This window comes from Microcoleus sp. B4-C1 (genome assembly GCF_036705285.1).
Taxonomy (GTDB): Bacteria; Cyanobacteriota; Cyanobacteriia; order Cyanobacteriales; family Microcoleaceae; genus Microcoleus.
The window spans coordinates 56,796-114,466 of the sequence record NZ_JAUBUC010000010.1; the positions used below are offsets into that span (position 1 = coordinate 56,796).

41 protein-coding genes and 1 tRNA gene (1 of these 42 only partly in view) are annotated in these 57,671 nt (G+C 46.4%); 19 read left to right on the forward strand and 23 right to left on the reverse strand.

Going from position 1 to position 57,671, the window contains the following annotated elements:
- Window positions 1-3,762, forward strand: the 3' portion of a protein-coding gene (locus tag QUB26_RS06220) for a response regulator (RefSeq protein WP_333317136.1). The gene continues 2,256 nt to the left of window position 1, outside the view; only the last 3,762 of its 6,018 coding nucleotides appear in the window; the start codon falls outside the window, past its left edge; its stop codon occupies window positions 3,760-3,762.
- Window positions 3,763-4,084: 322 nt separating this feature from the next.
- Here QUB26_RS06220 and QUB26_RS06225 read toward each other — a convergent pair whose 3' ends face one another.
- The 3 genes from QUB26_RS06225 to psbD all read right to left on the reverse strand — a co-directional run bounded on the left by QUB26_RS06225 (window position 4,085) and on the right by psbD (window position 11,105).
- Window positions 4,085-7,942, reverse strand: coding sequence for a GAF domain-containing protein (locus QUB26_RS06225; RefSeq protein WP_333317138.1), 3,858 nt, complete (start codon window positions 7,940-7,942; stop codon window positions 4,085-4,087).
- 569 nt (window positions 7,943-8,511) lie between these two features.
- A complete protein-coding gene (gene psbC, locus QUB26_RS06230; RefSeq protein WP_333102538.1) occupies window positions 8,512-9,891 on the reverse strand; it encodes a photosystem II reaction center protein CP43 in 1,380 nt (459 codons plus the stop codon).
- 155 nt (window positions 9,892-10,046) lie between these two features.
- A complete protein-coding gene (gene psbD, locus QUB26_RS06235; RefSeq protein ID WP_333055206.1) occupies window positions 10,047-11,105 on the reverse strand; it encodes a photosystem II D2 protein (photosystem q(a) protein) in 1,059 nt (352 codons plus the stop codon).
- 217 nt (window positions 11,106-11,322) lie between these two features.
- On the opposite strand from psbD, the gene QUB26_RS06240 reads away from it, so the two are divergent.
- The 8 genes from QUB26_RS06240 (at window position 11,323) to QUB26_RS06275 (ending at window position 21,869) form a co-directional block, all read left to right on the forward strand.
- On the forward strand, window positions 11,323-12,732 hold the full coding sequence (locus tag QUB26_RS06240; RefSeq protein ID WP_333317140.1) for a transposase: 1,410 nt from the start codon (window positions 11,323-11,325) through the stop codon (window positions 12,730-12,732).
- Window positions 12,733-12,850: 118 nt separating this feature from the next.
- A complete protein-coding gene (locus tag QUB26_RS06245; protein ID WP_333057558.1) occupies window positions 12,851-13,417 on the forward strand; it encodes a photosystem I assembly protein Ycf4 in 567 nt (188 codons plus the stop codon).
- Window positions 13,418-13,734: 317 nt separating this feature from the next.
- Window positions 13,735-14,526 carry a peptidylprolyl isomerase gene (locus QUB26_RS06250; protein ID WP_333317142.1) on the forward strand — a complete coding sequence of 264 codons (792 nt, stop codon included), beginning with the start codon at window positions 13,735-13,737 and terminating at the stop codon, window positions 14,524-14,526.
- A gap of 216 nt (window positions 14,527-14,742) precedes the next feature.
- Window positions 14,743-16,014 carry a beta-ketoacyl synthase N-terminal-like domain-containing protein gene (locus QUB26_RS06255; RefSeq protein ID WP_333317144.1) on the forward strand — a complete coding sequence of 424 codons (1,272 nt, stop codon included), beginning with the start codon at window positions 14,743-14,745 and terminating at the stop codon, window positions 16,012-16,014.
- Between the two features lie 564 nt (window positions 16,015-16,578).
- Window positions 16,579-17,688, forward strand: a complete 1,110-nt coding sequence (locus tag QUB26_RS06260) for an ATP-binding protein (protein ID WP_333317147.1) — start codon at window positions 16,579-16,581, stop codon at window positions 17,686-17,688.
- Window positions 17,689-17,870: 182 nt separating this feature from the next.
- Window positions 17,871-19,748 carry a DNA mismatch repair endonuclease MutL gene (gene mutL / locus QUB26_RS06265; protein WP_333317150.1) on the forward strand — a complete coding sequence of 626 codons (1,878 nt, stop codon included), beginning with the start codon at window positions 17,871-17,873 and terminating at the stop codon, window positions 19,746-19,748.
- A gap of 168 nt (window positions 19,749-19,916) precedes the next feature.
- A complete protein-coding gene (locus tag QUB26_RS06270) occupies window positions 19,917-20,741 on the forward strand; it encodes a transglutaminase family protein (protein ID WP_333243815.1) in 825 nt (274 codons plus the stop codon).
- A gap of 441 nt (window positions 20,742-21,182) precedes the next feature.
- Entirely contained in the window at window positions 21,183-21,869 is a 687-nt protein-coding gene (locus QUB26_RS06275) for an alpha/beta hydrolase (RefSeq protein ID WP_333243818.1), read from the forward strand.
- Between the two features lie 160 nt (window positions 21,870-22,029).
- On the opposite strand, the gene QUB26_RS06280 is transcribed toward QUB26_RS06275, so the two are convergent.
- A complete protein-coding gene (locus QUB26_RS06280; RefSeq protein ID WP_333039545.1) occupies window positions 22,030-22,494 on the reverse strand; it encodes an SRPBCC family protein in 465 nt (154 codons plus the stop codon).
- A 147-nt stretch (window positions 22,495-22,641) separates the two neighbouring features.
- Between QUB26_RS06280 and QUB26_RS06285 the strand changes: the two genes are divergently transcribed.
- Entirely contained in the window at window positions 22,642-23,859 is a 1,218-nt protein-coding gene (locus tag QUB26_RS06285) for a transposase (protein ID WP_333243821.1), read from the forward strand.
- An 84-nt stretch (window positions 23,860-23,943) separates the two neighbouring features.
- On the forward strand, window positions 23,944-25,641 hold the full coding sequence (locus tag QUB26_RS06290; RefSeq protein WP_333317152.1) for a mechanosensitive ion channel: 1,698 nt from the start codon (window positions 23,944-23,946) through the stop codon (window positions 25,639-25,641).
- Between the two features lie 323 nt (window positions 25,642-25,964).
- Here QUB26_RS06290 and QUB26_RS06295 read toward each other — a convergent pair.
- From QUB26_RS06295 to QUB26_RS06315, 5 genes are all read right to left on the reverse strand, one after another.
- A tRNA-Pro gene (locus QUB26_RS06295) sits at window positions 25,965-26,038 on the reverse strand.
- Between the two features lie 37 nt (window positions 26,039-26,075).
- Window positions 26,076-26,444: a DUF1818 family protein gene (locus QUB26_RS06300; protein WP_333243826.1), complete on the reverse strand. Its 369-nt coding sequence runs from the start codon at window positions 26,442-26,444 to the stop codon at window positions 26,076-26,078.
- 155 nt (window positions 26,445-26,599) lie between these two features.
- On the reverse strand, window positions 26,600-27,724 hold the full coding sequence (locus QUB26_RS06305; protein ID WP_333243830.1) for an RNA-guided endonuclease TnpB family protein: 1,125 nt from the start codon (window positions 27,722-27,724) through the stop codon (window positions 26,600-26,602).
- Window positions 27,725-27,966: 242 nt separating this feature from the next.
- Window positions 27,967-28,611 carry a hypothetical protein gene (locus tag QUB26_RS06310; protein ID WP_333317154.1) on the reverse strand — a complete coding sequence of 215 codons (645 nt, stop codon included), beginning with the start codon at window positions 28,609-28,611 and terminating at the stop codon, window positions 27,967-27,969.
- 252 nt (window positions 28,612-28,863) lie between these two features.
- Window positions 28,864-29,094, reverse strand: a complete 231-nt coding sequence (locus tag QUB26_RS06315; protein WP_015175138.1) for a DNA-directed RNA polymerase subunit omega — start codon at window positions 29,092-29,094, stop codon at window positions 28,864-28,866.
- Between the two features lie 80 nt (window positions 29,095-29,174).
- Between QUB26_RS06315 and QUB26_RS06320 the strand changes: the two genes are divergently transcribed.
- The gene (locus QUB26_RS06320; RefSeq protein WP_333317155.1) at window positions 29,175-29,867 is read left to right on the forward strand and encodes a GDSL-type esterase/lipase family protein; all 693 of its coding nucleotides are present in this window, start codon (window positions 29,175-29,177) and stop codon (window positions 29,865-29,867) included.
- A gap of 376 nt (window positions 29,868-30,243) precedes the next feature.
- A complete protein-coding gene (locus QUB26_RS06325; RefSeq protein ID WP_333243838.1) occupies window positions 30,244-31,497 on the forward strand; it encodes an S-layer homology domain-containing protein in 1,254 nt (417 codons plus the stop codon).
- Window positions 31,498-31,625: 128 nt separating this feature from the next.
- Here the strand turns inward: QUB26_RS06325 and QUB26_RS06330 are convergent, their stop codons facing one another.
- From QUB26_RS06330 to QUB26_RS06360, 7 genes are all read right to left on the reverse strand, one after another.
- On the reverse strand, window positions 31,626-32,135 hold the full coding sequence (locus QUB26_RS06330; protein WP_333243840.1) for a pentapeptide repeat-containing protein: 510 nt from the start codon (window positions 32,133-32,135) through the stop codon (window positions 31,626-31,628).
- 113 nt (window positions 32,136-32,248) lie between these two features.
- On the reverse strand, window positions 32,249-33,598 hold the full coding sequence (locus QUB26_RS06335) for an LCP family protein (RefSeq protein WP_333243843.1): 1,350 nt from the start codon (window positions 33,596-33,598) through the stop codon (window positions 32,249-32,251).
- Window positions 33,599-33,612: 14 nt separating this feature from the next.
- A complete protein-coding gene (locus tag QUB26_RS06340) occupies window positions 33,613-33,960 on the reverse strand; it encodes a DUF6717 family protein (RefSeq protein ID WP_015175132.1) in 348 nt (115 codons plus the stop codon).
- A 586-nt stretch (window positions 33,961-34,546) separates the two neighbouring features.
- A complete protein-coding gene (locus tag QUB26_RS06345) occupies window positions 34,547-35,722 on the reverse strand; it encodes an aminotransferase class V-fold PLP-dependent enzyme (RefSeq protein ID WP_333243846.1) in 1,176 nt (391 codons plus the stop codon).
- 49 nt (window positions 35,723-35,771) lie between these two features.
- Window positions 35,772-36,377 carry a molybdenum cofactor guanylyltransferase gene (locus QUB26_RS06350; RefSeq protein WP_333243849.1) on the reverse strand — a complete coding sequence of 202 codons (606 nt, stop codon included), beginning with the start codon at window positions 36,375-36,377 and terminating at the stop codon, window positions 35,772-35,774.
- Between the two features lie 172 nt (window positions 36,378-36,549).
- Window positions 36,550-37,614: an anthranilate phosphoribosyltransferase family protein gene (locus tag QUB26_RS06355; RefSeq protein ID WP_333317158.1), complete on the reverse strand. Its 1,065-nt coding sequence runs from the start codon at window positions 37,612-37,614 to the stop codon at window positions 36,550-36,552.
- A 215-nt stretch (window positions 37,615-37,829) separates the two neighbouring features.
- Window positions 37,830-38,804 (reverse strand): LysR family transcriptional regulator, encoded by a 975-nt coding sequence (locus tag QUB26_RS06360; protein ID WP_333317160.1) that lies wholly within the window; start codon window positions 38,802-38,804, stop codon window positions 37,830-37,832.
- Window positions 38,805-39,416: 612 nt separating this feature from the next.
- On the opposite strand from QUB26_RS06360, the gene QUB26_RS06365 reads away from it, so the two are divergent.
- Window positions 39,417-42,818, forward strand: coding sequence for a PAS domain S-box protein (locus QUB26_RS06365; RefSeq protein WP_333317163.1), 3,402 nt, complete (start codon window positions 39,417-39,419; stop codon window positions 42,816-42,818).
- Between the two features lie 112 nt (window positions 42,819-42,930).
- Here the strand turns inward: QUB26_RS06365 and QUB26_RS06370 are convergent, their stop codons facing one another.
- Window positions 42,931-44,247 carry a HEAT repeat domain-containing protein gene (locus tag QUB26_RS06370; RefSeq protein ID WP_333317165.1) on the reverse strand — a complete coding sequence of 439 codons (1,317 nt, stop codon included), beginning with the start codon at window positions 44,245-44,247 and terminating at the stop codon, window positions 42,931-42,933.
- A 228-nt stretch (window positions 44,248-44,475) separates the two neighbouring features.
- On the opposite strand from QUB26_RS06370, the gene QUB26_RS06375 reads away from it, so the two are divergent.
- Window positions 44,476-45,345, forward strand: coding sequence for a lipid kinase (locus QUB26_RS06375; RefSeq protein WP_333317167.1), 870 nt, complete (start codon window positions 44,476-44,478; stop codon window positions 45,343-45,345).
- A gap of 76 nt (window positions 45,346-45,421) precedes the next feature.
- On the forward strand, window positions 45,422-45,562 hold the full coding sequence (locus tag QUB26_RS06380) for a hypothetical protein (RefSeq protein WP_333317169.1): 141 nt from the start codon (window positions 45,422-45,424) through the stop codon (window positions 45,560-45,562).
- Between the two features lie 121 nt (window positions 45,563-45,683).
- On the opposite strand, the gene QUB26_RS06385 is transcribed toward QUB26_RS06380, so the two are convergent.
- The 4 genes from QUB26_RS06385 to hemW all read right to left on the reverse strand — a co-directional run bounded on the left by QUB26_RS06385 (window position 45,684) and on the right by hemW (window position 49,861).
- Window positions 45,684-47,249 carry an FAD-dependent oxidoreductase gene (locus QUB26_RS06385; protein WP_333317171.1) on the reverse strand — a complete coding sequence of 522 codons (1,566 nt, stop codon included), beginning with the start codon at window positions 47,247-47,249 and terminating at the stop codon, window positions 45,684-45,686.
- 394 nt (window positions 47,250-47,643) lie between these two features.
- Window positions 47,644-47,916: a DUF1830 domain-containing protein gene (locus QUB26_RS06390; RefSeq protein ID WP_333057596.1), complete on the reverse strand. Its 273-nt coding sequence runs from the start codon at window positions 47,914-47,916 to the stop codon at window positions 47,644-47,646.
- Window positions 47,917-48,071: 155 nt separating this feature from the next.
- On the reverse strand, window positions 48,072-48,290 hold the full coding sequence (locus QUB26_RS06395; RefSeq protein ID WP_333211550.1) for a hypothetical protein: 219 nt from the start codon (window positions 48,288-48,290) through the stop codon (window positions 48,072-48,074).
- Between the two features lie 227 nt (window positions 48,291-48,517).
- Window positions 48,518-49,861 (reverse strand): radical SAM family heme chaperone HemW, encoded by a 1,344-nt coding sequence (gene hemW, locus QUB26_RS06400; RefSeq protein ID WP_333243871.1) that lies wholly within the window; start codon window positions 49,859-49,861, stop codon window positions 48,518-48,520.
- Between the two features lie 375 nt (window positions 49,862-50,236).
- Here hemW and QUB26_RS06405 point away from each other — a divergent pair, with 375 nt between their 5' ends.
- The gene (locus QUB26_RS06405; protein WP_333243874.1) at window positions 50,237-51,316 is read left to right on the forward strand and encodes a PIN/TRAM domain-containing protein; all 1,080 of its coding nucleotides are present in this window, start codon (window positions 50,237-50,239) and stop codon (window positions 51,314-51,316) included.
- Window positions 51,317-51,609: 293 nt separating this feature from the next.
- On the opposite strand, the gene QUB26_RS06410 is transcribed toward QUB26_RS06405, so the two are convergent.
- Window positions 51,610-52,182, reverse strand: coding sequence for a Uma2 family endonuclease (locus QUB26_RS06410; RefSeq protein ID WP_333243877.1), 573 nt, complete (start codon window positions 52,180-52,182; stop codon window positions 51,610-51,612).
- Between the two features lie 532 nt (window positions 52,183-52,714).
- Between QUB26_RS06410 and QUB26_RS06415 the strand changes: the two genes are divergently transcribed.
- On the forward strand, window positions 52,715-53,962 hold the full coding sequence (locus QUB26_RS06415) for an MFS transporter (RefSeq protein ID WP_333243880.1): 1,248 nt from the start codon (window positions 52,715-52,717) through the stop codon (window positions 53,960-53,962).
- Between the two features lie 184 nt (window positions 53,963-54,146).
- Here QUB26_RS06415 and QUB26_RS06420 read toward each other — a convergent pair whose 3' ends face one another.
- The gene (locus tag QUB26_RS06420; protein WP_333243891.1) at window positions 54,147-56,357 is read right to left on the reverse strand and encodes a Tex family protein; all 2,211 of its coding nucleotides are present in this window, start codon (window positions 56,355-56,357) and stop codon (window positions 54,147-54,149) included.
- Between the two features lie 376 nt (window positions 56,358-56,733).
- Between QUB26_RS06420 and QUB26_RS06425 the strand changes: the two genes are divergently transcribed.
- Window positions 56,734-57,594, forward strand: coding sequence for a Uma2 family endonuclease (locus tag QUB26_RS06425; protein WP_333243883.1), 861 nt, complete (start codon window positions 56,734-56,736; stop codon window positions 57,592-57,594).
- Window positions 57,595-57,671 lie beyond the last annotated feature (77 nt).

Sequence of the window (57,671 nt, forward strand, 5' to 3'; positions counted from 1 at the left end):
CTACGCGGTAGTAATGATGGGGTATGGGATTGGAACGTCAACACCAATGAAGTATTCTTCTCGGCTCGCTGGAAAGAGATGTTGGGCTACGAGGATCATGAAATTCCCAATCAATTAGAGGAATGGAGCAAGCGAGTTCATCCCGACGATATCGGATGGGTGATGCAAGCAATTCAAGATCACTTTCAGCGCCAAACTCCCTTTTATATTACAGAACATCGAGTGCTTTGCAAGGATGGGAGCTACAAATGGATTTTGGCTCGAGGGCAAGCGCTTTCGGATGAAGCGGGCAGAGTTGTCCGCATGACTGGTTCTCAAAGCGATATTACGAACCGCAAACAGTTAGAGCAGGAAATTCAAGCCAGAGAGCAATTATTGAATGCTTTCTTTAAAGGAGCTTCCCTAGCAGGGGTGGGGCTGTGTATATACGATCGGCAGTTTCGATTTTTACAAATCAATGAGGCACTAGCTGAAATTAATGGCCTCTCTGTGGAGGCTCACTTAGGTAAGACAACCGATGAGATATTGGGGCAATTTGCTCCTGGTGTAAATGCACTGTTACAACAGGTTTTAACGACAGGAAAACCTTCCATAAACTTGGAAATTAGCACAGAAGTAACCAGTCGAACAGGTGCCCAGCGCTACTGGCTCGTTTCTCAGTTTCCCATTTTCAAGGATGCAGAGCATCCTATAGCAGTGGGTTGCATTCTAATTGAAATTAGCGATCGCAAACGAGCCGAAGCGGAACTGCAACAAATGAGTGCGGCGCTAGAAAATGCCGTGGCAGGGATTTCTCGGCTGGACCCTCAAGGACGCTATATCTCTGTCAATGTGACTTATGCTGCCATCTGTGGATATCAGCCCGAGGAAATGCTAGGGATGGAGTGGCAAAGAACCGTTCATCCTGAAGATGTTGAGAAGATGGGGGCTGCTTATGAGCAAATGTTGAGAGACGGCAGAGTCGAAGCCGAAGCTAGGGGAATGCGAAAAAATGGCTCTAGCTTCTATAAACAAGTGGTGATGGTCTCTGCTTATGACGAGCAAAATGTGTTTGTTGGACATCATTGCTTCATGAAGGATATTAGCGATCGCAAGCAGGCAGAAGAAGCACTACAACGACAGTTGCAAAAAGCCCTACTGCTGAAGCAAATTACCCAAGAAATTCGTCAAAGCCTTAATGCTGAGCAGATATTTGCAACGGCTGCTATTCAGATTGGGCAAACTTTTGGGGTGAGTCGCTGCTTAATTAGCACATACCAGGACAATCCACTGCCTCAGTTTCCTGTCGTTGCAGAGTATCTAGCAGTGGGATGTGCCCCCAGCGGGGAGCATGACATTCTGGTGGCCAGTCCTGCTTATACAAAACGGTTGATGGCTCAAGATGAAGCGATCGCCTCCCCGGATGTCTACTGCGAATCATTGCTCACCTGTGCTCATTCAATTTGTACCAGTCTCAAATTGAGATCGACATTAGCAGTGCGAACCTCTTACCAAGGAGAACCGAATGGTGCCATTTGTTTGCACCAGTGCGATCGCTACCGTCATTGGACTACCGATCAAATCGAGTTGCTAGAATCAGTCGCGGCTCAAGTAGGAATTGCCCTAGCTCAAGCCCAATTACTAGAGCAAGAAACTCGACAACGAGAAGAATTAACTCTGAAAAACTTTGCCCTGGAGCAAACTAGACGGGAAGCAGAAGCTGCGAACCGAGCCAAAAGTGAGTTTCTGGCGATGATGAGCCATGAAATTCGCACTCCCATGAATGCGGTTATTGGCATGACGGGACTACTGCTGGATACAGAACTCAAGGCTCAACAGCGAGACTTTATCGAGACGATTCGCAATAGTGGGGATACGCTTCTGAGTATCATCAACGACATCCTGGACTTCTCCAAAATTGAGTCGGGCAAACTGGAGCTAGAAAAGCATCCCTTGAGCTTGAGAGATTGCATAGAAGGTGCGATCGACCAACTTGCAGTTAAAGCAGATGAGAAGGATATTGAGTTGGGCTACTTCATCCAGCCCCAGACTCCTAAGTTGATTTTGGGTGATGTCACCCGTCTGCGTCAGATTCTAGTTAACTTGCTCAACAATGCGATTAAGTTTACTGAAACTGGGGAAGTTACCATTTCCGTAGAAGCCTCTCTAGTTGATTCTGACAAAACAATTTCTGAGCCAGGGAACTTGTCAGAAAGCTTGTATGAAATCCAGTTTGCCATTCAAGACACAGGCATTGGTATTCCAGCCAACCGGCTCGATCGACTGTTCAAGTCTTTTAGTCAAGTAGATGCTTCGACGACTCGGCAGTATGGAGGGACTGGTTTAGGTTTGGCGATTAGTAAGCGACTTAGTGAAACGATGAACGGCACGATCTGGGTTGAAAGCCGAGGCAACATCGGAGGAACCCCTTCACAAAAATGGCAAGCCACTAACCTTAATCGAGTCACAATGGGTTCTACGTTCTACTTCACGATTGTGGCATCCTCTGTGGCTACTGAGTTAGCGGAACCGATGGAAATGGTACCAGAACTATCTGGCAAGCGTTTATTAATCGTGGATGACCAGCCCACTAACCGACAAATTCTGACGTTGCAAGCAGAGACTTGGGGGATGCAGAGTCTAGCTGCCCAATCGGCTGTCGAAGCGCTCAACTGGCTTGAGAGTGGAGAAACCTTTGATGTGGCTATTTTAGATATGCAAATGCCACAAATCGACGGTCTCACACTCGCCTCAGCCATCCACCAGCATCCTAAGTGCCACCGTTTACCCCTCGTGTTGCTGACTTCAATGGGCTACCCAGAAGCGAGTTCTTCAGCGCTTTCCACCCACTTTGCCGCTTTTTTAAGCAAACCTATCAAACAATCCCAGCTCTATCAAATACTGATCCATGTGCTACAAGCTCAACCGAAAAAAGTTCAACAACAACTTCCTATATCTGTTCAGGATGATATGAAACTGGCCCAGAGACTCCCACTGCGAATTCTTTTAGCAGAAGATCATCTGGTAAATCAGAAGGTGGCACTGCTGCTGTTAGAGCGTTTGGGATACCGGGCCGATGTTGCGGCCAATGGATTGGAAGTTTTGGAAGCCCTGAATCGCCAGCCTTATGATGTCGTGCTGATGGATGTACAAATGCCAGAGATGGATGGACTAGAAGCCACCCGTCGTATTTGCCAGGAGTGGCCGGCTCATACTCGTCCCAGGATTATTGCCATGACGGCGAATGCCATGCAGGGCGATCGCCAGGTTTGTCTTGATGCTGGCATGAATGACTATATCAGTAAACCAATTCGAGTAGAGGTTCTTCACCAAGCGCTGAGTCAGTGTCCACCCAGCCCGGAACCGCAGCAGGAGGCCCAAAAGGAGGAATCAGATAGCAACAAGCCAGAAATTGAGATGCCAGCGGTTAACCTCACAGAACTGCAAGCCTTCTGTAGCAGCATCGATCAAGATTCAAGCCAGATTTTGAGCTTGCTGGCGAATTGCTACTTTGAGGAATCTCTAAAGTTGCTACAAGCTATGAAATTAGCGATCGCTCAAGCGGATACTCAAACCCTAAAGCGAGTGGCTCATACCCTCAAAGGCAGTAGTGCAAATCTAAGCGCAGCTCCTCTCGCCGAGCTTTGTAGCAGGTTAGAAGTTATGAGTACCTCTGGTGAACTAGATCAAGCCTCAACCCTATTGGCTGAAATCGAGGATGAGTACGATCGTGTCAAGAATACTCTCCAACAAGAACTACAAAAGAGGGAAACTAATCTATGAAAGTCAATTAAATAGGCATCTTTTTGTACCAGGACTTAGGCAACTGTCATCCGCGATGCCGCAACCGGGCTATGCGATCGCATACGCACGATCGAGCCTGATTCCAAATCTATTAGCATCGGAATTATTCATATATCTCTTCTCTGCATCTGCGTGAATCTGCGTTAATCCCTTGTCATCTGCGCTTGCTGAAATTATCTTTTTTTTACCGCAGATGAGGGCAGATAAACACAGATTAACGCAGATGAATTATATCAATTCCGGCTGCACCCTGCGTGATAGTTGACTATGGACTGTTGGCTGGATTTTACAACAATAATGGCTAATGACTAATGACTAATGACTGCTGTCGAAGCGGAATCTCGATCGCAAACTCAGTACCTTTCCCCAATTCCGAATTGCATTGTAAAACACCGCCGTGTTTCTCTACCACAATTTGGTAACTAATTGACAGTCCCAATCCAGTACCTTTTCCCACTGCCTTAGTCGTGAAAAAAGGGTCAAATATGCGTTGTCTCATAGATTCCGAAATTCCCGTACCGTTATCAGAAATCCGAATCAGCGCGCTAGGAATAGTACCATTAAGTTGACCGACAGCAGTCGAGATTTTAATTTGAGGAGCTACAGATTGACCAGCGCGCAACTTGTGCGATTCCAAAGCATCGATCGCATTCCCAATTACATTCATGAATACCTGATTCAACTGTCCAGCATAACACTCAACTCGAGGCAAAATGCCGTATTCTTTCACTAGCACAATGTTTGCACTGTCCGCATTAGATTTCAGCCTGTGCTGTAAAATTAACAGCGTGCTGTCAATGCCCTCGTGAATATCAACCGCCTTCATTTGACTTTCGTCAAGACGAGAGAAATTCCTTAAAGACAGAACTATTTGACGGATGCGATCGGCTCCCACCTTCATTGACAATAGCAATTTTGGCAAATCTTCTAGCAGAAATTCCAAGTCAATATCTTCACTCAATTTGTCTATTTCAGGACTATAATCTGGATATTGCTGCTGGTAAAGTTCCAGCAAGCTCAGTAAGCTAGCAGTATATTCACTAGCGTGATTGAGATTGCCGTAAATAAAATTAACCGGATTGTTAATTTCGTGAGCAATCCCGGCTACCAGTTGCCCCAAACCAGACATTTTTTCAGTTTGAATCAATTGAGCTTGAGTCTGCTGCAAATCCTTTAAACTTTGAGCGATTTGTTCTGCTTGGCGTCGGGTTTGAGCGAGCAAATCGGCTTGTTGGATAGCTACGCCTAACTGATTGGCAATCTGAGCTAAAAAGTTAACTTCTGAACTTTCCCAACAGCGGGGCCCAGAATGTTGATATGCTGTCAATAAACCCCAAAGTTCTTGTCCTACAAAAATCGGCGCGATCGCATAAGCCTTCACCTGAAATTGCTCTAAAATACCGACATTACACTCGGAGTGACAAGCTTGATAGATATCGTCAACGGTTATAGTTTCATTATTCAGATACTTGCCGCCTTGGTTTGACTGCAAATAAGTATCTTGCCAAGCCGTATTGATACCTTCCCCTACCCATTTCATCCAGCCATTTTTTACAAACTCGGCAATATATTGACCGCTAAAATCAGGATTTAAGCGATAAACCGCTATTCTATCGACTTGCATAAACTGACAAATTTCTTGAGTAGCCGTCTTAAAAATCGCGTTGATATCGAGAGATTCTCGAATCTTAGCCACCACTTCAAACAGTATCCGCTGTTGCTCGGATGCCCACTGCAAATCAACTGATTGCTGCCGCGTTTTAGCCAACAAATCTGCTTGTTCTAATCCTACACTCAACTGAATTCCAACTTGCGTAGCAAACTGAATTTCCGAAGTGTTCCAATGGCGCAAACCGCTGCACTGGTGCACGCACAGCAAACCCCAAAGTTCGCTGCCATTCATCAGCGGCATAATCACCTGAGCTCTAATTTGAAATTGAGCTAAAAGAGCAACATGGCAGTCTGAAAGTCCAGCATTTTCGATATCTTGTAGCACTTGTATCTGTCCCTGACTATATTTCTTGGCATATTTTTCGCTAAAAAAATGATCGCGAACTTTTACATTCATTGCCGAACAAAAACCAGGCAAAACATCTTCGGTAATAAATTCGCCCTCATTAAAATTTAAACTAGGATCGAAGCGATAAATGCCAACTCTATCGGCCTTTAATACCCGTCGCAATTCTGTAGTTGTAGTACGAAAAATTGTATTTAAATCGAGAGATTGTCGAATCTTAGCAACTACCTCAAACAGTATTCGCTCCTGCTCTGCTACCCGCTGCAACTCAACTGCTTGCTGCTGAGTTTGAGCGAGCAAATCTGCTTGTTCTATGGCGATACTGAGCTGAGCGGAAATTTGGGTAGCAAACTTAATTTCGGAAGATTCCCAGTTGCGGGGAGCCGAACATTGGTGTACGCACAGCAACCCCCAAAGGTCGTTGCCTTTCATAATCGGTGCAACTAAAGTAGCTTTGATCTGAAATTGCTCCAAGACTTTGTGAAAGCAATCTTGCAGTCCGGCCTGTCTGATGTCAGACATGGCGTGAACTCGCCCCTGAGAATAGAGATTGGCGTAGTTTTCTCCAAAGCAGCGATCGTGCACTTTGACTGCCATTGCTGACACAAAATCTGGCAAAACATCTTCGGCAACGAATTCGCCGTCCTTAAATTCTGATGCGGAATCGAAGCGGTAAACTGCCACTCGATCGGCATTTAAAGCCCGTCGCACTTCCTGGGACATCGTGCTAAAAATTTTGTTCAAGTCGAGGGATTTCCGCATTTTAGCCACCACTTCAAACAGCACTTGCTGCTGTTGGGTCAACTGCTGTAGTTGAGCGGTGCGCTTTTGAACTTGATTTTCTAAGTTTGTGTTAAGTTCCTCTATTTGTTGATCGAGTTGGTAGTGGTTAATAGCATTAGAAAAGTGCGTGCCCAAAATTTGGAGCAATTCAATTTCTTCACCCTTCCATTCGCGAATTTGGGCAGTTTTTGATTCTTTCCACGCTTCAAAAGATATCCGAGATTGGGCGAGCCGCGCGTCGCTATCAAACTGTCTAGCCCAGAGAGTTTCGGTGTCAAATTCTTCTCGAAAAATGGTCAAGTAACCGAATATTTGCTGGCGGGCTCTGAGCGGTACGATTAAAATGCTGCGAATTTTGGTCGATCGAAATGCAGGTTGCAGGCTTCTCAAACTGCTAATTTGGTACAAGTCGGGAATTGCCCAAACCTGTTGCTGGCCGGATTTAAAATATTCGTGCCAGACGCTGTATTGCTCAACCTGCGGGTATTTTGCCGAAATTGGCATCTTCGGCCCTGAGCCGCAAGTGTAGACTGTGAGTTCGCCAGTGGAGTTATCCGAATAGGGAACTAGATTCGTAACCGGGCTGCTGTCGGAAATGAATGGCGTGGCGAAAATGCACAGCCTGCCGCCGGCTGCATCTAGTGCTGCTACCGATTCTGCCAAAGCTGTTTGGAGTTCAATCGCTGGCTGGGAGTTAAGGGCTGCGGCCACGCGGTTGACGGCAGCTTCCCGTTGAGCTTTCGCCATCGCTCGGGCGAGGAGGGTTGATTGGGTTATGGCGACGCCAAGCTGATCTGCCACCATCTGAACGCCTTGGAGTTCGTTTTCTGCCACACTCCGGGACTCGGAGTGGTGAGATACCAACAACCCCCAGAATTCTTCGCCGTGAAAAATTGGTACTACTAAGCAAGCCTTGACGCCCAGCGCAGTCAAGTATTCAGCGTGGCAGGGGTCAACTGCACGAAAGTACATTTCGTCGGGCAGCAGTTGGCCGGAAACCGCCTCGCGGCGCGGACTTTGGCCTAGCTGCCCGGAATCTATATCGACGATCGATCGCACCTGTAGTTGGGCGAACAGTTCGCGGGCGTGAGGGGGAATATCGTCTGCTGGAAAATGCAAACCCAATAGGGAGGGCAAGCGGTTGCCGTTAATTGATTCGGCAATCACTTCACCGCTACCGTCGCTATGAAATTTGTAGATTTTTACTCTGTCTGTTCCCAAGAAGGATTGAACTTCGGCTGCTGTTGCGCTGAGAATTTCGGGTAGTTCTAGAGAGTGGCGAATGCGGTTGGCGATGCGTTCGAGCAAATTTGCTCGATCGAACCTCACCTTGACATTTTCGATCTTTAATGAGTCCATTATTAATCTTTTGCTTTCCTAGCAATAATAGTAAGCGGCCCAAAAGTTTTGTGCCTGTTAAAAAATTCGGCAAGCACAGCCATTTAATAAAATATAAATATCCTGATGGCGATCGTCGATTAGTTTTGCACCTGTAGCGATCTGCCCTAAAATTGCAACTTTTCAGTGCAACTTTCCATTTGTGTGGGATTAAAACTTTGGTACTTTAAATATAAACTTTGTAGAGCCTGCGTTGCAAGCTCTATACCCCAAAAGATTAAAATTGTCAAGTTTCAAGACTTGTAGAGTTATTCACCGCCAGCGATGAAGGTGGCACCGAAATATCTCAGTTCTGGATGCAAAAGCTCGCTGAGGAAGGAGCTGACGGAAAGAAACAGCATTGAATTCCACAGGTTAACTCAGAAACCGGGTTTGTAGGTCTAGGATTGTATCTGCAGCTAGCGGGTTCGGAGAACAGTCGATCGACAATCCGCAGCTTTTTGAGATATTTTTAGATCAAAAAAAAGCTCCTGCCGTTAAGCAGGAGCCTTTTTCAACTAGACAATCAAATCAGAAATAAATTCGATCGATTAGTCTAAGTCTGGCATAGCCAGCACTGGTTCATTTTCGCGATCGATACCCTTCTCAAAGCCAGCGACAGCCGCGCGAGCGCGACCAGCGTGCCACAAGTGACCCACCAAGAAGAAGAAACCCATCACAAAGTGGAAACAGGACAGCCAAGAACGAGGAGAAGTGAAGTTAAACGAGTTAACTTCAGTCGCCACACCGCCCACAGAGTTCAAAGAACCCAAAGGAGCGTGAGTCATGTACTCAGCCGCGCGGCGAGCTTGCCAAGGCTGAATGTCATTCTTGATTTTGTTCAAGTCCAAACCGTTAGTACCGCGCAAGGGTTCCAACCAAGGGCCTTGGAAATCCCAGAAACGCATCGTTTCACCGCCGAAAATGATTTCGCCAGTAGGAGAGCGCATCAGGTATTTACCCAGACCGGTGGGGCCTTGTGCAGAACCGACGTTAGCACCCAAGCGTTGGTCGCGGATCAGGAAGGTCAAAGCTTGCGCTTGAGAAGCTTCCGGGCCCGTCGGGCCGTAGAATTCGCTGGGGTAAGCAGTGTTGTTGAACCAGACAAAGCAGCAAGCGATGAAGCCCATCAGGGACAAAGCACCCAAGCTGTAAGACAGGTAAGCTTCGCCAGACCAGATTAAGGCACGGCGAGCCCAGCCGAAAGGCTTGGTCAAAATGTGCCAAACACCGCCAGCGATACAAATCAGGCCCAGCCAGATGTGACCGCCGATGATGTCTTCCATGTTGTTGACGCTGACAATCCAGCCTTCGCCACCAAAAGGAGAGCGAACCAAGTAGCCAAAAATCACAGCCGGGTTCAGAGTGGGGTTCGTGATAATACGCACGTCCCCGCCGCCTGGAGCCCAAGTGTCATAGACACCGCCGAAGAACATAGCCTTAGCAACCAGCAGCAAGCAACCGCCACCCAACAAAATTAGGTGATAGCCGATGATGTTGGTCATCTGGTTCTTATCTTTCCAGTCGTACCCGAAGAAAGAAGAGTATTCTTCGAGAACTTCCGGGCCGCGAACGGCGTGATAAATGCCGCCCAAACCGAGAACAGCAGATGAAATCAAGTGAAGAACGCCGACTACGAAGAACGGGAAGATATCAGTGACTTCACCGCCGGGGCCTACGCCCCAACCCAAAGTAGCGACGTGGGGCATCAAAATTAAGCCCTGTTCGTACATGGGCTTTTCTGGGATAAAGTGAGCGACTTCAAACAAAGTCATTGCACCGGCCCAGAACACGATCAAGCCAGCGTGAGCGACGTGGGCGCCCAGCAGTTTGCCGGAGAGATTGATCAAACGAGCGTTGCCAGACCACCAAGCGAACCCGGAGGATTCTTGGTCGCGACCGCTTGCGTAGGAATTAGAGAGCGTTACCACCCGGTAGAACCTCCAACGATTTTAGATTTTGGATTTTGGGTTTTTTGTTCCCTAGTAGGGCACGGGAGTACCGCGCCTGCGCCAGGGAGTAGGGATTTGGATTTCAGATTAATTTAAAAAAACTAAATTAATCTGAAATCCAAATCCTGATTTTTTTAAAGTGCGTTACCGCGAGGCAGAACTTCTTCAGGGAAGATGAAGTTTTCGTGGGGTTGGTCTGTCGGAGCCATCCAAGCACGAATGCCTTCGTTAAGCAGAATGTTCTTAGTGTAGAACGTTTCAAACTCAGGATCTTCAGCAGCGCGTAATTCTTGTGATACGAAGTCATAGGCCCGCAGGTTTAATGCTAAACCGACAATGCCAATGGAACTCATCCACAAGCCTGTGACAGGTACGAACAGCATGAAGAAGTGCAACCAGCGTTTGTTGGAGAAGGCAATTCCGAAGATTTGCGACCAAAAACGGTTGGCTGTAACCATCGAGTAGGTTTCTTCTGACTGAGTTGGGTTGAAGGCGCGGAAGGTGTTTGAGCCTTCGCCGTCTTCAAACAAGGTGTTTTCTACGGTTGCACCGTGGATGGCGCACAACAGCGCACCGCCCAAGATGCCTGCAACGCCCATCATGTGGAAGGGGTTGAGCGTCCAGTTGTGGAAGCCTTGCAGGAATAACAAAAAGCGGAAAATTGCTGCGACGCCAAAACTGGGGGCGAAGAACCAGCCTGATTGACCCAAGGGGTAAAGCAGGAACACCGAAACAAACACGGCGATGGGGCCGGTGAATGCTAGGGCGTTGTAGGGACGGATGCCTACCAAGCGGGCGATTTCAATCTGACGCAGGCAGAAGCCGATCAGTGCGAAGGCGCCGTGGAGGGCGACAAATGTCCACAGTCCACCGAGTTGGAACCAGCGGGTGAAGTCCCACTGTGCTTCGGGGCCCCAGAGGAACAGCAGGGAGTGTCCGAGGCTGTTGGCTGGGGTGGAGACTGCTACGGTGAGGAAGTTGGCTCCTTCGAGGTAGGAGCTTGCCAAACCGTGGGTGTACCAAGATGTGACGAAGGTGGTGCCTGTTAACCAGCCACCGATGGCTAGGTAGGCGCAGGGGAATAGCAGGATGCCAGACCAGCCTACGAAGACGAAGCGATCGCGTTTGAGCCAGTCGTCGAGGACATCAAAGATGCCTCTTTCGGTCTGGGCGCGTCCGACTGCGATTGTCATAGTTATAAAATCCTCTTGCTTGTTAAAAGACCAAGGTTTCTAATTAAAGTTAACATAACTATATATTAGAAGTTCATAAATTTCAACTAGAACAGCAGGGTTCCCCCACTAGAGGCGTACTCGATGAAAGGGTGGTTGAGAGGAATGCCATCTTGGTTGACGATGCTCAGCAACAATCCAACTGACCCTTCGTCGCCAAGCGGCGAGGTGGCGGTGGTTGAGCAGACGAACAAACACTCTGCGCTTGCACTCAAATCCTTCACAGGGTAAGATTATCCTCTTATCTGTTGAAGAAGTTGTGAGCCAAGTAATTACCGCAAAACTCAAATTAAACCTGACTGCCGAGCAAAAAATCTCGGTAGCTCAGGTTTCTTTGGCCTATCGGGATGCGCTGAACTACGCATCCCAAGTGGCATTTGATAACGGTAAATCTGGCAACGGAGCTAAACTACAAAAGTTGGTCTACTCGGAGCTACGGGCATTATTTGGGCTTGGTTCCCAGATGGCGTGTAACGTGCCAAGACAAGTTGCTGCGACTTTTAAGACGCTGTGGACTAAAGCCAAGCAGAATAGCGAGGCGCTTAAAGCTGGGTATACCAAGCGGCGGTACAAGGGACTCGATCGAGCTCCCAAATACACCTCGCGGACTTGTACGCTTAATTACCAGCGCGACTACTCCTTTAAAAAGGATCGACGGGTCAGTATTAACACCCTGGGTGGTCGAATTGTTGTTCCGTTTGATGGCTACAACAAGCACATCGATCTGATGCGAGCGTCCAAGAAGATCGGTGCTGCTAAAATTGTCTACCAGAAATCCTCGAAGACTTACTATCTAATGGTGAGCTTGGAGGTGGAAACGCCTACTCTCGACCCACTGAACATCACTAGAATTTCTGGTATAGATGTGGGAATGAGATACCTCGCAGTCGAAACAGACTTAGCTAATAAGTCGAGTTTCTATTCGGGCAAGGCGGCTAGACATCGAGCCAACCGTTATCAAAAAGCCAGACAATCTCTACAGCGAAAAGACACCCGTTCGGCGAAGCGAAGATTAATCGCTTTGTCGGGACGGGAGAGACGGTTTATCGCTGATGTGAACCACCAGATTGCGAGTAAAATCGCCAAGCCTAACAGCCTGATTGGACTAGAATATCTGACCGGAATACGCGATCGAACTAAATCTAAATCGGGCAGACGGGCAAGCAAGAAACAACGGAAAGCTAACAGGAACGTGGCTCAATGGTCGTTTGCCGAATTGCATGGCTATATCGATTACAAGGCTGTGCTGGTTGGCTCGTTAGCTACTAAAGTTCCAGCACATTACACCTCGCAAAGTTGCCCTAAATGTGGGCATACCTCAAAGGCTAATCGACCGAACAAGGGGCTGATTTTCCGCTGTGAATGCTGTGGGCATCAACTTCATGCAGATCTGGTTGGGGCGCGAAATATCGCACTTAGAACGTTGCTCGTCCGGCAAGCCTGGATGAGTACCGGGGTCTTGTCAGCACTCCCTCATGTATCGAGCGGTGAAGCCAAAGCTGAAATCCTTTCGAGGTTTTCGGAATTGAGGTGGAGTTCAGATACAAGCCCCCATCATAGCGGTACTCCGCTTGATGGCGGTAGTTGACCATAATTAGCAGGAGTTGATACACAATCCCCACCCGCCCGATCGCGATCTCGTCCGCGAAGGGTGACGCTCGGTGGGCTAATTGAATTAAGATTTGGCTTTAAGGCTGTTTAATTTTATGACTGCAAAAACAATGACCTCGATCGATCCTGTCCTGCGCTACCCGGTTTTGGGCTCCCGCCGCTTCAGCAATTACTGGTGGGCGACGGTGGTCAGCATTGGAGGGACTGGTTTCCTGCTGTCGGGCATTTCCAGCTACTTGCACGTTAACCTGCTGCCTTTTGCTGACCCGACTCAGCTCATTTTCATCCCCCAAGGCATTGCGATGGGTTTCTACGGTGTCTGTGGCGTGCTGTTGGCGCTCTACCTGTGGCTGACTATTCTCTGGGATGTCGGTGGCGGCTACAACGAGTTCGATCGACAAACTGGTAACATTCGGATCTTTCGCTGGGGTTTTCCGGGCAAAAACCGCAAGGTTGATTTTAATTGCAAGACATCGGAGGTGCAATCTGTGCGCGTGGACATTAAAGAAGGTCTCAATCCCCGCCGCAGTATTTATCTTAAGCTCAAAGACCGCCGTCAGTTTCCCCTGACTCGAGTCGGACAGCCGATTGCTTTGTCTGAAGTGGAAAATCAAGCGGCCGAATTGGCTCGGTTTTTGCAAGTTCCCCTAGAAGGACTTTAGGGATTTGCGATTGGCGATTTGAGATTTGAGATTGGTAATGTCTGGTAGGGTGTGCCGGGCCGCGCACCTTACCTACCTGGTAAGTGAAAAACGTCAATCTGCGAGTCAGCCCCGTTACCAATTTTTGAATCTATCAATTAACCATACTTGCGAAAGTTTTTGATTGCAAACCGTAGAATAAGGTTTTCAAGGCTCCAAAGCAAGTTCGCTATCCAAGGAAAATCGCTGGTTTTAGACTACGAACTAAAAACAGTCCGGACTATTGAATTAAAATCTTTAGTTGCAAAGTCCGTAATTGACTCAACGTGAAAATACAAATGCAAATGCAAATCAAAATTCAGCGGTGGTTGTTCTCACTTTTAATAATTGGCGCGTTGTTTGTCGGAGGATGCGGTAGTTCCCCTGTCGCAAACTCGACTCCGACATCGAATCCGGTGTCGGGTGAAAGTATTTCTTTGTCTCCGTCTCCGTCTCCTTCTCCTGCTGCTGTAGCGGCGAGTTCGCAATTTAGCAATTTGCCACGCTTGGACGGAAAAGCAACGGTGGTGATGACGGTTAAAGGTGCTCCAATTACGATCGAACTCGACGGCACAAATGCGCCAATTACTGCGGGCAATTTTGTCGATTTGGTTCAGAAAGGTGTCTACGACGGGCTGGTTTTTCACCGAGTCGTGCGGGAACCTCAGCCTTTTGTAGTTCAGGGTGGCGACCCCCAGGGTAAAGACCCTAAATTCCCTACGGCGCGACTGGGAACTGGCGGTTTTATTGACCCGAAAACTACTGTAGAACGCAGGATTCCTCTGGAAATTAAAGCTCAAGGTGCTGCCAATCCGACTTACAGCGCGACGCTACAAGAAGCTGGGGTTAAGGAGAAACCCGTGTTGATGCACAGTCGCGGGGCTGTGGCTATGGCTCGATCGCAGAGTCCTGATTCGGCTTCTTCTCAGTTTTACTTTACTTTGACGGATGTACCGTTTTTGGACGGTAGCTATGCAGTTTTTGGGTACGTGAAGCAAGGGATGGATGTTGTTGATAAGATTGAAGCGGGCGATCGCATTGATAAGGCTACTGTTACTCAAGGTTTGGAAAATTTTAAGCCTGTTAGCTGAAGGTAGTCAACCAATTTTGGATTTTGGATTTTAGATTTTGGATTTTAGATTTTTGATTATCCCCACGGGATCGATCCGATGGCTTGTAAATTCGGGATTTGAGATAAGGGAATTGGATTTTAGATTTTAGATTATCCCTTTTTAATCCAAAATCTAAAATCGTCTGGCCTGATTCTTCTTTTAATCCAAAATCTAAAATCTAAAATCGGCTTAGCTATGGATGTTGTTGTTACTGGAATTGGTCTTGTTTCGGCTTTAGGCACTCTGGAAACAAGCTGGAAAAGACTGCTGTATGGAGAATCGGGAATCGCTCGGCATCAACCTTTTTTAGAACTTGAACGGCGACCTTTGGCTTTAATTGGCACAAAACCGACCGATTTAATAACTTTAATTCGGCAGGTTTTAGCAGATGCTTTGCAAGATGCTAATTTGACTTTGCCTTTGCCTGATTGCGGAATTGTTATTGGCTCTAGCCGCGGGTTTCAGGCAAATTTGGAACAGTTGGCGAGGGAAGGAAGTTCGGCAACGGATTCTGTAACGGATGTAACGGATGTCAGGAAGAAGGAAGAGGGAAGAAGGAAGAAGGAAGAAGGAAGAGGGGAGAAGGAAGAGGAAAGAGAATTCTCAATGCCCAATTCCCAATTCCCCATGCCCAATTCCCAATTCCCAATTCCCAATTCTCAATTTGTGAATTTTTTGCCTCACATGGGGGCGATCGCAGGGGCGAGGGCAATTGGCTCAACGGGGCCGGTGCTGGCGCCGATGGCTGCTTGTGCGACGGGCATACAGTCGATCGCCCGTGCTGTTGATTTAATCCGCACTGGTGAGTGTCAGCGGGCGATCGCAGGTGCTGTGGAAGCGCCTATCACACCGCTGACTCTGGCTGGATTTAGCCGGATGGGTGCTTTGGCAAACAATGGGTGCTATCCCTTTGATGAAAATCGGGAAGGCTTTGTGATCGGTGAAGGCGGGGCTTTATTTGTATTAGAATCGGCCGAGTTGGCAAGGCGTCGTGGTGCTAAAATTTACGGTCGAGTTTCCGGTTTTGGCTTGACAAATGATGCTTGCCATGCTAATGCGCCGGAGCTGGGGGGGAAAAGTGCGATCGCGGCGGTAAATCAATGTTTGAAACGCAGCAATTTAGCGGCGATTGATATAGATTTTATTCATGCTCACGGTACTGCAACTGAGTTAAATGACCGACACGAAGCACTGTTAATTGAGAAGTTATTTCACCCAGGAGTTGCTGTTAGTTCGACTAAGGGGGCGACGGGTCATACTTTGGGAGCTTCGGGAGCTTTGGGCGTGGCTTTTTGTTTGATGAGTATTAAATATCAGATGTTGCCGCCTTGCGTGGGAATGAAAAAACCGGGGTTTGAATTAGATTTTGTTCGCTGTGCGCGATCGGCTATTGTCAGAAATGCGGTTTGTTTAAGTTTTGGCTTTGGCGGGCAGAATGCTGCGATCGTTTTATCGGGCGATCGTTAATTTTTGTAAACTCGGTCGATCGGCATTTAAATTACACGATCTCTCTACAGTTAAAATCTTCTGAGGTGGCCGGAGAACCCCCCCACATCGAATTTAAATCTCAAAAATAGTACAATTTATGTATTTTAGTCAATTAACTGAGAATTTTGGTGAGATTGCTGGTGCTGCTATGCTAGTCTGGCTCTCCATCCCGACGCTAATCCTTGCGTCAAAGCCTCGGAGGCTAGAAAAGAGAGCCAGATTAAAGCAGTATTGTATTTTAGTGAACAAACCTGACGGTCAACTGAGTACAGTTAGACCGCAGGCTTCTTTTTCCTTTTTTTCAAAGGCTTTTTATAGTGAGGTAGTTCCACCCCCACTTGCTAATATAGTATCAGAGTATTTCCCGATCATCAATGGGTATAAAAGAAATAATTGTCGGTTTCCGTACCTACACCCGACGCTTCTTTCCATCACGCTCGGTAATTTATTCGGGGTACTTCGCGCAGCGCTCAAATTAATCCCCTCTAAATATACCGAGGGACTTCCCGGCTGGTAGTTAAATTAAGTCTCAGGTATTTTCACATGGATCTGGCCTCTCATCGATTTATGTCTTATTTTGAACCAGAGCAAGCTGCTCACCTTTGCCAAATAGCTGTTTTGGAGAGTTTTGCTGAGGAAACGCTGGTTTTTGAAGAAGGAGAAACAGCGGATTTTTTATATCTAGTTTTAGAAGGTAAAGTCGAGTTTAGCAAGCGGATTGAAAATCATAAATATCAAACTGTTGCTGTCGCTAACCCAGACGATTATTTTGGCGAACTCGGAGTTTTAGACGGAGAGCCTCGCAGTGCTAGAGCTGTGGCAGTTACCGGCTCGACTTTGGCCAAAATAGACCGTGAAAAACTAATAACAACTCTCCAGTTTGCTAAAGGCAGTTCGGTATTGCAAATGTTTAGTTTCATTACTAAAAATTTACGGGATACCACGGATCAATATGTTAGCCAGTTGGTACACAAACAAAAAATGGTATTGGTAGGAGAAATGGTGAGTACAATTATTCACGATTTCAAAAGTCCTTTTACCGGAATTAAACTCTCTAGTGAAGTGCTCAAAGAAATGCACCCGGATGACGAAACTCAGGAGTGGTGCGAACTTATTCAATTGCAGGTTCAGCGAATGTTGGGGATGGCTGAAGAAGTGTTAGAATTTTCGCGCGGCAATTCTGTATTAAATAAAAAACCAGTTAATCTAATTCAGACGTTGCAGCAGTTTCAAAAGTTGAACAGAGTTTATTTTGAAGCAGCAAAAGTAGATTTGGTAGTACGGGTGACAGAAGTGATAGTGGAAGCGGACGAGAATAAGATTTTGCGCGTTTTACAAAATTTAGTTGGGAATGCTGTTGAGGCTTTTGGCGGAAGAGGGGGGCGGGTGGAGATTGCGGTGACACAAACTGAGGAGTGGGCAGAAATTAGCATTTACGATAACGGCCCGGGCATTCCGCAGGCAATTAAGGAAAAGTTATTTGAACCGTTTGTGACTTATGGTAAACGGACTGGTACTGGGTTGGGAACGGCAATTGTTAAGTCGATGGTTGAGGCTCACAAAGGGCAAATTACTTATGAGTCGGAGGACGGAAAAGGCACAACTTTTTACATCCGCTTGCCGAAAACTATGGATTTAGCAGATCAAATTTAAGTAGGTAGAAAGATATATACTTAGGACTTTCTCACTAAGCTTCAGAGACTTGGTTGATGAGTAGATATCTTGTTATCAAACAATATTTTTCTAATAAACCGGGTTTAAGAGCCTAAGTCCTAATACGGTGTAGCGACTTGCAGGATCTAGTAGAATTGAATTAACGAAATGCTAAAAATCTGATGCCAGTTACTATTCAAACCTTACCCACAGAAGTTATCAATTTAATTGCCGCCGGCGAAGTGATTGACTCGATCGCCTCCGCGGTACGAGAATTAGTTGAAAATTCTCTGGATGCTGGCGCAACTCGCATCGTTGTTTCTGTCTGGCCCGAACAGTGGCGGGTGCAAGTTGCAGACAATGGTACAGGAATGGATCTGGAAAATTTGCAGCAGGCGGCTTCGCCTCACAGTACGAGCAAAATTACCACTGAAGCTGACCTTTACAAAATTGATACTTTGGGATTTCGTGGGGAAGCTTTGCACAGTTTAGCTCAATTGGGCTGTTTGGAGGTTTTGAGCCGATCGAATGATTTGGGATTGGGGGATTTTTCGGAAAATCGAGAGTCGGCGCAAACCCCCGCCAAATCTTCCTTTAACAAGGGGGGAGTTGAAAATGCTCGATCGGGCTGGCGGGTGGTTTACAATAACGCGGGCGTTGCTGTAGAGGTGGAAACAGCCGCGATCGCTCCTGGTACGGTGGTGACTGTTGATAATTTGTTTGGCAATTGGCCTGTGCGCCGCAGTTTTTTGTCGCCGGCACAGCAAATGCGATCGATCCAATTAACTCTTCAGCAAATTGCTATTTGTCACCCGCACGTTAATTGGCAGTTGCGTCAAGGAAATACGCCTTGTTTGCACGTAACTCCTGGTAGCACAGCGGAACAACTTTTACCTCAATTTGTGCGCGGTGTGCGATCGAGCGATTTGCAGTATTTAAAGTTAGATTTGCCGGCGAGTCCTCAAAATCAGAAAGCAGCAAATTTCTTGCTAGAAACTCAACTTGTGGGCGCTACAGTTAAACCTAATTACCAATTCCCAGTTGCTACTTCTCAATTCCAAATGCCTAATTCCCAGTTTTTAGAATTAGTAATTGGTTTGCCCGATCGCTGTCACCGCAGGCGGCCGGATTGGGTGAAAGTTGGGGTAAATCGGCGAGTTGTGCGATCGCCCGAATTAGAGCAAACTATTCTCAGCGCCTTTGCCCGCACTTGTCCGCGCGATCGCTATCCCGTGTGTTTTGTCCACCTGCAAATCTCCTCTTCGGAAATCGACTGGAACCGCCACCCGGCTAAGGTTGAAATTTATCTGCATGATCCAAGCTTTTGGCAAGCGCAAGTTAGCGCGGCAATTTCTCGTGCTTTACATTTGAACGATGAAGTTTTGCAGCCTGCCCCAATTCCCGATAGAGTGGGAAAATTGCTGAAGGCATCGGAAGAAAAAAGTGCTTACAGTGTCGGAATTCCGGCGAGGCAGAATGATGAAGGTGGCGAACAGGAAAAAGCTCATAAAATAGGATTGATGGAATTGAGGGCGATCGCTCAAGTTCACAATACTTACATTGTTGCCGAACATTCCAGCGGAATGTGGTTGGTGGAACAACACATCGCTCACGAGCGCGTTTTGTACGAGCAATTGTGCGCGGCTTGGCAGCTAAAATGTCTAGAAAAACCAGTAATTCTCAGTCAGTTATCGGCGCTGCAAATAGAGAATTTATCCCGATTGGGTTTGGAAGTAGAAAGTTTTGGCGAACAGCTATGGGCTGCCCGCGAAGTTCCTGAATTGTTAGCCGATCGAGATGACTGTGCGGATGCGCTTTTTGAACTCAGTAAAGTCGCAGATTTACAAGCGGCTCAAGTTGCGACTGCTTGCCGTAGTGCTATGCGAAACGGTACTCCTTTGAGTCTTTCCCAAATGCAAAATTTGTTGGATGAATGGCAGCAAACTCGCAATCCGCGCACTTGTCCTCACGGCCGCCCTATCTATTTTGCTTTGGAAGAATCGACTCTGGCTCGGATTTTTCGCCGCAGTTGGGTGATTGGTAAAAGTCACGGGATTTGAAGGTTAAAAGTTAAGCTGTAAGGTGCGCGTTACATACAGGACTGTTTTTTTTGAACCGCAGAGGGCGCAGAGAACGCAGAGAGGAAGAGAAGAGAGATGTTTTTAATATTTTTTTGGGCAATTGGATATTCGTATAAAATGTCAATTAAAATCAAATAAATCATAAATATGGATTTTCCGATCGCCCGACAACTATTTTATCGAGAAATAAATCAGCCTGATGGCTCGATCGACCTGGCGAAAGCTGCTCTTTATATGGCTTTGGAAGAATACCCAAATTTAGAGCCAGAGGAGTATCTCAACGCTCTTGACACGATCGCAGATGAAGTGCGCGATCGCCTGCCGGCACAGAATTATCCACTGCGGATTATTCAAACTATTAACGCCTATTTATACGGGGAGTTGCTGTTTGCGGGCAATGATGTTGATTATTACGACCCGCGCAATAGCTTTTTGAATGAAGTGCTCGATCGGCGTACTGGTATTCCGATCTCTTTATCTTTGGTTTATTTGGAGGTTGCTAAGCGGATTGATTTTCCGATGGTGGGAATTGGGATGCCGGGACATTTTTTAATTAGACCGGATTTTGAAGATGCTGGCATTTTTGTTGATGCGTTTAACGGCGGCGAAATCTTATTTCCTGAAGATTGTCAAGCCCGACTTTCTCAAATTTATGGGCAACCTATGGAGTTGCAGACGACTTTTCTCGCCCCGGTAAGTCGCCGACATTTGTTGGGACGAATGCTGGGAAATCTGAAGGCGATTTACTTGCAACAGGGAGATGCTGTGAGGGTACTATTGGCGATTGAACGGATTTTGCTGCTGTTTCCCGATGCGCTGGGGGAACGGCGCGATCGCGGAATTCTCTATTATCAACTGGGACGCTTGGTAGAAGCGCGCCACGATTTGGAATTATACCTGAGAAATGCTCCGAATGCTCCTGATGCTGCTAGAATTCGCCAATTGGTCGATCGGCTCGATCGGGATCTTTGAAGTTAGGAATGAGAATTAAATAACTTCCACTCTTGAAAGTGGGATGGGCCTAAGAGCCCGTCGTTTTTGGACGGGCTCTTAGGCCCATCCCACAATAACAATTAAAATTGTAAGTTATTTAATTCGCGATCCTTAAATTCGCTATATGTCGCACAGCACACTATAAGACATAAAAGTGACACTCAATAAACTGCTGCCTGACGACCAAATTTCGCTTTTATCATTTTTGCCATGGGATCTAAAATTTGGCAAAGAATTAACTATAACATATTAATTGTAAATTAAAACCTATCTTTTGATAGGTTGAATTTGCTTGACTTGACTGTAATATCATAGGTCATTTACGCAAATCCCGATTCGACTTTCCCGACTGATATCCGCACAGATATCCGCACAGAAGAGCGATCTAAAAAGTATTTTGACCTAAAGAGGCACAAACTCATGAACTTTCAGTTTCAACAAGGTTATCTCAACGGAATGCAATCGCTGTCAGTCCATTTAACCAAAAGAATGTCAAAGTCTTTATCATTAGGTTTGGCACTTTTGCTGGGAACAAGTGCAGTATTCCTAAGCAGCGGCAAAGCCTTTGCATTAGATAATGTTACCGTAAAATACGGTGCTGTTGACGTAACACTACCGATGAGCGACTTGCAAAGCTTTGTACAAACTGGCAAGGCTTCCTCTCAACTGCAAAGCGTTCTGAGTCTGGCGAAACAAACTCCCGAGTCGGTGCGCGAAATATTAACGCGAGAAGTGCCTTTAGATTCCCAATTAGTAGCGCGGCTAGCAAGCACTTATTTTGGGGAAATAGTTTTCAAACAATTGGGGGAGGTTGCTTATGCGCCGACTGCTCGGCTTCAAAGCGTGCCCGCACTGCGCGATGCTTTAGTCGCAGCTTCCAAAGATGGCAAAATATCGCTGATTGAAGTAATGCAAAATTACAGCCCTGCGGCTTTAGAAGTTGACGGCAATCAAGCGATGGCTATCTACGAACGAGTGATTAAAGATGTGCAAGATTTGCAAGCTTTGTATCAAAATTCCCCGGCTTTGCAAAATACGGCTAACCAAGCCGTGAATTCGGCGAGAGAAATGATGTGTCAGCCCAATCCAGCGGGAAGTGCGAAGTAAATAACTGAAGTTGGAGGGAAGGGGGAGTCGGGAATTGGAAATTGGGAATGGGTGCTTTTTTTCGTATTAGCTGTAGCTTTCAGCTATTAGCAATTACTCATCATCCATTCCCAATTCTTCGGCTACGCGAGGGTAAAAGTTCCCAATTACCCATTATTCATTACCCCTTACCCATTCTTTGAGATAGTTGCTCGGCTACCCGCTTTAGTCGGCGGAGTTGGTCTTTCATATCTTTTTCTGTCCAAGGGGCTGCAAAACGATTGAAACCAAATCTAATTAAACGATTGGGAATTTGAAATTCAAAGCGGTTAATCAAGAGAGTACCTTGGATTTGCGGCTGGCATTCCCAACGATCGCATCCTTTGAAAAATCCGTCAAACCCCCAAACAATTAAACCTGGTTGTCGCTCCAACACAACACTCTCTAAAGAGGGTTGCAAAACAGGAATTTTTATGATAAATAAGCTACGACTTCCTACGGTAGTATCCCATTCGCCCTGGGGATCGCAGCGTAGCAGGGGATTGAGCCACTTGTGCATTAAAGTGCGATCGACTATACATTGCTCCACCAGAGTAGCAGCAGCGCGAATTTCAATGGATTGCTCGAAAACTTGACGAATTGACATGAGAACCTGCAACAAGGAGGGTATTACAAAACTTTGCTTACTTGATAGTCCTTTATTTACTTGTAACGTCAATTTTTCCAGAAATTAAAAGATTGACACACTCATAAATACAGTGTATCATCTTGAATTAAAGTATATATACCGATTATGCAGTTAGTCGAAAGGCACATCATTAAACCAAATCATAGGTTTTATCGAGAAGCCGATAGACTGTCTTGGCTGTGCAAAAATCTTTACAATAAGGCTAATTACATCTACCGTCAAAAGTTTTTCGCTAGCCAAGAAAGAAACGCTCTGGCTGTTGATTGCGCCCTCAAAACAAGTCATGATTGCAAAGCACTGCCCGCAAAATTAGCACAAAGCACGATCGGCTTAGTCCTCAAAGCATGGACTAGCTATTATCTGGCGCTGCGAAACTATCAGGAAGACCCAACTAAATTTCAAGCAGCACCGCAAATCCCTCATTATAAAGGTTCAAGAGAGCGAAAAAGAGAGGATGGGGGCTATGTAGTTGTATTTAATTGTCAAGCTGTCAGCAAAAAAGCCTTAAAAAAAGGATATGCTCGTCCCTGTGGGACTAATATTTGGTTGCCCTCAAGAGTCACCTCCAGTCTGGAAATCCGGATTGTTCCCAAAGTATGTTGTTATGGGGGCCAGGTGCTCTATGAAAAGTTAGAACAGCCTTTACAAGTAAATCAGAAAGTAGGTGCCATAGATTTAGGATTAAACAATCTGGCAACATTAACCTACAATGTTCCTGGGTTAGTACCGACAATCTACGACGGAGGGGCTGTTAAGTCAACAAACCAATACTGCAATCAAGTTTCATCGGCATTGAAATCATTGCTGCCCGCAGCGCAAAAAAACAGTGAAAAACTTGCCAAATTGTGGCACAAGCGTAACTGTAAAGTGGATTACTGCCTCCATACGCCGAGTTCCGCAATTATTAAAGAACTCGTTAATTATCAAATGGGCTTGCTGGCTATAGGCTGGAACGATGATTTTAAAGATGGGATTAATACGGGTTTGGTTAATAATCAAAATTTTCCCTGTATTCCCCATCGCCGATTCGTGCAAATGTTGCAGTACAAAGGACAACTTGCGGGAATTCAAGTTGGGTTAGTTGAGGAGAGTTACACCTCCAAATGTTCAGCTTTGGATTTGGAACCAATTCAACAACATTCCGACTACATTGGCAGTAGGGTAAAAAGAGGATTGTTCAGAACCCAAACTGGACGATTCATAAATGCCGATGTAAACGGTTCTTTGAATATTGCCCCAAAAGCAGTCGGAGATGGGTTGATCCCAAATTCGATAGAGGGTTTTGTAGTTAACCCAGTACGATTAAAAGTGTACAAACATTAAATTTAGGCGATGTCTAGATTTTTTGGAACTATTATTAAAGTTTCGTCTTCTCCTTGTCAAATCTGACGTTAACCTGAGAAAAAAATGAATGAAACTTGGCAAGAAATAACTAGACCCATATCGGGCCCAATAGCGGCGTTGTCCGATGGCTTACGCCCCGCTACGCTACGCCTTTTGGCCCAGGCCCAGCCCGCAAATCCCCTGACAGATGCGGAACGCGGAATTAACAATTTCCTTCAGGGCTCAAACATTGAAAATCTCCTCTGGGCAGTCGGTATCCTGCTCATTGGCTTGATAGTATCAGCCCTCGTCTCATCTGTAGTGGGGGGATTGCTCAAGAAAACTACGATCGACAACCGACTGGCTACTTGGATTACCGGCCGCCCGGAAGGATCTGGAGCCCCGCAAGTGGAAAAATGGATTTCTGCAGCGGTTTTCTGGATCATTTTTGTCTTTTTCCTAATTGCCTTTTTCAACCGGCTGAATCTAACGGCTGTCTCCCAACCCCTCAACACTTTTCTCAATCAAATTACCGGTTTCTTGCCGAAGTTAGCCGGGGCGCTAATTTGGTTGGGGATTGCTTGGGTGTTGGCGACTGTAGCCAAAATGGCCGTATCGCGGGCAATGCGGGCTTTTAACGTGGACGAGCGCTTGAATCAGGAGGTAGGCGCTACGCCCAGCGAGCGCCCTTTGCTGCTGAGCGATACTCTGGCGAATGCGCTGTACTGGTTCATTTTTCTGCTGTTTTTGCCGCTGATTCTCGACTCACTGGAAATGCAGCAGGCTCTGCTGCCGGTTAATAATTTACTCAACCAAATTCTGGCGGCAATTCCGAAAATTCTGGAAGCTGTGGTGATTGGGTTTGTGGGCTGGCTGCTGGCTATGGTGGTGCGGCGGATTGTCACGAATCTGTTGGCTGCTGCTGGGGCGGACGGTTTGGGCACTCGGTTTGGAATTTCGCGGACTTCGGGCGGACAATCGCTGTCGTGGATTGTCGGTACGATCGTCTATGTTTTGATTTTGATTCCAACGGCGATCGCAGCTCTGAACGCTTTGGACATTCAGGCGATTTCGCAGCCGGCAATCGCGATGCTCAACACGATTCTGGGCGCGCTTCCCAACATTTTTACAGCAGCGCTAATTCTGGGGGTTGCTTACTTTTTGGGGCGCTGGATCAGCGATTTGGTGACTAATATCCTGACGGGAATTGGCTTCAACAATATCTTTTCTTGGTTGGGAGTGCAGCAGCCGAAACAGCGACTGCGGCTACCGCCAAGTTCGATCGATCCGGAGGCAACGTTTCTTCAAGAACCGGAACTTCCGGCCCGCACCCCTTCTGAGTTTGTCGGCATCGTGGTGCAGGTGGGCATCATGCTGTTTGCTGTGGTGGCGGCTACCGATGTGCTGCGGATTCCAGCACTGACTGCGATTGTTAGCGGTATTGTCCTGGTTGCAGGTAGGGTGCTAGCCGGTTTGGTGGTATTTGCGATCGGCTTGTATTTGGCGAATCTGGCGTTTAGTTTGATTGCCAGTTCTGGAACTCGCCAAGCGCGGCTTTTGGGCCAAGCGGCTCGGGTTGCGATTATTGCCTTTGTTTCGGCCTTGGCCCTGCAACAGATGGGCATTGGCAGCGATATTGTGAATTTGGCTTTCGGGCTGCTGCTTGGGGCGATCGCCGTTGGCATTGCTCTAGCTTTTGGTTTGGGCGGGCGCGAGATTGCGGCCGACCAAATTCGCGAATTATTAGCGTCGTTTAAACAAGATAAGACGCCACGTTTGTAATGCTATAAAATGGCGTTTGTCAAGTACAAACGCCATTTTTTTATGCTTAATTTCATTAGACCCATCCCACAAGAGTTATTTTTTCTTGTGGGATGGGCATCTTGCCCGTCCGATCAATTTATCAAAAGGACTTTTGCAAAAGGTCTATTGTGAGGGTCGCGAAGCAATCGAAAAGCCTTTGAATTTGAGGATATAGCTATAGACTTTTCGGAAGCAGAGATTGATTTTTGTTTCTGGGCCCATGCCCCTAATTGAGAATGTTAAGAGCTGCGTCGTCGGCCCTAAAACAACAAAACCTCCTCAGAGAGAAGGTTTTATCACAATCGGAGCGGCGGGATTTGAACCCACGACCCCTACTACCCCAAAGTAGTGCGCTACCAAGCTGCGCTACGCCCCGACAGCTTTAATAGCTTAGCATAGAATTCCCGAAAAAGTCAAAAAACTTTTAAAACTTTTGCAGCCTGCACCAAAGTCGGAACCGCAGCCGCCGGCCAAAAACCCTCGCACCTTCGGCCAGCATTCAAGATCAACTGCACGCTGTAAGCTTCGGGATAGCCTTCCACCTGCACCCACAGCAAGTCGCTTTCGGCTTCTATGGCGATTTTTTCCTCGTCCATTAACTCAGACGCCATGTGACTCATTGTGCCGGCTAATTGTCCCAACAATCGGCAAAAATCGTTCAACTCAGCCTCCGTGAGTTCGATCGCCCAACCGTCGCCAGCCACCAAACCCTTAAACTCCTGGGCCTCTGGGTTCCATCCCAAACGCCACCCAACACCCGTTTTAATTACACGTTCCACCATTGAGGGATTTTAGATTTTAGATTTTGGATTTTAGATTAGTAGGGCTTACCCATAAATACGAAACGGAAGAAACCGGGTTTTTTAGCTGTGTTAAAGGGTCAACAGCAATATTTCCTTGACATACTCCCCTGCCTAAAGGCGAGGGGATTCTAAGCTCAAACAGCAATTGCAGGCATAGCCTGTCTAACATCACCTAACTTAACGGTTGATGCCCCAACCGCACAAATAATTTTAGCTGCATTCTCGTCTCTATCATTCACCTTTTGACAGGACGGACAGCGCCATTCACGAACTGACAGATCCAACTCTTTCAGAACGTGTCCACAATGGGAACAAGTCTTACTAGATGGATACCAACGATCAATGAAAACTACTTGTTTTCCTTTCTTCTTGGCAACCCATTCGAGAATTTGGAGAAATTCGCTGAATGCAAGGTCTGAGATTTTACGCCCCCAAAGTCGTTGCATTCCTTTTAGATTCAACGTCTCAAAGCACAGCACGTCGAACTTATCAGTTAGTTCGTGAGCCAATTTCCAGAACCAATCAGAGCGACGATTCACTACGGCTTCATGTTTGCGAACTAGATTAAGTCTTGCTCTTTCTCGGTTCGCTGAGCCTTTCCGTTTTTGGGAATGCTGACGATTTGCTTTCTTAATAGCGCTGAGGGACTGTTTCAGAAATTGCGGTGATTCGATTTTTGTTCCATCTGAGCAGGTGAGAAACGTTTTTAAGCCGAAATCAAAGCCAGCGATTTTACTCGTCTCGACTTTGGTTTCAGGCTCTCCAACGCTGTCAACGACCACAACCATGAACAACTCTCCTAATGTCGTGCGTTTAATGGTTAACGTCTTAACCTTCCCTTCTATCTCTCTGGAATTCCAATACTGATAAACGCGATTCCCAATCTTAATTCGATTGCCGCCTAAGAATTTGTAGCCAGCTTGCTTGAGAGTGAACGATTTGTATCTGCGAACTTTCTTGAATCCGGGAGGTCTAACTCCTTTCTTGTGATGCTTAAAAAACAGTTGGTAGGCAATCGAGATGCGTTGGCAGATATCCTGCACCGCTTGAGAGCCGACCCTTTGCCAGAACGCTTTACGCTTTCTGTGTTTGGCAATATGCGATTGAAGTTTTGCACAATTCAAATGCTTTCCCCACATCCGGTAGTACCGTTTATGGAGTGAAATGCAATGGTTATAAATCACCCCCGCAGCATTGATACTTCGCTTGAGGTGTTTATTCCGCTTGCTTTGATATAGCTTGAACTTCAATGTTTTCATGCTAACTATGATAACATAATAGGTAGCAATTGGGTAGCCAAATGGTCAGAGAAAGATTAAGTATTCGCATTGCCGTGAGTCGGCTAGAGAAGTTGCGGAGAATTGCCAAACAGAAAGAAAAAACAATGACCCAACTTGTAGAGGACTGGATTGATAAGCTTAAAGAGGAAAAGCCGTCCTAAAAGGACGGGGCTTTAGACCCAATTTTTCGGTAAAAAACCCGATTTCTGTATTCCTGAGTATTAGGGTGCCAGCAACTTCGCATCTCCCGGCTGCGGCTGCGGTATCTCCGGCGAATTCGATCGCCCTTGTGGTTTTTCCCCCGCAGGTGTGCGCCCACGCCCGGAATTCTCCGTAAAAACATCAACCAAAGCTTGAACCAAAGCATCCCGCTGTGCTCTATTTAACTTTTGAATAGCAGCACGATCCTGTTCCATTGGATTTGAGCGCAAAAGGTCTTTTCCCGGATAAACACTTTCCACCAAATAATCTGGAGTCGCCCCCAAATAGTCAGCTAAACTCAACTTCCAATCAAAGCGGTAATTGGGCGGCCGTCCTTTGACAAATACGTGATATCGAATGAACCGCCCGACTAAAGTATTGGTAGGATCGACTTTTCCAGTTTCCTTAGAAATGTAGTTATTTTCGATCGGCAAATCCGGCAATTTTTCATACACCAATTTCCACGCATCTTGCACCCTCACTTGCGGCGGCGCAGATTGTTGAGCCACCCGCTGCACTGATACAGACTCAGAACTCCGCAGCAGCGAAGGTTCCAAAGCCGACATACTCAGTTCCCCGGATTCCAATACCCAACTCAAAAGCGTGAAAATCGCTACACTCAAAGTAACCAAGAGAAAACTTAAGCCCTGCTTTAATCTATTCACGGTTTTGACAATAATTTCAAAAATAGAATAATTTCATAAACTTACCCCCAAGCAGATGTCCTAGTTTCTAATTTTAGGATTTACGATCCTCAACCCGGTTTATTAGAAACATCAGAGTTTTTTTAACAAGGGAACTAGGAATCAACCGGGTTTCTCCTCCCGCGCACCCAAGTCTAGTTTAAGAAAGTTTTGAGTGTGGAGTTTAAAAAAATTACTCGCAATTCACCACTCAAAACTCAAAACTCCCCAACTCTAGATGTCTCCGATAATTTCCGGCTGAGTCAGTTCATCCGACATCTCAAATATCGCCCGCATTACAGGTTTCATTTGATGGTCGTCCATATTGTCAAAATCTTCATAGCGACGGCGTTTTGCGCGGTTCGCCACCTGCACCGTAATCCGATAGCGGTTGGATGCACCGTTAATCAACTCTTCCGCCCGACGGGTTAGCTGAGTTGAATCGAAAGTTGGACGCTTAACCATGAGACTCCCTACTTTATGTAATGTTACATTCTAGTCTAGTATGTCAAGATTCATAATTTATTAACTGAGTATCATTACTTATGCAGGTAGCAACAGCCTATTCCTTTGGTCACTTGCATCGGGGAAATTCTCATCCCCTCAAATTGGTTGCTTTCGGTGACAGCTTAATCTACGGTTTCGGCGACGGTGTAGGTGGGGGTTGGGTGGAAAGATTGCGGCGCCAGTGGATGTTACCGGAGAGTGCAGGACACGTTTTATACAATTTGGGCGTTCGGGGCGATCGCACCTATCAAGTCTCCCAGCGGCTCGAAAACGAGTTTCGCCACCGTGGCGAACTGAGAAACCGTTTCCCGGATGCGATTATTCTTTCGGTAGGCCTCAACGATTCGGCGAGAGTGCAGTCGCCTACCGGGCGCAGCTACACTGAGTTTGAACATTTTAAAACTGTTTTGGATCATTTGTTAAACCTGTCCCAACAACTTTGTCCGGTGATATTTGTCGGGATGGTGCCGGTGGATGAAAGTAAAATGCCTTTTCAAGATTGTTTGTATTACAGTCATGCTGACCAATATCGGTATAAAGAAGCAACGAAATTAGCTTGTGAGTTGCGGGGAATTCCCTATTTAGATATTTTTGATAAATGGATAAATCGGGGCAGTGATTGGTGGCGATCGCGCCTGATTGCAGATGGGCTGCATCCCAATGTAGGTGGATATCAATCTTTATTTGAAGATGTGACAAGTTGGGAACCGATCGCAAGTATTAGTCATTAGTTAGTTGTCAGTAGTCGGTAGTCATTAGATAGTAGTCATTAGTTATTAGTTATTAGTCATTAATCTAGTCGAGTGAGGGCGGGCACTCTTGGCACCGCCCCTACATATAAAGGCTCTGCATCCAGAACTCTATAATTTCAAGGTAGATAAGGGAGATAAGCAACATAAGGATTTTAAGGAATTTAAGCATTTTAAAATTACCCAATCACCATAAAAATATTTATTTTAAAAGACCGTATCTTCCCCGCACCATAAGTAAAATTCTTCAATAATGATTACATAACCGAGGGAAAGAGCAAGTTGGGCAGAATCAATCAGCCTATCAAAAGCTTAGTTCTCCTCAATAAAAAGCTTGTGTAAATTGGAGAATTTAAAAATGTCTGTATTACATCGCATTAAATCTGGTACATCTGTTTTATTAACACTGGGAACAGTTGCCGGAACCGCAGCGCCGATGCTAACTGCCGCGCCTGCTTTTGCTCAGACAGCTTTTTCGGATGTTAATAATAACTACTGGGCAAAAGACTTTATTCAAGATTTGTCAGAAAGAGGAATTATCAAAGGATTTCCCGATGGCAGTTTTCGCCCGGATGCACCGGTAACGCGGGCTGAATTTGCGGCAATGATCCGTTCGGTGAAAAAGGCAAAAACCCGCGGTGCTGTGCGGTTTGCCGATGTTCCCTCCAATTTTTGGGCAAGCGGGGCGATCGCCGAAGCTTACGAAATGGGATGGATGTCTGGCTATCCCGGCAATGTTTTCAGGCCAACACAGCAGATTCCTCGCGTTCAAGTTGTAGTCGCTTTAAATAACGGCATGGGCTATGAGCCTACGTGCGATTTTCAAGATGTTCTCAGCTACTATAATGATGCGGGTGAGATTCAAAGTTATGCTGTCAAAAGCGTTGCTGCGGCTACTGAAAAACAGTTAGTTGTCAGCTATCCCAATCCTAAATCTCTCAAACCTAACAAGTCAGCAACGCGAGCTGAAGTAGCTGCTTTTATCTATCAAACATTAGTGAGTACCAATCAAGCAAGACCAATTAATTCTCCTTACATTGCTAAGATTGATGTTAGCGAGTCGGTTGCTGTGCAAATTCCCAGGGGGGTAACTATCCCCATCGAGTACACAAAAGGCAAGATTTTGCTCGCCCCTAATGACAAGTCTCCGATTACGCTGACTGTAGCTGCGGATATCACGGGCAATAACGGCCAAGTGTTGATACCCGAAGGCTCGAAAATTAGCGGCGAATTGCGATCGACTGCATCGGGCGTTCAGTTTGTGGCTCAAGAATTAAGTATACTCAACGGGAGCAGAGTGCCTCTCAATGCCACTTCGCAAGTGATTACTAGGAAAGAAACTGTTACCAAGGGCGTTAATGTTGGCAATCTGGTTAAGAATACGGCGTTGGGTGCAGCAGCAGCGGCGGCGATCGCAGGTGTTACGGGCGATCGGGCGATCGCGACTGAAGAGGTGCTCGGCGGTGCGGGAATCGGGACTTTGATCGGGGTATTTTTGGGTAGAGATAAAGTCGATTTGTATGCTGTTAATCCTGACACCGATTTAGATTTGCTGTTGAATTCCGATTTGGTAGTTGGTACTGCCAGCACAGGCATTTGTAGCGCTCGATAGAGCCGATACTTGGAAATTTCCTCAAACCCCTCGCCTTGCAGGAGAGGGGTTTTAATGTGTGTATTTTACATTGCTACACGTGCATCTAATCAAATAATTAGCCAGGGATTTTCTTTAAGTGTGAATTCCTACGGACATCCCAAACTTTCGCGAGTAGAAACTCCCGTCACGGGATTGACACCATCTGCTTTCTCGCACAAGAGAGTCACTTGATAAGCGTCGATAATCGCGTCACTAAAATCAGCGCCGGAAATGGCAGCATCAAAAAACCGAGTTCGAGTCATAATTGCCTCGGTAAAATTAGCATTCATCAAATTCGCGCCGTCGAATGTAACTCTATCTGCCAAAGCGCCGGAGAGGTTGGCACCTGACAAGTTGGCATTCAGCAAAACTCCCTTAGTCAAAATCGCATTAGTTAAATCAGCACCTTGAAAATTGGTTCCCCGCATTTCCGCAGCGACAAATGTTCCCCCCGCTAAATCAGAGTTGGAAAAATCGCGATCGGACAAATTAATATTTGTGTAATTAATATTTGTTTTCGGCAGGGCAAATGCCGGAGTAGCACTCAGCAGCACCCACCCAACAGCCAACACTAAACTTACAAACAGGCTCAGGAATATTCGGAAAACACTTTTCATGATGATGGGAATGGGGAATTGGGCATAGTTGACTGTTGACTGTTGACTGTTAACTGTTGACTGTTAACTGTTAACTGTTGACTGTTGACTGTTGACTAATGACTAATGACTAATTAAAATCGTTTTACCCAATCTTCGCCAACGCGAAGGGTCAAGTCAGAATTAATTTCACCCGTAGAAGATGCTTCAAGTTTACCGCCGCCTAACTCTTTTTGCAGTAGATTCGCTGCCTCTAAATCGCCTTGCTGAACAATAATTTGACTTTGACGCTGCTTCTGGGGCGCATCCTGCACTACAGATACATTAAAAAAGCCCTTTTTTGTGAGAAATTCAGCAATGTTTTTTGCAGTTGTCGGTTTGCTAGAAGCGTTTTGGACAGATATTTTGAGGTTTTTGGGCAACAGGGAGTCGCTGGAATTGCGAATTCGTCCTTGTTCAAAATCCGGCACGCCCAGGTTCAAGTATTGTGTCATAATGCGATCGCGCCCGATCGCATCTACAATCCAATAACTCCTCAAATCCCCTGTTTCTGAACTAGAACTTCCCGGCAACATGACCATTTTAAAATTATCTCGCTCCAATTGCAAACCGAAATTTGCCAGCGTCAATATTTCCTCATAATTTAGGTTTGTATCCACATATTTTTGCATCAATCGAACAATTTGTGGCAAGCGCACCAATGCTGATGGACTTGCGAGGCGGTCCCGAATAGCTTGAATTAAAGATTGCTGCCGCTGAATGCGGCCAATATCTCCTAAACCGTCGTTGCGAAATCGAGCAAATTGTTCTGCTTGTTCTCCGTTGAGAGTTTGCCATCCCTGGCCTAAGTTTATTTTTAACTTTTGGGCAGTATCTGTATAGGACATCGCGCGAGGTACAAATACCTCAACTCCGCCCAACAAATCGACTAATTCCCGAAACGCATTGCTGCTGACTCGCACGTATCTTTCAATTTTCGTATTGTTCAGCATACTGCTAACTAATTGCGTCGCCAAAGCTGCTCCTCCCGTAGCATTAGCTTCGCTAATTTTGCTGAATCTAATTCCGGGAACTTCGACTTTAGTATCTCGTGGAACTGAAAGTAAACTAATAGATTTATCTCTAGGTTCGAGGTGAAATAAGAGTATCGTATCGCTGCGGCCGTTAAATATCTTAGGGGAATTGGCAGCAGATTCTGGCATGGCGTCAATTCCCAATATCAAGATATTAACTGACCGCGACAGGCGGTATCCAGAGCGGTTGGAGGATAGATAGTCAAAGCCCGTCGCCTCTAATACTCTATTGATAATTGGCGGTTCCACGGGAGCTAAAAGGGCGGTAATTGCACCCAATGTAGCCGAGATGGCGGCTGTGAAAACTAGGAAAAATAGCCCCACTATATACAGGAAGAATTTAGGCTTTTTTCGAGATATTTCAGCGACTGGTGTAACAAAGTCTCTTTTAAAAATTGACAAGTTTTTCATAGACTTGCTGTTGGTTATTGCAGTTTTTCAGCTTTGCAGTAAAACTTGGGCGGGGCTTCTGGAAAGTATTTGAACATAGCCGGACACAGCCAGCCTTCGAGATTTTTCGATTCCCACCGATACCAGTTACCGCCGTATTCTGCTTTCAACCACAGCATTTCTGCTTGATATCCGGGAAATGGATTGGCTGAAAATAAAAGTCGGAAACCTTGGGCGGCATTGGGAATGTCTGCGACAAGCGCGTTAATCATTTCGGGGACACCCTGAACAAATGGTTCTCGGACAAGTCCGACTCGCTCGTCGTCAAAAACCCAGGTGTACTGTTCGCGATAGGGGTAAATTACCATCATGGCATTGGACATGGTATTCGCCTCTTTTCATTTCCTTTTTTTGTCTGCAAAAATGCAACTGTTGATACATTATATTCTGTGGCGCGGAAGTTGTGCACTATCCGCTTTGACAACCCTATTTTAACGTAGGATTTTTCGTGGGTTATTTACAAATTTTATTCGCTTTGGGCGGATTGGTGAAGTTGAGAGCGATGGGGTTTTAAATCTATTTTTGTGGCTTTTTTTATTTTATGTAATACCAATTCTCCCAACTCTTGCAACAATTATGAGTTTTTGGTTTGTTTACGCTCACGCTTCAGGTAAGGTGCGTCGCTTGGAGATTGTCGCTCTTTTTTAGGATTGGCAGGTGGCGACGCACCCTACAGCTACTGTTGCATGAGTTTTGAGAATTAGTATAAATAGTATCCCAATTCAAGAGGAATAAAGGTGATTCCTTACATAATTTTTACTATTATGGGCCCTATTTGTATAACCTTTACTACGTTTATAGTAAGGACAAATAGTCTGTATTCTCCCAAACTATGAGGACGGACACCCTAACTACAAACCTATAACTATTTGTAGCTGGGTGTTATGTTTCTTTTCGGGAAGCTCCAACTCAAATTCTAGTCAGCTCAACCAGGGCATTAGCTAAATATTGATACTGCGGTAAAGTATTATATAACTGAGCCGAAATCCTCACCAACTGCTTACTAGCGTTCGGCCAAGGAATCACCGGAACTTCAATTTTAAAAATCTCCCACAGCGCCTCTTGCAAAGGTGGAATTCCTCCCTTTGCAACCACATCAGACTGGGAGTCTAGCAGCGGCACAACAGCCATCGAACCCACCATTTCATCTGGACAAGGTAGTGGCAAATCTAATTTGTCCGCCAATATTTTTCTTCCAGCCAATGCTAAAGCATGATTCTTTGCAATCAATTCCGGCCATCCGCCGCTCAACAAAGAACCCATAAAATCAATAGCTACAGGCACGCACAAATAGGGGCTAGGATCGACTGTTCCCATCCAGTCAAATTCTAGCTGAAAGCGCGATTTATCAGCGCGGGGCGAATTAGCACCGTGACTGATTGTAGTTGGCCGAATGGCATTTTGTTTGTCGCGCCGCACGTATAAAAAGCCCGCACCTTTCGGCGCGCACAGCCACTTGTGGCAATTTCCCGTATAGTAAGCCGCGCCAATTTCATCTAAATTGAGTGCTACCATTCCCGGCGCGTGAGCTCCGTCTACCAATACATCCACGCCACGGTTAGCTAACTCGCCCACTAACTGTTTGATGGGAAAAATTAAACCTGTTTGGCTGACAACGTGGTCTAATAAGGATAACTTTGTTTGCGGTGAAACGCACTTAATTATTGCTTCAATAATTTGGTCGGGTGACTCAATGGGAAAGGGGACTTCTGCTACTATTACTTTAGCACCTGTCCGCTCGGCTACAAAGTTAAGTGTGTTGCGGCAAGCGTTGTATTCCTGATTTGTAGTTAGCAATTCGTCGCCCGGAGAAAAACAGAGCGATCGCAAAACAGCATTTACTCCCGTCGTGGCATTCGGGACAAACGCCAAGTCATCCTCACTCGCACCGAGAAATGCTGCTAACTGATTTCTCGCATTATCCAACAAGGGTTCAAATTCCCGCAGTAAAAAGCGCAAAGGTTCTCTTTCCAGTTGTTCTCGAAAAATGGTTTGCGCTTCGAGTACGGGAATCGGACAGGCCCCAAAAGAGCCGTGATTGAGGAAAGTTATATCGCGATCTAGCAACCAATATTGGTTAATCATTAGTAATTAGTAATTAGTAGTTAGTCAGTTAACTGTCAACTGTCAAAAGTCAACAGTTACTCATTTTACCTTTTAATTGCTCAAACTCTTCTAATGTATTGCAATTCGATAACATTACTGCTTCTCGTTCCCCTACAGGTAAAGGGATTGCGGGAATTTGATTTAACCACACTTGAAAGGAACGTCCACCTTTGTCAATAAAACTTTGCAAGCTGGGCAGAGATTGGTGGCGGTAGAAGCCGCACAAAGGCTCCCAGCGCGAATTTTGATAAGGCACAACTGCTAAAGTTGATGGGGGAAATTCGGTTAACTGACTTGCCCAATTCTGAATAATCTGGGCATCCAACAAAGGCAAATCGCAAGCTAACAGTAAAATCCAGTCGGCGGCTATTTCTGTCAATCCCTGAGTCAATGCAACCAAGGGCCCGGAGCCCGGATTGTACTCTACCAGAAATTGGGATGTTTCGGTTAATGTCGATCGATAGCGATCGGGCCAAGCAGTCAGAACATAAACTTCGGGGGTTACAACTGCGGCAACTTCCAACGCCCGCTGCAATAGGGATTTGCCCTCAATTTCCAGCAAAGCTTTATCCTTACCCATCCGCGAACTTTGACCGCCTGCAAGCACAATTACAGCAATTTTATGATTAGTCATTAGTCAGTAGTCAGTAGTCAGTAGTCAGTAGTCAGTAGTCATTAGTCAGTAGTTATCGCAAGAATTGCCTGTTTTGAACAGGCAAGATGCCTGTTCCACAATAATTATTGGAGATGTCTAGTAGTCAGTAGTTAACGGTCAACTGTCAACTGTCAACTGTCAACTGTCATTCTCAACTAAAAACACTAACGGCTTGGCTAATTTCCTCAAGTTTTTGGACGACTTGACCGCTGCTGAGTAAAGTTTCTGCCTCAATTAAACCAGAGTTTATATCCAAACAAACTCCGCTGCGCCACAGATAAAATCCGCCGTTCCAGATAGCGGACTGCATCACTTCTGAGGGTTTTCCAAGCAACACTTCCTGCATTTGTTTTAATAACTCAGAGGTTGATTCAAATGCCGGATTTGTGTTGCTAAAACCGTAATCTCCGTGGGCCAAAAGCAGTCGTTCAAACTCGGCATCCGGCTTAGCAATGCCGATAATCGCAGTACGATCGCGCGGCAAATCGCAGCTTCCCTCCAATCCCTTGACTGTGGTATAATTTTTGATTCCCCGCAGCTCAAAGGCTTTTTGAAACATACCTTCTGTCGGCGGGTGGACGTAGCCCGATATGACGTTAACATCGCCGGCACAGGGACACCACATCAACTCCATTGTCGAAAAAGGTGGCCGTTTTCCAATTTCGCGGCGGTAGGGCACTAAAGCGGCGGCTTGAGGAAAATGCTTGGGAAGGTACACAAAACCCAAACCCGTATTGTCAAAAACTTGCTGGACTTTTTCTAAACTCAGTTTTCTCCAGTCAACTCCCAAACCGCGCCAAATTTCCATCAGGGGAATGCCTTCCTTCGTGGGCATTGTATCCCCCCCGTGCATGAGGGTTGGGACGCCAGAGGCGGCTAAAATTAGGGCTGTTAAAGGGCTAATTGGAGCCGTGCGTGATCGCCCGTCGTAAGCAACGCCAAACACGGCGACGGTAGAGACGGCAAACCCTTTTTCTCGGTTTGGGGGGGCAAGCATAGGCCCCAATTGTTCATAAGCATCAAGCATTCCGGCTAATTCTTCACCGGTGGGCCGTTTAATGCGGTGGGAAATCATAAAAGCTCCGATTTGAGCCGGTGTTGCTTCCCCCAGCAGCATCATCCGCGTGCCTGCTGCTGCTTCGGAGCGAGTTAAGTTTTCTCCTGTGTGTACTCCGCTGCCAATTTTTCGCAGCAATTCTCTAAATGCGTCACTCATAACTTGTGAAGTTGGTTATTGATTATTGGTTATTGGTTATTGGTTATTGGTTATTGGTTATTGGTTCTGTTCTGGACGCATAACCTCAATATGTAGGGTGCGCCGCGCGAACCTTACCGCTATAAGTAGCGCGTCAAAACACTTTTTAAGTAAGTCATGTTGTTATTAGAAAAACAACAGACAACAGTCAACAGACAAACATGATAACTGGCGAATTAACTCCCGGATTTTTCTAGGTTGATTACATCAAATGGCGGCACAAATTCGCGTACCAGATTCCAGAAATGGGCGATCGGCGGAATTTGCATTCGATCGTGAGTTGTCACCAACACCACTTCGCGAGTCCAAGTCGGATCTGCTGCCAATTGACCGATCGTCGAAACCTTGGAATTTGAGCGCTCTGGGGCGATCGACCGAATTGCTAAAGTACGATCGCCCTTCGCCTCCACCAAAGCTGAATGCGGCAGCAAAGCAATCAACTCTCCCTGTCGCACCACACCCCGAAAAGCATCAAGAGTGTTGAGTTCCAAAACAGCATGAAGTTTAGCACCGATGCGTCCAAATTGTTCTTGCACCATCCGCTGCATTCCGTACCCATCCTTAAACACCACTTGCGGGTAACAAATCAATTCCGGCCAAGGTACTCGTTCGTACTGGGCCAGGGGATGACCCGCCGCCATCAACACCTCGATCGGCTCATTGTAGAGCACCTCAACCAACATTTCCGGGGCTTGAGTAAAATGGCGGTTGTTCATCACCACAGCGATGTCCACCAAACCGTCTTTGAGGACTTTCAGAGCTCGATCGCTACCGAGGGCAGTCACCCGCAATTGTACGTCTGGATAGTCGCGGCAAAACTTTTGCAGCACAGGTGGCAAATAAGCAGCGCAAACCGAATGAATCGCCGCCACGCAGAGTTCCGGCTGCTTTCCCGCCCGTAAGTCTCCCAATTCTTCAGCAGCATTTCGCCAAGTCTGACAGATTTTGCGAGCGTGAGGCAGTAGGCATTCCCCTCCCACAGTCAGTTTCGCGTGGGCCGTGCGGTGAAACAGCGACAAACCCACTTCCGCTTCTAATCCCTGCACTTGGCGGCTAATAGTCGATTGGGTAACGCCACACTTCCGGGCCGCTTGCTGAAAGCTACCAGTTTCAGCAACTGAAAGAAATGCTTGAAGCTGCTCTAAGCGCATGGATGTTTAATTCGAGATGGTTTCAGAAATTTTAGTGGAAGATAATCTGTGACATTAACCGATGTAGTAGCAGAATTTAGTAGACTTTGATACAGGTACAGATTTGTTTTGATTCCAGCGCCAGAGGCGGGGATGCTGCGCTCTAAGCATCAATCTGCTCCGGCAGGATTTCTGAGCCTCCAAGTAGAGGTCGATTCTCCTATGTTGAAGGGATTTCTGAATCTGCAAACTTATCAAAAAATAGATTCAATAAAGATGAATTTATCGAATATTGCCAGTTGCTAGCTAAACCGTTTCAATGAACGGCACTCTAGTAATCCCTTCATCAAGTGCGCTCAATTGCTCTGTTTTTCCGTAAGTTGTGAATTCAAAAGATAGCATTTAATTTCGTACCTCCTTGGGAATTATAGTATCTCACTCTCCCTAAACCTCTCAATAAATGGACAAATATTTCAGGCAGGTTAAAGCCTGCTGTGAACTTTCCTCCCCGGACTAAAGTCACTTTTGTTTTATGTTTTTTTGTGTATAAACTAGAAATTAGCGGGTCAGCAACACAAGTGCAACTAAGCTCGATCGCACAGGAAAGCCGAAATGCTGCTCTTTATTAAGATTATGTCATTTAACCACAATTTTATTCCGCAAGATGGCTGTTGCCAGTGGCAACCCCAGTTGATGGGACTGCAGGTGGTCAGCGATGTGTTAATTGCCTTGGCTTATTATTCAATTCCAGCACTTCTGACATACTATGCCCGGAAGCAGCGGGACGTGCCTTTGAGCAAGGGGTTTATCCTATTGGGAGCCTGGTTTTTCTGGGGCGGGACAACTTACTTGATGCAAGTTTGGATGCTGGTGCACCCCAGCTACTGGCTGTCAAGTTCGATCGCCCCCGTTACCGCTATCATCTCTTTGTGGGCTGTAGCGTCCCTGAGACCTTGGGTTCCTCAAGTGTTGGCTTTGGCTGGGGCGGCCTCTTTTCCAGGAAATACGGCGTTGGAATCTGAAAAGGTCGATCGACTGCAAGCCGACTCTGATATTACAAATTCCGTCCCCTCCCTCACAACCGAACTCCAGCAAATTAACCAGCAATTGCTTGCAGAAATAACGCAGCGCGAGCGAGTCGAGGATCTCCTGCTTGACACCGTAGGCAAGCTGCAAGAAAGCGAAGAACGCTTCCGCGTTTTTCAGGAATTATCTCTAGACGGTTTTAACGTGTTCCGCAGCATCCGCGACGAATCCACAATTGTGGATTTTGAATGGGAATACGTCAATCCCGCAGCGGCAAAAATGCAACACCGTACCCCGGGCGAATTAACCGGCAAGCGATTGCTGCAAGTGCTGCCGGGGCATAAAGATAACAATTTGTTCGACCGTTACGTGCAAGTTGTAGAAACAGGAATTCCCCTCGAAACCGAGATTTATTACAACAACGAAGGCATTGTCGCCTGGTTTCGGATTATGACCGTTAAATTGGGAGACGGCATTGCTATTTCTTTTAGCGATATTACGGGGCGAAAGCAAGTAGAAGCATCCCTGCGCGAGGCGCTGCAAAAACTCACTTCTCATTTTGAAAATACGCCCCTAGCGGTGATTGAGTGGGATGAAAACTTTCGTCTCAGCGGGTGGTCGCCGGCGGCCGAGAATATTTTTGGGTGGGAAAAAAGAGAAGTTTTAGGCAAGCATTTTAGCGACTGGAACTTTATTTCCAAGGGCGATTTGTCAGAGGTAGAATCTGCAATTTATAGTTTAAAAAAACCCGAAAATCGCTGCAATGTAGTTCGCAACAGCAATTATAATAAGAGGGGTTCGTTGGTACACTGCGAGTGGTACAATTCGGCTTTTTACAGCGATTCGGGACAGTTGGTATCGGTGCTGTCTCTGGTTTTGGACGTGACTGAACGCTTTAAGTTTCTGGAAGTGCTGCGACAGTCTGAAGAGCGGTTTCGGATTGCAGCAGAAAGTGCCAGTGATTTGATTTACGAATGGGATATCGAGACCGACATCGTGCTGTGGTTCGGTCACGTAGACGAACATTTGGAGTACGCAAAAGGCGGATTTCCGAGGACAAGAGCAGCTTGGAACAGTATCTTGCACCCGATCGACCGCGATCGAGTTTTGGTCGCAGTCGATCGGTATTTGAGTGCGCCAGACAGTTCTGCTGCCCCATTTTTTCAGGAATACCGCGTTCAGTGCCAACGGGGTGGCTTGCTCCATTGGATCGATCGGGGCAAAGCAGTGCTTGACAAACAAGGCAATCCCTGCAAATGGATCGGCGTAATTAGCGACATCACCGCTCGCAAAGAAGCCGAAGAACAGCGGAATTGGGCATTGGCGCGGGAACAGGCCGCTCGTCGCGAAGCCGAAGCCAGCGAACAGTTGTACCGCGTCCTCGCTGAAGCCATCCCGCAAATAGTTTGGACTGCCAGACCCGACGGCTGGCTCGACTACTACAACCAGCGCTGGTTTGAATATACTGGCTTGACACTGGAGGAAACTCAAGGCTGGGGGTGGGAGCTAGCCCTGCATCCCGATGATGTGGAAGATTCCGTAGAAAGCTGGAAGACCTCGGTGCAGACGGGGAGGACTTACGAGGTGGAATACCGCTTTAAACGAGCCTCTGACGGGGCTTACCGCTGGCATCTGGGCAGGGCATTGCCCGTGCGGGACGCTGAGGGGAAAATTCTTAAATGGTTCGGGACTTGTACTGATATTGACGATCGCCAGCGATCGGCCCAAACAGCCTATTTTAACGCTCAAGCTTTGGCTTTGCTGTCGTCGGCTTCCCTGGATTACGAGGAGGCGCTGCAAGGTTTGGCAGATTTAACAGTACCGGGGCTGGGGGATTGGTGCTGTGTGCATTTGCTCGATGCCGACGGCTCGATCCGCTTGCAAGCAGTTGCTCACTCAGATCCGAGCAAAGTCGCTCTGCTGTGGCAAATCGATCAGCGTATGCCACTAGACCCCCAGGGACGGCACGGAGTAGCAAAGGTGCTACGGACTGGTGAGTCGAAGCTCTACCCAGAAATACCGGAATGGGTGATCGAGGCGGTTGTGCCGGACAGGGAACTGCAGTTGGTGCTGCGAGCCCAATCCCAGGTACTGTCGGCAATCTGCGTGCCGCTGATCGCTCGTGGGCGGACGCTGGGAGCGATTTCGTTGCTGTGCGGGGAGTCTGGCCGCCGCTGCGGGGAGAGCGATTTGGTTTTGCTGGAGGATTTGGCGCGGGATGCGGCGGTGGCGATCGACAATGCGCGGCTTTACCGGGAAGCAGCGGAGGCCAACCGGATTAAAGACGAGTTTTTGGGAACACTTTCTCACGAGTTGCGGACGCCTCTGAACGCGATTTTGGGCTGGGCCCAGATGTTGCGGCAGCGCCAGATGAGTGCCGAAAAAACGGCTGTGGGTTTGGAGACTATTGAGCGAAACGCGCGGTTGCAAACTCAGATGATTGAGGATTTGCTGGATGTTTCCCGGATTGTGAGCAACAAAGTGTGTTTGAAGCTGTTCCCGGTGGATTTGGTGCGGATTGTAGAAACGGCGCTGAAGACGCTGAGCCCTGATGCTGAAGCTAGGGGAATTGAATTGGTGAGTTTTTGTGGCGAAGGGGTGAGCTTGGTGAGGGGCGATGCTACTCGTTTGCAGCAGGTGGTGTGGAATTTGCTCTCGAATGCTATTAAGTTTACGCCGCCGTCGGGTCGCGTGGAAATTACGCTCTCGGAGGATGGGGAACCGGGAGCAGCGGGTGGCGCCATGTTGTCTGGGCTGTCTCCGGTTCACTCTGTTTCGATCGTTGTCAGCGATACGGGAATTGGCATCAGCAAGGAGTTTTTGCCCTTTGTGTTCGATCGCTTCCGCCAAGCTGACAGCACTTCTACGCGCAATTACGGCGGGCTGGGACTGGGATTGGCGATCGTCCGCCATCTCGTGGAACTCCACGGCGGCAGTGTCTGGGCCGAAAGTCCTGGGGAAGGACTCGGCTCGACTTTCCGAGTCCGACTGCCAATTGAGCAGAGCTAAAGTTGTGATTTTTCAGTTATCGAGTTCAAAATTCAATATTTAATTTCTACTTAAGGTGCTTATGGCGCACCCTAAATTTAAATGTTCTCCGTAAATCCGCCCGCTCTTAATTTTATTGCCATTCTTGCAGGGCGATCGCAATTCCTTTTTTCAATCTCGGTTCGAGATTGTCTTGCTTAACTAAGCTTTCTAATTTCTGCCTCGCCTCGGCAGCACCTAGCTGTTTGAGCGCTGCCATGCAGTGCAGCCTGACGCTGCTGTCTGCGTCGCCCAACATTGAAATCAGAGTATCTAGCCCTCTCATATCTCCTAATTTTCCTAAACCTAAAGCTAAAGATTTTTTGCTGACTGCCTCCTGCACAACCGGATGACCTGTTTTCAACAAATCAATCAGAATTTCAGCAGCAGCAGCTTTTAATTCCGGCTTTTCTACTCGCCCTAAAACAGTGACTATCTCTTGACAAACAGTAGAATTTATGTTATTAAATTGCGCCATTAATGTCTGATGCAAATATGCTAAAGCGGTTGCAGTTTCCATCCAGCTTAGGGCGCGCACAGTTTCGATTTGCAATTCAACCGGAGTTGTGGGCGATCGCAGCAATTCAAATAAAGCAGCCGCGGCAGCATCAGTTTTCACTCGCCCGATCGCGATCGCCGCTTGCTGACAAACTTCTAATCGGATATCCGAAAGTAAAGGTTTGAGCAAGTTAACTAAATCTAATTCTGCATCTAAATAGGCGCGCACACCGAGAGCTCGCACGGCTTCTTTTCTGACTGCTGTCGCCGGATCTTTGAGTGCTGCTACCAGTACCGGGGGGATCCGGGAATCGTGAAAGCTGCTCAGGGCCTCGATTGCGGCTGCCCGCACCGCAACTTGAGAGTCTCCGACTACGCTCAACAGCGGTGGGATGGTTTCGGTGCGCCGAATTTGGGCGAGTGCTGCTGTTGCAAACTGTCGCGAGTCTTCTTGGAGTAGGAGAGTTGCTAGGGATTCTATGGCTGTCGGGCCGAAATTCCCTAGGGTTTCGGCGGCGATTTGGCTCAATTCTTCGTCGGAATTTTTGACTAATTCTACTAAAGCTTGAATCACTTCCGGGCGATTCCCTACGGGATAGCTTAGCTTCACGAACTTTCCGAGAATGCGGGCGGCGAACCACCGGGGTTCGGTGTCTGCGTCTTCGTCTTCGAGCACGGCAATTAAAGGTGCGATCGCGCCATCTCCCAGATTTGGCAATACTTTAGCAATTTCCCAACGGTCTTGAAAATCGCCCGATTTTAAGGCTTCTATTGCTAAACTGACAGCTTGCTCTAAAATGTGTTCTTCCTGCGGCTTGCTACCGTCGGCTGTCACTTGCTGCAAGCATTCAACTAACAAGGGCCAGTTTTGGCGATCGGCAGCGACTTGCGCTTGTTCTAAAAAGTTAGACATGATTTTAATTTAGTTGCGATCGAGAAGCGAGGTTTTTTGCTGCTAGGTCAGAGCCGGAGGGAGCTACTTTTTACCAATCTTTTGCTACAATTATCCATTTTTTAACATTTTTGTCAATCCATCATAACTGGTAAAATGGAAGTAAAGCATTAATTTCATGCACTTAAGGCATCAAGCTATACTTTTTGTAATTTAAAATACGCAATATTCCTAATTAAAAATTAACAAATGAAGAAAGCTCTACTTTTAGTAAACCAGCACTCCCGAAAAGGGCAAAAGCTATTATCTCAAGCCACTGTACAATTGGAAGCACTGGGTTTTGAGTTAATTATAGAATCTACCGACCACGCCCGCGAAATCCCCGAAACAATTCGGCGCTACCAAAATCAAGTCGAATTAGTAATAATCGGCGGCGGCGACGGCACTCTCAACGCCGCCATAGAAGGTTTGATAGACACCAAGTTACCCTTGGGTATTTTGCCTATGGGAACTGCTAACGACCTAGCCCGCACTCTGAAAATTCCTACAGATTTATCAGCAGCTTGTCAAGTAATTGCCAGCGGTAAAGTTCGGCTAATAGACTTAGGTTGGGTTAACGGCAAACATTTTTTTAATGTTGCGAGTTTGGGACTAAGCGTGGAAATTACCCAGCGACTGACTAAAAACGTGAAGCAGCGCTGGGGAGTGTTAGCTTATGCTTTTACTGCTTTGCAGACAATTTTGTCAGCGCGACCGTTTCGAGCAGAAATTAAGGTAAAAAACCAATCTTTTAAGGTTAAAACTATTCAAATTGCCATTGGCAACGGCCGCTATTACGGAGGTGGCATGACAGTTGCCGAGGATGCCACCATCGACGACAGGCGACTGGATTTGTACAGTTTGGAAACAATACACTGGTGGGAAATCATTGGTTTGCTGCCGGCTATGAGGCAAGGAAATTATACCAGTTCGCCTAACGTTCGCGCCTTGTACGCTCAAGAATTTGAGGTTAATACTAGCAAACGCCGTCCGATTAATACTGACGGTGAAATCACAACTTACACGCCTGCAAAATTCCGAGTGATTCCCCAAGCTTTAGCAGTTATAGCTCCTTCATGACTCACAACTAATATAATTATGTTGTGGAACAGGCATCTTGCCTGTTCATATATAATTATGTTGTGGAACAGGCATCTTGCCTGTTCATATATTAGCCACGGGCAAGATGCCCGTGCCACAATTAATCAATAAATTATATTGTGTTGTGGAACAGGCATTTTGCCTGTTCATATATAATTATGTTGTGGAACAGGCATCTTGCCTGTTCAGATATTAGCCACGGGCAAGATGCCCGTGCCACAATTAATTAATCAATAAATTATCTTGTGTTGTGGAACAGGCATCTTGCCTGTTCAGATATTAGCCACGGGCAAGATGCCCGTGCCACAATTTATCACTTAATAATCGCCTCCAGCGCCATATTGCCACGCTTCAACTAATCGGTGAAAATAGTATTGCTGTTCCGGTGCTAAATTTTTCACCTGCGGTTCTACGGCTTTCCCCAAAGGCTGCAATCCCGTATAAATTCCTAAATTTACATAATGAACCATCCAATCGAGCAAATTAGTTATTCCTACCTGCGGGATAATTTTCATAACTAATCCGGGATGGCTAATTGCTGTTTTAAACAGAATTTGGGACAAAGCCGGAAACAGCACGATATCTTGAAGAAACGGTTTGAGTACCGGTTCTCCCAACTCTTCCATAACCTGAAATACGGCAGCCAAAAGTTGATTGATTTGATTTGGGTCTATTTTCTGATTCATCGCAGCACTCATCGAACGCTGAAACAACCAGGTGACAGATAGATTCGGCTGGTAGGGTTGCAAAAGTGCGAGGGAATTTTTGTCGAGACTGTCGCTTGTCAAAGCTTCGTCAATTCCTAAAGTCAAGCGTTTGAGGTGACGCACCATTGCGCCGAAACCGCCGAAGCTGAGGGGAGATTGGCTACCGCTGCTGTCTCCGACTGGGAGTAGGCGATTGCAAGACGTTTTGAGAGGACTTTGACGATAGCAGGGGAAGAATCCGTAGAGTGCTCTTTGGAATTTTAATTGTTCGAGTTCGACGTTTTGATATTGGGGAAGCAAGCGCAAATACTCTTCAAATAATGTTTCTAAACTGAATCTTTCTGTGTCGGCGTCTATGTAGGTAAATAAGTAGGTGGTGCGGCCGTCTCTGGCTGGAAATGCTTCCCAAAAATATTGGCACTGATTTTGCATTGGGGTGAAGGATGCAAATATATCGCCGGTGTCGTTTTTGGGGTATCCTTGAGCGCAACTACCGACTACTAAACATACGGCGTCGGGTTTTTTCCCTTGTCTAGCTTGGCGGACAATGGGCGAAAAATGTCCCATTGCGTCTAATAATAATCTGGTTTTAAATAAATTTGTAGCAGGTTGTGTATCGGTGTTAGCCGATTCTACAAGGACTCCATTTGGGTGAATGGTTGCTGTTTTAAATGGTGTATTTTCAAATAGCTTTCCTCCAGCTTGGAGGAATCGCTGTTTCAGGGTTTCTAGGAGGTAAACTGGGTCTATTCCGATGTTGAGTACGTCGCGCACCCAAATGTCTGGGGTGTTGGCAAAGCTGATGCGGGCTGGGTTGTATTCGGTGGCTATGGCTTTTTCTATCTCTTCAACTGATAGCAGATTTAGTTCTAAGAATGCGTCTAATTCTTTGCGAGAAATGTTCCATTCTTGATCGCGGCCTCGCAGGGTGCCGCGTTCTATCAAGGCTACTCGCCAACCCCGCACGGCTAGGGCTGTACCGATTAATATTCCTAGGGTTCCGCCGCCGATAACTATGTCGAAGTCGAGGGTTTCGAGGGGTTGTTGGCTGTGTTTGACTGCTTGGGGTGTTGGTGCGGTGTTTTGTTTGAGGTTTTCCCAGAGTCGATCGACTTTTCTCAGGCCTCCGAGGGCGTCTCGTGGCAGTTGGGAGAGGATTTGTTCGGTGAGGGACATCGGGTTTTAGGATTGAAGAGTGGTGGATTTTTTATAATTTAGCTTAGATTCACATTTCCGACAGTTTCAGGGCTGACGCATGGGGTGGCGAGAATGCCGGTTTATACTAAGATGTTGCACCACTGTCAATAAGCTTTTTAGGAACAGGCAAGATGCATGTTCCACAAAGAGTAGATTTTCTTGTGGAACAGGCATCTTGCCTGTTAAGCGAGAATGGTGCAAGATGTGAGTTTCTACGAATTTTGGGCTTAGTAACGAGAAATCTAGGAATCAACCGGGTTTATGAGGTTGGGAGTGCGATCGCGAACCGAGTTTTTATAATCATACAAAGAAACCCGGTTTCTGAAAAAAAACCGGGTTTCTACCTCTCGTTGGTAAGTCTGGGGAATTATCTTCAATCAGCGGTGCTTAATTCTTCAACTCGCAGCCGATCGCACAAAATTCGCTCGCACACTATACCACCCGTATCCGCACTCCTGCAAACTTCTAACTGAGCTTCCGGCAACGCTTCAAACAAAAAACGTTCCCCCGGAAACACTGTCCGCTCAAAATACCAATTAGGAATATTTGTAATGCGAGCGATTTGCACTTTGCTAGTATTATTTAGATACCAACACAAAATGCGCGTATGACCTTCGGAAATTACCTGATTTAGTGTCAAATTCATCTTTTTAACTTGTTTGTGCAATGGTGCGAGCGAGTGGCAAAAGGCCTAAGCTTATTATAGCATATTCCCAGTTAAAACATAATTTTTTATACATTTTTTTTACATTCTTTGGGTTAATTAATAAATTTCTCCGGGAAAACATCAGCGCCTTCCCCCTATTCCCAAGAAGGTGCAAAAGCCGGCATTGCTAAAGTGCAAGATTTCCATCCTCCCTTAACAGGTGCATTCAACAATTGACAGTGACCAACTGAACCTCTTGCCTGTTGGTAGTGACCGCAAAAATTACACTTGGAAGCCGGATTGCACCCGCGCTCGCTAATTACAAGGCTGGGCTGCTTTTGGGTTTGGTTGCGCTCGATAGTTAAAGTGTTCATTAAATTACTTTTTAAATGTTCAGTCTTAAGTATGACGGCTGGAGTGCAGTCGTGGCGTCTATCTCAAGGCTTAGTTCACCTTTAAGATTTGTTTAGGGATCGATAGAAAATATATTATTTTTGAGATGATCGAGCTAGGGAGCAATTGAATTTCCTTTCGATCGCATTGGCGGCCACGGCTTTAGGGTCGATCGCGCTTGCCGGGGGATATACTTCCTGAGACAGAGCTAATTATCCTCGCCTAAGTTGCTGAACAAATCGGCTAAAATTGTATTAGAAAATAAAAAACCTTCGGGATCGCTCAACCTCAAATTGCCCGAAAGCGGCAGTTTCGCGGCCTCGCCTAAATTTGAGATCGCCCCATCCGCAGTGATAATTTCTACCCATCCTTGCCGCCAGTAGGGCTGCAAACAACGCCAAATTTTATCAACCGTTTGCTGACTAAACTTTTCAGTCAGCGCCGACAGGCTAACTCCTTCTGCTAAACGCAAACCTAGCATCAGCGTTTCTAGCAAAATGTCATTTTCTGAGACTTGAAAATTTTGCTCAATTGCTGGGTACATATCATGCTGGGTTTCCCCCCCAATTTGTGGAGTAGCAGGGGAATTGAGGCCAGAGATCGATCGCACCCACTGATAATATTCTTGAGTTTTGCGAGGTCTAGTCAACCTCCGGCCTTCCACGTAACTCGCCGCCCCCATTCCCAAACCGTAATAAGGACGATTTTCCCAATAAACGCGGTTGTGGCGGCACTGATAGCCAGATCGAGCGTAATTAGAAATTTCGTAATGTTCGTAGCCAGCACCGGTCAGAATTTCCCGCGCCAAACGGTACATACCAGCAGCGGTTTCATCTGCTGGTAGCGGCTGCGCGCCTGCTTCAAAGTAGCGCCCGAAAGCAGTTAAGGGCTCAACAATTAAGTCGTAACTCGACAGGTGAGTCGGGCTAATTTCCACCGCCGATTTCAGGGAAGCTTCCCACTGTTCTAAAGTTTGGTGTGGCAGTCCCGAAATTAGGTCTAAACTGAAATTGACAATACCAGCCGATCGCACTATTTCTACTGCTTCAAAAATATCAGCGACAGAGTGCGATCGCCCGCAAGCTTGCAGCAATTCATCTTGAAAAGCTTGCACTCCCAAACTAACTCGATTTACTCCCGCCGCTGCATATCCCCGCAACTGTTCTAAAGTAAACGTACCCGGATCTATTTCTATAGAAATTTCCGCCTCAGCAGCAATGCCAAATTTGCCGTCGAGAGTCTCTAAAATATTGCTCAACTGACTGACAGAAAGCAGCGAAGGCGTGCCACCACCAAAAAAAACTGTTTTCAGAGATGCGCCTAAATTTTTAGTTGCTTGAATTTCTTGACACAGTACAGCAACATATTGCACAATTGTGCCGGAATTCTCGCCATTTTTGCGATCGCCCACCACAAAAACCGGAAAATCGCAGTAGTAACAGCGGCGGCGACAAAAAGGTATATGCAGGTAAGCCGAACTGGGAATGCCGGAATTTGTCGCTTGCACACTTTTTTTTAATTCAAATGTTAAATAATCTGTGGGAGGGTTCATTACATCTCAAGCCGAAAGCGCCACTTCAAATCTAAAGTTTTAATTAAACAATCATGAATAATTATGTATATTATGACATTTTCTTACCAAAAAAGCGCTGCGAACGATCGGCTCTTTTAATTTAACCTCGTACCCGTTTTGATCTGCCAAAATTCCCCAACAGCCCGCAGCGCGGTCTATTCGCACCTCGTGCCTGCTGGCGGCGGGGCGCGCTAAATGCCGATCGGCTCCCTGGCACATCCCCCAAAGGGTACAACGGGTAAATATAAGTTTATAAAAATCCCTCAGCAAATATAGCGATATCCGACCAAAGCATGAAAACAAGTATCAGCACTAGAAAGATATAATAGGAATAAATTCATTAACCTAGAACTAATGCTAGACGCAATCATAATAATCTCATTCATAATCGCAGGCGGAGGCATCGGCTATTACGGAGTCGAACTCCTGCCGAGCAATCTCCTGCTGCAAGTTACAAATATACAAGGCTTAAGTTCTGTACTAGGTTCCTTTGGAGCATTAATCGGCTTCGTGATGGGATTGGTGGCTCAAACAACCTATCGACGCCTGGAAAAACAAGTCCGCGATATGCCAGTGGAGATGCTGCTGACGCGGGCGATCGGCTTAATCATCGGACTGCTAGTAGCAAACTTAATGCTGGCTCCGCTATTCCTGCTGCCAATTCCCCGCGAGTTCGGCTTCATCAAACCTTTAGTCGCAGTCTTGGGTAGCGTCATGTTCGGCTTCACAGGCGTCAGCTTAACAGACACCCACGGCCGCGCTTTCTTGCGACTGATCAACCCCAAAAGCTTTGACACGGTGTTGGTAGCCGAAGGTACTTTCAAACCAGCAACTGCCAAAGTTGTCGATACTAGCTGCATTATTGACGGCCGAATTGAAAACTTGCTAGAAACAGGTTTCCTCGAAGGTCAAATTATCGTGCCGCAATTCGTGCTCCAAGAACTGCAACTGGTAGCTGATTCCGCCAACGATCAAAAGCGAGTGCGCGGGCGCCGCGGCTTAGATGTACTCAACCGCATCAAAGAAACATATCCAGAACGGATTCAAATTCACTCGGCTGACTACGAAGATATTGCCACAGTCGATGCGAAATTAGTCCGATTTGCTTTGGATATCGACGGCATTTTGCTCACCAACGATTACAACTTATCGAAAGTAGCTACAGTCCAAAAACTGCCGGTTTTGAATATCAACGATTTGACTCATGCGGTGCGCCCGACTTATTTGCCGGGAGATACGATCGAACTAAAAATTCGCAAAGAAGGCAAAGAACCCTCTCAGGGAATCGGTTACTTGGATGACGGCACAATGGTTGTCGTAGAAGCAGGAAGCAGCTATGTCGGAGGCGAAGCCAGAGTCGTAGTCACCAGCGCCCTGCAAACCAGCGCCGGCCGCATGATATTCGCCCGTCCTCAAGAATCCGTTATTGTTTAAAACTGAGTAACAATGGCCAGGGCAATCAGAATCAAATATTGCGATCGTTGTTCCCAATCTGCCCCGACTCTCTACCGCGCCCGGTATGACGAGTCGGGGCAGTGGTTTTTTTTGTGTCTTAAATGTTGGGAATCGGTAAGTAAAAACAATCCTTTTTACTTCTACGGTGGCACTTGGAAAGCCAGCAAGAAAAAATAGCAATTACCAGCTTCTTCTTCTTTTCTCTTCCTTCGCGTCCTTAGCGTCTTCGCGGTTCAATCATATCAATATCAGTGATTCTAGAGTAATTAAAATCAACCAATCCCGATCGCATCTTCATACAATGTCTCGATCGCACAGCTAAAATTCACGCTAGCAAACTGAACTTCTTGTCCTTGAGTGTAAGGATAAAGCACCCACAAACCCTCTGCATTCCGGCGAAAAGACTCTACACTAACTCTTTCTTGATTGATTAATACATACTCTTGCAAACTTTCGGAAGTACGGTAATCGGCAAACTTTTCACCTCTGTCAAAAGCCGCTGTTGTTGGCGATAAAACTTCCACAATTAAGCGCGGGTAGATAATGAAATCTTCAGCAGTATTTCTGTCCCGTTCATCGCAACTCACCGCTACATCGGGATAGTAATAGAAATTTGATGTCTCATTCCGAACTTTCATGTCTGCCATGTAAGTTATGCAGCCACTTCCCCGAAGATGGTTTCTCAACAAAGTTGCTGCATTTACACTAATGATGACATGAGCTTTGCTTGCCCCTGCCATTGCATAGATTTCACCTTGTCTGTACTCGTGTTTGATCGGACTGACTTTCTCGCCTGCTAAATAATCTTCAGGAGAGACGTAGGTGTCGCTTTTACTTGCAACCATATAATTTTAAGGTTGGTGAGGATTACACAATTATAGCCCAATACGCTTGGGTTAGCGCTTTCAGACGAATTTCATTTCACGCATTTATGAGAGTTGCAAACTTGTGAAAGGAAATCAGATTATTCTTATCCCCAGCGTATTGTTTAATGTGTAGGTTTTCTCGCCACAGATTCGATTCATGGGGAAATTGAATGCGATCGCAGAACCATCAAACAAACAACTTTGTGGGATTAAAAGATTTCTGTCAATGCGTAAATCCTAGCTTTGTTGATAACCTGAACTAATAAGTCTTATAAGAAATTCTGTATCTAAATATACACTTTTTGTATAAATCATGACATTTGTCAAGTTATCCTGACATTAAGGGCTATATTCCACAGCTTAGCTACAAAATTTGTAACCTCCAGAGTTGAGAAGGTACTCCAAGCTTTTACCAGGCTAGGGGCTTTGGTTGTTGGCGTTGGCACTCCAGCTAAGTTCTCAGATTTTAGTCGTCCGTGAAATGTGATATGAGTTGAAATCTCCCAAATTCATGCCGAAACTAAAAGAATCTTTTAATCACCCCCATACCGAACCAGCCGATACCGCGATTCGCCTAAAGCAGCATAAAGACCTGTTTTCCTGGCTTTCGATCGCGGCGGGGCTAATTTTTCTACAGGGGTATATGATTGCTCCCCTGATTCCACGTTTGGCTGAAGTTTTTAATGTTCCCGTTCAGGAAATCGGCTTTATCGTTCCAGCCTATATGCTGTCCTATGCACTGATGGCATTGTTCTTCGGCCTCCTGTCCGATCGCTTTGGTCGATGGTCTATTATTCGCATCTCGCTTGCTCTTTTTGTCATTTTCACGGCTTTAACTGCCACTGCTCAAAATGCTTCGCAGATGGCAACCTGGCGGCTATTAACCGGGATTGGAGCAAGTGGTGTGATTCCCCTTACCTTCGCCTTAATTGGCGATTTATTCCCGTTTGATCAGCGAGGTGCCAAGCTAGGATTGGTGTTTGCAGCAATGGAAGGGGGAATGGCAGCAGGCTCTGCGGGGGGAGCGATTCTTGAGCCATTTGTAGGTTGGCGATCGCTCTTTCTCGGTACTGCTGTGCTTGCTGCTGTTGTGCTTTGGCGGCTTCATCCTTACGGCTCTTTATTTGATACACCAAAAGTCACCAAATTACCGCCTATTCGCCACATCTTTAGGGGATACAGCCAGATATTAGCCACCTTTCGGGGAAAGCGTACATATGCTTATGTTCTGTGGAATGGTATCTACCACTCTGGGGTATATACATGGCTAGGGTTGTATTTATCGCAACGGTACAACATGGATGCCTTGAGCATTGGGTTAAACATTCTTGGGTACGGCGTTCCCGGTTTATTGCTGAGTTCTCTCATTGGTCAAGCTGTCGATCGGTGGGGACGGCGTTGGCTCGTTCCAGCAGGGTTGGTAATGGCTGCTGTGGCTGGGATTGGAATGATTTTTGAGATTCCGCCAATAGGAACGACGATCGCAGTTCTTATTTTGTCTTTAGGGTATGACCTGACTCAACCGTTGTTTGTCGGAATTGTGACCGATCTCGGAGATGACAACAATTTGGGCCAAACGATGGGACTGAAGGTATTTACTCTCTTTACTGGATTTGGTGTAGGCAGTATCATATTTGGAGAACTACTGCGCTTTGGATTTGGGCCTTCTCTTGCGATCTTTGGTGGCATTCAGTTGATAGTTGGTTTGATTGCAGTCCCACTATTCTGGCAGGAAGTCCCCTCTCGATTACGGGGTTAGCGACTGTTTCCCAAAGCAATATTGCATACATTAATACTGCTCTGTTGTAGACCATCTATAGAGCAATACGCTTGGGTTAGCCCTTTCAGACGAATTTCATTTCACGCATTTATGAGAGTTCCAGATTTTTGAAATACTCACCGGCCTGAAGGCGCGGTGAGTATTTCAGCTTTCCCCCAAATTTTTAACGTCGGCGCGGGGCCGGAAGCCTCGCACTATTGCCATTTTGCGGTTGCGGTTTTTCTTGTAGCTTCATCGTCAAACTAACCCGCTTTAACTTCTCATTCACCTCCAAAACCCGCACTTTCACAACTTGTCCGACTTTAACAATCTGTTTGGGGTCATCAACGAATCGATCGGCTAATTGAGAAACGTGAACCAAACCATCTTGGTGCACTCCCACATCAACAAAGGCTCCAAAGTTAGCTACATTCGTGATTATGCCTTCTAATTCCATCCCAACTTGTAAGTCGGAGATTTCTTTGATTCCTGCTTGGAAAGTGGCATATTTAAACTCGGCTCGCGGGTCTCTTCCCGGTTTTTCTAGTTCGGAAATAATGTCTCGGAGTGTTGGTTCACCCACTTTTTCTGTGACATATTTCTTGATATTTACAGTCTTGATTTTTTCCGATATTTGTGTTATTCCTGTCAGCGGCAAGTCTAAATCCTTGGCGATCGCCTGCACTACAGGATAACTTTCGGGATGAACTGCGGTATTGTCCAGGGGGTTTTCGCCGCCGCGAATGCGGAGAAATCCGGCTGCTTGTTCAAAAGCTTTGGGCCCGAGTTTGGGAACTTTCAGCAGTTGGCGGCGATTTTTAAATGCGCCGTTTTCGTTGCGGTAATTGACTATATTTTTGGCAACTGTTGCCGTCATTCCTGATACAAATGTCAGCAGTTCTTTCGATGCTGTGTTTAAGTCAACTCCGACATAGTTGACGCAGCTTTCGACTGTTTCGTCGAGTTTCTTTTTGAGCAGTTTTTGGTCAACGTCGTGCTGGTATTGACCGACTCCTATTGATTTCGGGTCGATTTTCACGAGTTCGGCGAGGGGGTCTTGCAAGCGCCGTCCGATGCTGACTGCGCCGCGAACGGTGATGTCGAGATCGGGAAATTCGGCGATCGCCACATCGCTTGCTGAATAAATCGATGCACCGGATTCATTCACCATGACTTTAATCGGTTTCCTGTCCATTTGGGCCAAAACTTCCGAAACAAATTCGTCTGTTTCGCGGGAAGCTGTACCGTTGCCGATCGCGATTAATTCAATTTTATATTTTTCAATTAAATGCTTGACAATTTTACCCGCTTGTTGTCGCTGAGCGGCCGCTTGGTGAGGGAAAATTGCTTGATATTCTAAAAATTGCCCGGTTTCATCGAGGGCGGAAACTTTGCACCCCGTGCGAAATCCCGGATCGATCGCCAGTGTCGGTTTCATTCCCGCCGGGGCCGACAGCAGCAACTCGCGGAGGTTGGTTTCAAAAGTGGCAATGGACTCGATATCGGCGACGGCTTTGTTGTGCGATCGTACTTCTGTAATTAACGAAGTCTTCATCAGTCGGTTGAAGGCATCCTTCAAAGTCGATCGATAAAACTCTTTAACTTCCGGTATCCTAGTTCTAATTTCCTGAGCTTCCAAATAAGCCATCACTGCGGATTCATCAAAAGCCAGTTCCAAATCTAAAACCCCTTCCGTTTCCCCGCGAAACAGCGCTAACATATTGTGCGATTGAACGTTTCTCGCTGCAACTTGGTAATTGCGGTACATTTCAAATTTAGTGCTTCCTTCCGGGAAATCATCTTTAATTTTCGAGACAAAAACTCCTGTTTTCATCAAAAATTCTCGCAAATAAGCCCGCAATTCTGCTTTTTCCGAAACCGCTTCCGCCAAAATATCCGCAGCACCTTTGAGAGCTTCTTCTGCTGTTTTAACGCCCTTTTCTTCCGAAATGTATTTAGCTGCTTCCGCCTCAAAATCTGCTGGTTTAGCCGTCGGTAAGTTCAGAGATTTGATAAAATTCGCCAGCGGTTCCAAACCTTTTTCCCTAGCAATTGTCGCTCGCGTCCGTCGCTTGGGTTTGTAAGGCAGATAAAGGTCTTCTAGTTCGTTTTTTTGCAAACAAGATTCGATTTTAGATTGCAGTTCTTCAGTGAGTTTCCCCTGAGAGCTAATCGTATCTAAAATCGACTTTTTGCGCTCTTCTATTTCCGTCAAATAGGTGAAGCGATCGGAGATATCCCGCAACTGAATTTCATTCAGCAAATCCGTGCGTTCTTTGCGGTAGCGGGCAATAAACGGAATAGTTGCTCCCTCGGCGAAAAGTTCCAGAGCATTATTGACTTGAGACAGATTAATGGAAAGTTCTTGAGCAATCAGTTGAGGAATGTCGATCATAGTGCAGAATTTCGGATCAGTCATTCGATTTTAGATTTTAGATTTTAGATTTTGGATTGACTTGCGCGAGATCAATTCGGGGGCGTGAGGATTTTAGATTTTAGATTTTGGATTGATTCCACGGATAAATTCAAGGGCTTGTACCATCAACAAATTCTTGGTCAATTTTAGATTTTAGATTTTAGATTAACTTCACAGAATAGAGCAAGAAAAGGGATTGTCCCAATTTTGTTAAAATCGTTTTCTAGGAGTGCGATCGTCTCGCACGGCAAAGCCGATATCTCTCGCTTCTAGCTCTCCGGCTTGCACTCCTGTGAAAGCATCATTGGGATGTTCCCATGATGTTAGCATAAATGGAGTCATTTCTCAATATTATATGTTTCCTTTTAAATATCCTGTGCCGCAAACCGATCCGCCGCGATCGCCCAGAGAAACGCTGCCGACGATGTACGATTTACCCAGCGAAGACCCGGAGGAACCTGGTTTGCCTGACGAATTTCACGATTTGCAGCCGCAGTTGTTGAGTCTGACGTTTCGACCTCGGAATTATCCGGCTTCTGAGATATTTAGCGGCACCGACATGAACCTTTATTATGACGTGCATCACACTCTGTGGCACAAGCGGCCGGATTGGTTTGGAGTTGTGGGAGTTCCCCGACTTTACGATCGCTCCGAACTGCGGATGAGTTATGTTACTTGGCAGGAAGGCGTGAATCCTTTTGTCATTGTAGAACTGCTTTCGCCGGGAACGGAAAAAGAAGATTTAGGCGACAATACCGATGAGGAAAAGTTGCCATCTCAGTCGGGAAACGCTGCGGGTAACGGGCAAGTTTTGGATCGGGAGACGAAGGAGGAACCGCCTAGAAAATGGGAGGTTTACGAGCAAATTTTGCGGGTTCCTATTTATGCCGTTTTCAGCCGCTATACTAACAAATTGCGAGTGTTTGAATTGAAGGGCGGACACTATCAAGAATTAGAATTGCCCGAGTCGCGAGTGTGGATTCCTGACCTAAGTTTGGGCTTGGGTTTGTGGCAAGGAGAGTTTCAAGGAATCGATCGACTGTGGTTGCGCTGGTATGATGTTGATGGCAATTGGATTCTGACGGAAGCGGAACAGCAACGGCAGCGGGCCGAGTCAGCGGAATCTAGGGCTCAACAAGCAGAAGCTCAATTGCAGTCTTTAATTCGGCGACTGCGGGAATCTGGCATCGATCCCGATCGATTTTTAAACGGTTAGAGAAGACTGAAGTCCTGACTAATATTATGTCCGGTTGATTACCCCTAATAAGGTAGAGGCGGGTTCACGAAAAATAT

What these genes read in the sequence shown, in the direction of transcription:
- QUB26_RS06410 (WP_333243877.1), bottom strand. Translation starts at nt 52,182, where the DNA reads ATGGTTGCAAGTAAAAGCGACACCTACGTCTCTCCTGAAGATTATTTA.
- QUB26_RS06335 (WP_333243843.1), bottom strand. Translation starts at nt 33,598, where the DNA reads ATGAAAAACTTGTCAATTTTTAAAAGAGACTTTGTTACACCAGTCGCT.
- QUB26_RS06330 (WP_333243840.1), bottom strand. Translation starts at nt 32,135, where the DNA reads ATGAAAAGTGTTTTCCGAATATTCCTGAGCCTGTTTGTAAGTTTAGTG.
- QUB26_RS06320 (WP_333317155.1), top strand. Translation starts at nt 29,175, where the DNA reads ATGCAGGTAGCAACAGCCTATTCCTTTGGTCACTTGCATCGGGGAAAT.
- QUB26_RS06280 (WP_333039545.1), bottom strand. Translation starts at nt 22,494, where the DNA reads ATGTCAATTCGTCAAGTTTTCGAGCAATCCATTGAAATTCGCGCTGCT.
- psbD (WP_333055206.1), bottom strand. Translation starts at nt 11,105, where the DNA reads ATGACAATCGCAGTCGGACGCGCCCAGACCGAAAGAGGCATCTTTGAT.
- QUB26_RS06350 (WP_333243849.1), bottom strand. Translation starts at nt 36,377, where the DNA reads ATGACTAATCATAAAATTGCTGTAATTGTGCTTGCAGGCGGTCAAAGT.
- QUB26_RS06375 (WP_333317167.1), top strand. Translation starts at nt 44,476, where the DNA reads ATGAAGAAAGCTCTACTTTTAGTAAACCAGCACTCCCGAAAAGGGCAA.
- QUB26_RS06420 (WP_333243891.1), bottom strand. Translation starts at nt 56,357, where the DNA reads ATGATCGACATTCCTCAACTGATTGCTCAAGAACTTTCCATTAATCTG.
- QUB26_RS06250 (WP_333317142.1), top strand. Translation starts at nt 13,735, where the DNA reads ATGCAAATGCAAATCAAAATTCAGCGGTGGTTGTTCTCACTTTTAATA.
- mutL (WP_333317150.1), top strand. Translation starts at nt 17,871, where the DNA reads ATGCCAGTTACTATTCAAACCTTACCCACAGAAGTTATCAATTTAATT.
- QUB26_RS06270 (WP_333243815.1), top strand. Translation starts at nt 19,917, where the DNA reads ATGGATTTTCCGATCGCCCGACAACTATTTTATCGAGAAATAAATCAG.
- QUB26_RS06425 (WP_333243883.1), top strand. Translation starts at nt 56,734, where the DNA reads ATGTTTCCTTTTAAATATCCTGTGCCGCAAACCGATCCGCCGCGATCG.
- QUB26_RS06405 (WP_333243874.1), top strand. Translation starts at nt 50,237, where the DNA reads ATGCTAGACGCAATCATAATAATCTCATTCATAATCGCAGGCGGAGGC.
- QUB26_RS06365 (WP_333317163.1), top strand. Translation starts at nt 39,417, where the DNA reads ATGTCATTTAACCACAATTTTATTCCGCAAGATGGCTGTTGCCAGTGG.
- QUB26_RS06390 (WP_333057596.1), bottom strand. Translation starts at nt 47,916, where the DNA reads ATGAATTTGACACTAAATCAGGTAATTTCCGAAGGTCATACGCGCATT.
- QUB26_RS06285 (WP_333243821.1), top strand. Translation starts at nt 22,642, where the DNA reads ATGCAGTTAGTCGAAAGGCACATCATTAAACCAAATCATAGGTTTTAT.
- QUB26_RS06370 (WP_333317165.1), bottom strand. Translation starts at nt 44,247, where the DNA reads ATGTCTAACTTTTTAGAACAAGCGCAAGTCGCTGCCGATCGCCAAAAC.
- QUB26_RS06245 (WP_333057558.1), top strand. Translation starts at nt 12,851, where the DNA reads ATGACTGCAAAAACAATGACCTCGATCGATCCTGTCCTGCGCTACCCG.
- QUB26_RS06355 (WP_333317158.1), bottom strand. Translation starts at nt 37,614, where the DNA reads ATGAGTGACGCATTTAGAGAATTGCTGCGAAAAATTGGCAGCGGAGTA.
- QUB26_RS06290 (WP_333317152.1), top strand. Translation starts at nt 23,944, where the DNA reads ATGAATGAAACTTGGCAAGAAATAACTAGACCCATATCGGGCCCAATA.
- QUB26_RS06325 (WP_333243838.1), top strand. Translation starts at nt 30,244, where the DNA reads ATGTCTGTATTACATCGCATTAAATCTGGTACATCTGTTTTATTAACA.
- QUB26_RS06260 (WP_333317147.1), top strand. Translation starts at nt 16,579, where the DNA reads ATGGATCTGGCCTCTCATCGATTTATGTCTTATTTTGAACCAGAGCAA.
- QUB26_RS06360 (WP_333317160.1), bottom strand. Translation starts at nt 38,804, where the DNA reads ATGCGCTTAGAGCAGCTTCAAGCATTTCTTTCAGTTGCTGAAACTGGT.
- QUB26_RS06340 (WP_015175132.1), bottom strand. Translation starts at nt 33,960, where the DNA reads ATGTCCAATGCCATGATGGTAATTTACCCCTATCGCGAACAGTACACC.
- QUB26_RS06305 (WP_333243830.1), bottom strand. Translation starts at nt 27,724, where the DNA reads ATGAAAACATTGAAGTTCAAGCTATATCAAAGCAAGCGGAATAAACAC.
- QUB26_RS06345 (WP_333243846.1), bottom strand. Translation starts at nt 35,722, where the DNA reads ATGATTAACCAATATTGGTTGCTAGATCGCGATATAACTTTCCTCAAT.
- QUB26_RS06225 (WP_333317138.1), bottom strand. Translation starts at nt 7,942, where the DNA reads ATGGACTCATTAAAGATCGAAAATGTCAAGGTGAGGTTCGATCGAGCA.
- QUB26_RS06415 (WP_333243880.1), top strand. Translation starts at nt 52,715, where the DNA reads ATGCCGAAACTAAAAGAATCTTTTAATCACCCCCATACCGAACCAGCC.
- QUB26_RS06300 (WP_333243826.1), bottom strand. Translation starts at nt 26,444, where the DNA reads ATGGTGGAACGTGTAATTAAAACGGGTGTTGGGTGGCGTTTGGGATGG.
- QUB26_RS06275 (WP_333243818.1), top strand. Translation starts at nt 21,183, where the DNA reads ATGAACTTTCAGTTTCAACAAGGTTATCTCAACGGAATGCAATCGCTG.
- hemW (WP_333243871.1), bottom strand. Translation starts at nt 49,861, where the DNA reads ATGAACCCTCCCACAGATTATTTAACATTTGAATTAAAAAAAAGTGTG.
- QUB26_RS06395 (WP_333211550.1), bottom strand. Translation starts at nt 48,290, where the DNA reads ATGAACACTTTAACTATCGAGCGCAACCAAACCCAAAAGCAGCCCAGC.
- QUB26_RS06385 (WP_333317171.1), bottom strand. Translation starts at nt 47,249, where the DNA reads ATGTCCCTCACCGAACAAATCCTCTCCCAACTGCCACGAGACGCCCTC.
- QUB26_RS06315 (WP_015175138.1), bottom strand. Translation starts at nt 29,094, where the DNA reads ATGGTTAAGCGTCCAACTTTCGATTCAACTCAGCTAACCCGTCGGGCG.
- QUB26_RS06255 (WP_333317144.1), top strand. Translation starts at nt 14,743, where the DNA reads ATGGATGTTGTTGTTACTGGAATTGGTCTTGTTTCGGCTTTAGGCACT.